General features: G+C 63.3%; 57 protein-coding genes and 1 tRNA gene. 31 read left to right on the top strand and 27 right to left on the bottom strand.

The window, feature by feature from the left end; translation table 11 throughout:
* Positions 1-151 precede the first annotated feature (151 nt).
* Positions 152-748, top strand: a complete 597-nt coding sequence (locus A0U87_RS21225) for a nucleotidyltransferase family protein (RefSeq protein WP_037518930.1) — start codon at positions 152-154, stop codon at positions 746-748.
* A gap of 42 nt (positions 749-790) precedes the next feature.
* Here the strand turns inward: A0U87_RS21225 and A0U87_RS21220 are convergent, their stop codons facing one another.
* Both A0U87_RS21220 and A0U87_RS21215 read right to left on the bottom strand, forming a co-directional pair.
* Positions 791-2,461 carry an MFS transporter gene (locus tag A0U87_RS21220; protein ID WP_048937021.1) on the bottom strand — a complete coding sequence of 557 codons (1,671 nt, stop codon included), beginning with the start codon at positions 2,459-2,461 and terminating at the stop codon, positions 791-793.
* 47 nt (positions 2,462-2,508) lie between these two features.
* Positions 2,509-3,264, bottom strand: coding sequence for a metallophosphoesterase family protein (locus tag A0U87_RS21215; RefSeq protein WP_080993532.1), 756 nt, complete (start codon positions 3,262-3,264; stop codon positions 2,509-2,511).
* Positions 3,265-3,415: 151 nt separating this feature from the next.
* On the opposite strand from A0U87_RS21215, the gene A0U87_RS21210 reads away from it, so the two are divergent.
* The 5 genes from A0U87_RS21210 to pgl all read left to right on the top strand — a co-directional run bounded on the left by A0U87_RS21210 (position 3,416) and on the right by pgl (position 9,066).
* The gene (locus A0U87_RS21210; protein WP_048937022.1) at positions 3,416-4,624 is read left to right on the top strand and encodes an acetyl-CoA C-acetyltransferase; all 1,209 of its coding nucleotides are present in this window, start codon (positions 3,416-3,418) and stop codon (positions 4,622-4,624) included.
* A 24-nt stretch (positions 4,625-4,648) separates the two neighbouring features.
* The gene (locus A0U87_RS21205; protein ID WP_048937023.1) at positions 4,649-6,826 is read left to right on the top strand and encodes a 3-hydroxyacyl-CoA dehydrogenase NAD-binding domain-containing protein; all 2,178 of its coding nucleotides are present in this window, start codon (positions 4,649-4,651) and stop codon (positions 6,824-6,826) included.
* A 67-nt stretch (positions 6,827-6,893) separates the two neighbouring features.
* Positions 6,894-7,895, top strand: a complete 1,002-nt coding sequence (gene galE / locus A0U87_RS21200; RefSeq protein ID WP_048937024.1) for a UDP-glucose 4-epimerase GalE — start codon at positions 6,894-6,896, stop codon at positions 7,893-7,895.
* The gene (locus tag A0U87_RS21195) at positions 7,892-8,368 is read left to right on the top strand and encodes a YbaK/EbsC family protein (protein ID WP_048937025.1); all 477 of its coding nucleotides are present in this window, start codon (positions 7,892-7,894) and stop codon (positions 8,366-8,368) included. Before galE ends, A0U87_RS21195 begins: the two co-directional genes overlap by 4 nt.
* A gap of 5 nt (positions 8,369-8,373) precedes the next feature.
* Complete coding sequence (pgl, locus tag A0U87_RS21190; protein WP_048937026.1) at positions 8,374-9,066, top strand: 6-phosphogluconolactonase; 693 nt, start codon at positions 8,374-8,376, stop codon at positions 9,064-9,066.
* Positions 9,067-9,193: 127 nt separating this feature from the next.
* Here the strand turns inward: pgl and A0U87_RS21185 are convergent, their stop codons facing one another.
* Entirely contained in the window at positions 9,194-9,460 is a 267-nt protein-coding gene (locus tag A0U87_RS21185) for a hypothetical protein (protein ID WP_048937058.1), read from the bottom strand.
* A 57-nt stretch (positions 9,461-9,517) separates the two neighbouring features.
* Here A0U87_RS21185 and A0U87_RS21180 point away from each other — a divergent pair, with 57 nt between their 5' ends.
* Positions 9,518-10,654: an aminotransferase class I/II-fold pyridoxal phosphate-dependent enzyme gene (locus A0U87_RS21180; RefSeq protein WP_048937027.1), complete on the top strand. Its 1,137-nt coding sequence runs from the start codon at positions 9,518-9,520 to the stop codon at positions 10,652-10,654.
* A 93-nt stretch (positions 10,655-10,747) separates the two neighbouring features.
* Here A0U87_RS21180 and A0U87_RS21175 read toward each other — a convergent pair.
* From A0U87_RS21175 to A0U87_RS21165, 3 genes are all read right to left on the bottom strand, one after another.
* Positions 10,748-10,832: transfer RNA gene (locus A0U87_RS21175), tRNA-Leu, on the bottom strand.
* Between the two features lie 99 nt (positions 10,833-10,931).
* Positions 10,932-11,297, bottom strand: a complete 366-nt coding sequence (locus A0U87_RS21170; protein WP_240700615.1) for an ammonium transporter — start codon at positions 11,295-11,297, stop codon at positions 10,932-10,934.
* On the bottom strand, positions 11,282-11,590 hold the full coding sequence (locus A0U87_RS21165) for an autorepressor SdpR family transcription factor (protein WP_048937029.1): 309 nt from the start codon (positions 11,588-11,590) through the stop codon (positions 11,282-11,284). Before A0U87_RS21165 ends, A0U87_RS21170 begins: the two co-directional genes overlap by 16 nt.
* A gap of 116 nt (positions 11,591-11,706) precedes the next feature.
* Between A0U87_RS21165 and A0U87_RS21160 the strand changes: the two genes are divergently transcribed.
* Positions 11,707-12,045, top strand: coding sequence for a hypothetical protein (locus tag A0U87_RS21160; protein WP_017503721.1), 339 nt, complete (start codon positions 11,707-11,709; stop codon positions 12,043-12,045).
* Positions 12,046-12,080: 35 nt separating this feature from the next.
* On the opposite strand, the gene A0U87_RS21155 is transcribed toward A0U87_RS21160, so the two are convergent.
* Positions 12,081-13,529 carry a S41 family peptidase gene (locus tag A0U87_RS21155; RefSeq protein WP_048937030.1) on the bottom strand — a complete coding sequence of 483 codons (1,449 nt, stop codon included), beginning with the start codon at positions 13,527-13,529 and terminating at the stop codon, positions 12,081-12,083.
* A gap of 195 nt (positions 13,530-13,724) precedes the next feature.
* Here A0U87_RS21155 and A0U87_RS21150 point away from each other — a divergent pair, with 195 nt between their 5' ends.
* From A0U87_RS21150 to A0U87_RS21125, 6 genes are all read left to right on the top strand, one after another.
* The gene (locus tag A0U87_RS21150; RefSeq protein WP_048937031.1) at positions 13,725-14,135 is read left to right on the top strand and encodes a MerC domain-containing protein; all 411 of its coding nucleotides are present in this window, start codon (positions 13,725-13,727) and stop codon (positions 14,133-14,135) included.
* Between the two features lie 147 nt (positions 14,136-14,282).
* On the top strand, positions 14,283-15,746 hold the full coding sequence (gene zwf, locus A0U87_RS21145; RefSeq protein WP_048937032.1) for a glucose-6-phosphate dehydrogenase: 1,464 nt from the start codon (positions 14,283-14,285) through the stop codon (positions 15,744-15,746).
* Entirely contained in the window at positions 15,739-17,571 is a 1,833-nt protein-coding gene (gene edd / locus A0U87_RS21140; RefSeq protein WP_017502335.1) for a phosphogluconate dehydratase, read from the top strand. Before zwf ends, edd begins: the two co-directional genes overlap by 8 nt.
* A gap of 64 nt (positions 17,572-17,635) precedes the next feature.
* Complete coding sequence (gene glk / locus A0U87_RS21135) at positions 17,636-18,616, top strand: glucokinase (protein ID WP_137405977.1); 981 nt, start codon at positions 17,636-17,638, stop codon at positions 18,614-18,616.
* Positions 18,613-19,230 (top strand): bifunctional 4-hydroxy-2-oxoglutarate aldolase/2-dehydro-3-deoxy-phosphogluconate aldolase, encoded by a 618-nt coding sequence (eda, locus tag A0U87_RS21130; protein WP_017502334.1) that lies wholly within the window; start codon positions 18,613-18,615, stop codon positions 19,228-19,230. The genes glk and eda overlap by 4 nt, the downstream gene beginning before the upstream one ends.
* A 55-nt stretch (positions 19,231-19,285) precedes the next feature.
* Complete coding sequence (locus A0U87_RS21125; protein WP_080572830.1) at positions 19,286-19,807, top strand: hypothetical protein; 522 nt, start codon at positions 19,286-19,288, stop codon at positions 19,805-19,807.
* A gap of 27 nt (positions 19,808-19,834) precedes the next feature.
* On the opposite strand, the gene A0U87_RS21120 is transcribed toward A0U87_RS21125, so the two are convergent.
* The 8 genes from A0U87_RS21120 to A0U87_RS21085 all read right to left on the bottom strand — a co-directional run bounded on the left by A0U87_RS21120 (position 19,835) and on the right by A0U87_RS21085 (position 27,971).
* Positions 19,835-20,254 carry a TadE/TadG family type IV pilus assembly protein gene (locus tag A0U87_RS21120; protein WP_048937034.1) on the bottom strand — a complete coding sequence of 140 codons (420 nt, stop codon included), beginning with the start codon at positions 20,252-20,254 and terminating at the stop codon, positions 19,835-19,837.
* Positions 20,251-20,766: a TadE/TadG family type IV pilus assembly protein gene (locus A0U87_RS21115; RefSeq protein WP_037518960.1), complete on the bottom strand. Its 516-nt coding sequence runs from the start codon at positions 20,764-20,766 to the stop codon at positions 20,251-20,253. The genes A0U87_RS21120 and A0U87_RS21115 overlap by 4 nt, the downstream gene beginning before the upstream one ends.
* A complete protein-coding gene (locus A0U87_RS21110) occupies positions 20,763-22,781 on the bottom strand; it encodes a pilus assembly protein TadG-related protein (protein WP_048937035.1) in 2,019 nt (672 codons plus the stop codon). The genes A0U87_RS21115 and A0U87_RS21110 overlap by 4 nt, the downstream gene beginning before the upstream one ends.
* A 141-nt stretch (positions 22,782-22,922) precedes the next feature.
* On the bottom strand, positions 22,923-23,498 hold the full coding sequence (locus tag A0U87_RS21105; protein WP_048937036.1) for a gamma carbonic anhydrase family protein: 576 nt from the start codon (positions 23,496-23,498) through the stop codon (positions 22,923-22,925).
* Positions 23,499-23,505: 7 nt separating this feature from the next.
* Positions 23,506-24,501 (bottom strand): porphobilinogen synthase, encoded by a 996-nt coding sequence (hemB, locus tag A0U87_RS21100; RefSeq protein ID WP_048937037.1) that lies wholly within the window; start codon positions 24,499-24,501, stop codon positions 23,506-23,508.
* Positions 24,502-24,754: 253 nt separating this feature from the next.
* On the bottom strand, positions 24,755-25,531 hold the full coding sequence (locus A0U87_RS21095) for a hypothetical protein (protein WP_080993533.1): 777 nt from the start codon (positions 25,529-25,531) through the stop codon (positions 24,755-24,757).
* Positions 25,532-25,653: 122 nt separating this feature from the next.
* On the bottom strand, positions 25,654-27,690 hold the full coding sequence (locus A0U87_RS21090; RefSeq protein ID WP_240700614.1) for a DUF3857 domain-containing protein: 2,037 nt from the start codon (positions 27,688-27,690) through the stop codon (positions 25,654-25,656).
* A gap of 38 nt (positions 27,691-27,728) precedes the next feature.
* Positions 27,729-27,971, bottom strand: a complete 243-nt coding sequence (locus tag A0U87_RS21085) for a hypothetical protein (protein ID WP_004212020.1) — start codon at positions 27,969-27,971, stop codon at positions 27,729-27,731.
* Between the two features lie 114 nt (positions 27,972-28,085).
* On the opposite strand from A0U87_RS21085, the gene A0U87_RS21080 reads away from it, so the two are divergent.
* The 8 genes from A0U87_RS21080 (at position 28,086) to A0U87_RS21040 (ending at position 37,471) form a co-directional block, all read left to right on the top strand.
* Entirely contained in the window at positions 28,086-28,607 is a 522-nt protein-coding gene (locus A0U87_RS21080; RefSeq protein ID WP_048937038.1) for a GNAT family N-acetyltransferase, read from the top strand.
* An 11-nt stretch (positions 28,608-28,618) separates the two neighbouring features.
* Positions 28,619-29,254 (top strand): DedA family protein, encoded by a 636-nt coding sequence (locus tag A0U87_RS21075; RefSeq protein WP_048937039.1) that lies wholly within the window; start codon positions 28,619-28,621, stop codon positions 29,252-29,254.
* A gap of 10 nt (positions 29,255-29,264) precedes the next feature.
* On the top strand, positions 29,265-30,806 hold the full coding sequence (lnt, locus tag A0U87_RS21070; protein ID WP_048937040.1) for an apolipoprotein N-acyltransferase: 1,542 nt from the start codon (positions 29,265-29,267) through the stop codon (positions 30,804-30,806).
* Positions 30,807-30,863: 57 nt separating this feature from the next.
* Complete coding sequence (gene metK, locus A0U87_RS21065; RefSeq protein WP_048937041.1) at positions 30,864-32,063, top strand: methionine adenosyltransferase; 1,200 nt, start codon at positions 30,864-30,866, stop codon at positions 32,061-32,063.
* 201 nt (positions 32,064-32,264) lie between these two features.
* A complete protein-coding gene (locus A0U87_RS21060) occupies positions 32,265-34,466 on the top strand; it encodes a DUF3141 domain-containing protein (protein WP_137405976.1) in 2,202 nt (733 codons plus the stop codon).
* 479 nt (positions 34,467-34,945) lie between these two features.
* A complete protein-coding gene (locus tag A0U87_RS21050) occupies positions 34,946-36,013 on the top strand; it encodes a hypothetical protein (protein WP_234415596.1) in 1,068 nt (355 codons plus the stop codon).
* 51 nt (positions 36,014-36,064) lie between these two features.
* Complete coding sequence (locus A0U87_RS21045) at positions 36,065-36,760, top strand: tRNA (guanine(46)-N(7))-methyltransferase TrmB (RefSeq protein ID WP_048937044.1); 696 nt, start codon at positions 36,065-36,067, stop codon at positions 36,758-36,760.
* 156 nt (positions 36,761-36,916) lie between these two features.
* Positions 36,917-37,471 carry an Arm DNA-binding domain-containing protein gene (locus A0U87_RS21040; RefSeq protein WP_053094326.1) on the top strand — a complete coding sequence of 185 codons (555 nt, stop codon included), beginning with the start codon at positions 36,917-36,919 and terminating at the stop codon, positions 37,469-37,471.
* 78 nt (positions 37,472-37,549) lie between these two features.
* On the opposite strand, the gene A0U87_RS21035 is transcribed toward A0U87_RS21040, so the two are convergent.
* Complete coding sequence (locus A0U87_RS21035) at positions 37,550-37,669, bottom strand: CoA-transferase (RefSeq protein ID WP_234415597.1); 120 nt, start codon at positions 37,667-37,669, stop codon at positions 37,550-37,552.
* 110 nt (positions 37,670-37,779) lie between these two features.
* Between A0U87_RS21035 and A0U87_RS21030 the strand changes: the two genes are divergently transcribed.
* From A0U87_RS21030 to A0U87_RS21015, 4 genes are all read left to right on the top strand, one after another.
* Positions 37,780-38,565 (top strand): IclR family transcriptional regulator C-terminal domain-containing protein, encoded by a 786-nt coding sequence (locus A0U87_RS21030; protein ID WP_240626833.1) that lies wholly within the window; start codon positions 37,780-37,782, stop codon positions 38,563-38,565.
* 305 nt (positions 38,566-38,870) lie between these two features.
* Positions 38,871-40,021 (top strand): IS3 family transposase gene (locus A0U87_RS21025; protein ID WP_107917615.1). Its coding sequence is split into 2 segments (ribosomal slippage): positions 38,871-39,123 and positions 39,123-40,021, totalling 1,152 coding nucleotides; the frame shifts between segments, so codons are not numbered across the junction.
* 67 nt (positions 40,022-40,088) lie between these two features.
* Complete coding sequence (locus tag A0U87_RS21020) at positions 40,089-40,355, top strand: hypothetical protein (RefSeq protein WP_159078614.1); 267 nt, start codon at positions 40,089-40,091, stop codon at positions 40,353-40,355.
* On the top strand, positions 40,355-40,927 hold the full coding sequence (locus A0U87_RS21015; RefSeq protein ID WP_137405974.1) for a hypothetical protein: 573 nt from the start codon (positions 40,355-40,357) through the stop codon (positions 40,925-40,927). The genes A0U87_RS21020 and A0U87_RS21015 overlap by 1 nt, the downstream gene beginning before the upstream one ends.
* A gap of 391 nt (positions 40,928-41,318) precedes the next feature.
* Here the strand turns inward: A0U87_RS21015 and A0U87_RS21010 are convergent, their stop codons facing one another.
* The 4 genes from A0U87_RS21010 to A0U87_RS20990 all read right to left on the bottom strand — a co-directional run bounded on the left by A0U87_RS21010 (position 41,319) and on the right by A0U87_RS20990 (position 45,166).
* On the bottom strand, positions 41,319-41,615 hold the full coding sequence (locus tag A0U87_RS21010; RefSeq protein WP_125990319.1) for a hypothetical protein: 297 nt from the start codon (positions 41,613-41,615) through the stop codon (positions 41,319-41,321).
* Positions 41,615-43,225 (bottom strand): IS66 family transposase, encoded by a 1,611-nt coding sequence (locus A0U87_RS21005; protein ID WP_125990321.1) that lies wholly within the window; start codon positions 43,223-43,225, stop codon positions 41,615-41,617. The genes A0U87_RS21010 and A0U87_RS21005 overlap by 1 nt, the downstream gene beginning before the upstream one ends.
* 62 nt (positions 43,226-43,287) lie before the next feature.
* Positions 43,288-43,614: an IS66 family insertion sequence element accessory protein TnpB gene (gene tnpB, locus A0U87_RS21000; protein WP_346763666.1), complete on the bottom strand. Its 327-nt coding sequence runs from the start codon at positions 43,612-43,614 to the stop codon at positions 43,288-43,290.
* A gap of 649 nt (positions 43,615-44,263) precedes the next feature.
* The gene (locus A0U87_RS20990) at positions 44,264-45,166 is read right to left on the bottom strand and encodes a LysR family transcriptional regulator (protein WP_048939611.1); all 903 of its coding nucleotides are present in this window, start codon (positions 45,164-45,166) and stop codon (positions 44,264-44,266) included.
* 94 nt (positions 45,167-45,260) lie between these two features.
* Between A0U87_RS20990 and A0U87_RS20985 the strand changes: the two genes are divergently transcribed.
* Together A0U87_RS20985 and A0U87_RS20980 are read left to right on the top strand one after the other, a co-directional pair.
* Positions 45,261-46,139: an oxidoreductase gene (locus tag A0U87_RS20985; RefSeq protein WP_048939612.1), complete on the top strand. Its 879-nt coding sequence runs from the start codon at positions 45,261-45,263 to the stop codon at positions 46,137-46,139.
* A 445-nt stretch (positions 46,140-46,584) separates the two neighbouring features.
* Positions 46,585-47,109, top strand: coding sequence for a Ca2+-dependent phosphoinositide-specific phospholipase C (locus A0U87_RS20980; RefSeq protein WP_199909719.1), 525 nt, complete (start codon positions 46,585-46,587; stop codon positions 47,107-47,109).
* Here A0U87_RS20980 and A0U87_RS26320 read toward each other — a convergent pair.
* The 4 genes from A0U87_RS26320 to A0U87_RS20965 all read right to left on the bottom strand — a co-directional run bounded on the left by A0U87_RS26320 (position 47,086) and on the right by A0U87_RS20965 (position 49,293).
* Positions 47,086-47,256: a hypothetical protein gene (locus A0U87_RS26320; protein ID WP_159078616.1), complete on the bottom strand. Its 171-nt coding sequence runs from the start codon at positions 47,254-47,256 to the stop codon at positions 47,086-47,088. The two genes, A0U87_RS20980 and A0U87_RS26320, sit on opposite strands and share 24 nt — an antisense overlap.
* 544 nt (positions 47,257-47,800) lie before the next feature.
* Positions 47,801-48,247 (bottom strand): PA2169 family four-helix-bundle protein, encoded by a 447-nt coding sequence (locus A0U87_RS20975; RefSeq protein WP_048939613.1) that lies wholly within the window; start codon positions 48,245-48,247, stop codon positions 47,801-47,803.
* Between the two features lie 140 nt (positions 48,248-48,387).
* Positions 48,388-48,870: a pyridoxamine 5'-phosphate oxidase family protein gene (locus tag A0U87_RS20970; RefSeq protein ID WP_137405973.1), complete on the bottom strand. Its 483-nt coding sequence runs from the start codon at positions 48,868-48,870 to the stop codon at positions 48,388-48,390.
* Positions 48,871-49,047: 177 nt separating this feature from the next.
* Positions 49,048-49,293, bottom strand: coding sequence for a hypothetical protein (locus A0U87_RS20965; protein WP_137405972.1), 246 nt, complete (start codon positions 49,291-49,293; stop codon positions 49,048-49,050).
* Between the two features lie 83 nt (positions 49,294-49,376).
* On the opposite strand from A0U87_RS20965, the gene A0U87_RS20960 reads away from it, so the two are divergent.
* On the top strand, positions 49,377-50,459 hold the full coding sequence (locus tag A0U87_RS20960) for an IS630 family transposase (RefSeq protein ID WP_137405971.1): 1,083 nt from the start codon (positions 49,377-49,379) through the stop codon (positions 50,457-50,459).
* Between the two features lie 242 nt (positions 50,460-50,701).
* Here A0U87_RS20960 and A0U87_RS20955 read toward each other — a convergent pair whose 3' ends face one another.
* Positions 50,702-51,214, bottom strand: coding sequence for a hypothetical protein (locus A0U87_RS20955; protein WP_048939616.1), 513 nt, complete (start codon positions 51,212-51,214; stop codon positions 50,702-50,704).
* Positions 51,215-51,426: 212 nt separating this feature from the next.
* Between A0U87_RS20955 and A0U87_RS20950 the strand changes: the two genes are divergently transcribed.
* A complete protein-coding gene (locus A0U87_RS20950; protein WP_072895767.1) occupies positions 51,427-51,840 on the top strand; it encodes a BLUF domain-containing protein in 414 nt (137 codons plus the stop codon).
* 117 nt (positions 51,841-51,957) lie between these two features.
* Here the strand turns inward: A0U87_RS20950 and A0U87_RS20945 are convergent, their stop codons facing one another.
* Complete coding sequence (locus tag A0U87_RS20945) at positions 51,958-52,581, bottom strand: DUF6118 family protein (RefSeq protein WP_048939618.1); 624 nt, start codon at positions 52,579-52,581, stop codon at positions 51,958-51,960.
* A 45-nt stretch (positions 52,582-52,626) separates the two neighbouring features.
* Between A0U87_RS20945 and A0U87_RS26315 the strand changes: the two genes are divergently transcribed.
* Positions 52,627-52,785, top strand: a complete 159-nt coding sequence (locus A0U87_RS26315; RefSeq protein ID WP_159078618.1) for a hypothetical protein — start codon at positions 52,627-52,629, stop codon at positions 52,783-52,785.
* Positions 52,786-52,977: 192 nt separating this feature from the next.
* On the opposite strand, the gene ppc is transcribed toward A0U87_RS26315, so the two are convergent.
* A partial coding sequence (gene ppc / locus A0U87_RS20940; protein ID WP_240700613.1) for a phosphoenolpyruvate carboxylase occupies positions 52,978-55,653 on the bottom strand: 2,676 nt, incomplete at its 5' end.

Raw genomic sequence — 55,653 nt, 5'->3', positions numbered from 1 at the left:
GGCCACTCCATAATTGTTGGCCCCGGCATATGGCGACTGCGTGCCCGTCTGACCAGCCCTTTTGCCCCGGCTGGACACAACATCGCTGTGGTGGCAAATCACAGTCTAACGGGAACGCACCACATAAAAATGTCATTACAATCGCAAGATCATGCGCACTGAACGCATCGCCGCCGTCCTTCTGGCAGCCGGCATGTCGACCCGCTTCGGCGAGGAAGACAAGCTGATGGCCGACCTGCGCGGCAAGCCGGTTGCCGCGCACACGCTGGAAACCATCGCCTCCATGGCCTTTGCCGAACTGGTCGCCGTCGTGCGGCCGGTCGAATTTGCGCCGATATTGCATCGCAAGCTTGACCGGCGCGGCTTTGATATCATCGTCAACGAACGGCCCGAGGAAGGCCTGTCGAGCAGCATCCGGCTGGCGGTCGAGCATGTGATGGACAAGCGCAAGGTGCGCGGCATCCTGATCTGCCTGGCCGACATGCCCGACGTGCCGCAGACCCATTATAACCATCTCTGCATGGCGGCCGAGGACATAAGATCGGTCGTCGCCAGCACCGACGGCTTCTCTTCCTCCCCGCCCGCCTTCATCGGCCGCAAGCATTTCCCCGAACTGCTGGCACTTAAAGGGGACCAGGGCGCCCGCGCGCTGCTGAGCCACGGCATCCAGATCGAGACGATCGGCAATGTGCTTCACGACATCGATACGCCGGAGGATCTTGGCCGCCCCCCGGTGACACCGACCTGAGGCCCAAAAGGGGCAGGCGAAGCCGCTTTGCCTTGGCCCGCTTCAGGTCGATCGCGTCGGATCGGTCAGACCGTCGCCCATTTCCCGCGGATCAGGGGCACGACTGAGCGGCAGCGAGCCGGTCTGGCGTTCCAGCATGCGATGCACCACCGGCGGCTTACCGCCACTGTGCAGCGCGTGGATCGTGTCGCTGTTGGTGATGTCGGCGATGGTGCGCCGCTGGTTATGGCGGACATAGTCGAGCCAGGTCGACACATGATAGCGTTCGACCCAGAGCTCCGGATCGCCCAGGTCGCGCATCAGCGACCAGCCATGCGCGCCATCGCGCTTGCGAATGCGGCGGCGCTCGCTCATCGCGCTGAGGAAGGGGACTACCGACCCCACCGGGATGCGATATTCGATAGTGATGACGACCGGGCCGCTGCGCGGTTCGACCGGCACCGCCGTCTCCGGCTCACGCCAGCGGTTCTGGAGATCGAGATTGTCATCGCCGATCTGCGGCAGCGGACGAACGAAGCCGATCAGCGCAGCGACCAGTTGCACCGCGGCGGAGGCATAGAGCGCCTCGACCACGCCATGATCCTCGGCCAGATTGCCGAACAGCCAGGCGCCGATCGCCATGCCGCCGAACGCGGTCATCTGATAGATGGCGACGGCGCGGGCGACGACCCAGCGCGGCGCCGACATCTGGACCGACACGTTGAAGGTCGACAGCGCCATGACCCAGCCCGCCCCGGCGAGCAGATAACCCAGCAGCGCCAGCGCCAGATAGCCCGACATGGCGGTGATCGCCGTTCCCGCCGCCAGCGACAGGGCAGCGGACCGCACGATCGCCTCGATCGAGAAGCGCGCGCGCAGCCGCCGGGTGGACAGCGCCCCGGCCACCGCGCCGACGCCGAAGGCACCGCTGGTAAGGCCGAAGGTCAGCGCGCCGCCGCCCAGCACATCGCGCGCCACCAGCGGCATCAGCGCCGACACCGCACTGGCACCGATGCCGAAGGCGCCGCCGCGCAGTAGCACGAGCTGGATCTTGGGCGACATCGAGACATAGCTGACACCGGCCCACATCGCGACGCCCAGCCGCTCGCGCGGCAGCAGTTTGGGCGGCAATTCCGGCCGCCAGCGCGCCAGCACCGCGACCAGGCCGATATAGCTGACTGCATTGGCCAGGAACGCCGCCGCCGCGCCCGCCGCCGCGACGATCACGCCGCCCAGCGCCGGGCCGGTACTACGGGCAAGATTGAACCCCATGCTGTTCATAGCGACGGCACTGGGCAGCACGCTGCGCGGCACCATGTCGCCGACCGATGCTTGCCAGGCCGGGCCGTTCACCGCCGTCGCGCAGCCGATCAGGAAGGTGAAGCCCAACAGCGTCCAGGGCGTCAGCGCGCCGAGCCAGGCGACCAGCGCAAGGGCAGTCGACACCAGCAGCATGAACAGCTGACAGGCCATCATCACCTTGCGCCGATCCAGATTGTCGGCGACCGCGCCGGCCCAGAGCGAGAACAGCATGATCGGCAGCGTCGTGGACGCCGGCACCAGTGCCACCAGCACCGGCGAAGCGGACAGCGAGGTCATCATCCAGGCCGCACCGACCGACTGGATCAACCCGCCGAAATTGGACGCCAGGCTCGCGATCCAGATCGCGCGGAAGATGGGAATGGCAAAGGGCGAGGACGGCTGGGGGGACTCGGTGTCAGGCACGAAAACCATCAAGCGGATTTAGGAACGTCGGTCAAACCCGCGACTCGGCCTTTGGTTCACATCCGTCCGGTACGCAGCGCCCGGCCCCAGTCGGGACGCCCCCGCGCATCGGCGGTGGCGGCCGCGCGTTCGACATCATAGGCGACCAGGACGATCTCCGCGTGCCAGCCGTCGGCCATCCGCTCGACCAGCCCATAGCGCGCCTCGGGCGATCCGGTCTCCACCTTGTGCGGCCAGGGCCGGTCATCGTTATAGGCCGGCAGGCCCACGCTGCCCGGATTGACGACCAGCCCGCCATCGGCGCGACCATGGATGCGCGGCACATGGGTATGGCCGCACAGGATCAGCGGCGCGACAACGCCCCCTGCCCGCGCCTCGACCTCCGCCTCTGTCGCGGCGCGCAAGCCGGTGGGTTCGACCGTTTCCAGCCAATAATCGATGTCGCTGCCCGGCGTGCCATGGACCATGAGCATCTCATCCGTCAGCCACAGCGTCTCGGGCAAGGCGGCGATCCAGTCGCGATGGCGCGGCGCCAGCAGATCATGGGTTGCCCGGTCCGACGCGCCCATCCGATCGGGCGCCAGCGTCAGCAATTGCCGCTCATGATTGCCCCGGATCGTCGGCATATCCAACGCCATAACCCGATCGGCAGTCTCGCAGGGGAAGAGCGGCCCCGACAGGATGTCACCGAGATTGACACATAGATCGACATTGCGTGCGGCCACATCCGCCAGCACGGCGTCGAGCGCATCGATATTGCCATGAATATCGGAAAGAACCGCAATCTTCACCTGGCGCTTGTCCCGCTGCAATCGCGCCCCACATCAGGCCCGCACCTGACCTTACGGCAAGGCCATGTCGGCGGAAACCGACCATTTCAGGCTTGCACTTTACGTAAACGTAAATACATTCAGGGCCACTTCCGGTGCGCCAAAAGCCGCCAACGGAGAGGGAAAAGGAACCATGGAAGCCTATATCTACGACGCCGTCCGCACGCCCCGTGGCCGGGGCAAGAGCGACGGTTCGCTCCACGACATCACCCCCATCCAGCTTGCGACGCAGATGCTCGAAGCGGTGCGTGACCGCACCCAGATCGACACCGCAGACGTCGACGACGTGATCCTGGGCTGCGTCAGCCCGGTGGGCGAACAAGGCGCGGACATCGCGCGCGTCGCCGTGCTCAACGCCGACTATGCCCAGACCGTGCCGGGCGTGCAGATCAACCGTTTCTGCGCATCGGGCCTGGAAGCGGTCAACATGGCCGCGGCCAAGGTCTATTCGGGCGAAGCGATGTTCGCGATCGGCGGCGGCGTCGAATCGATGAGCCGCGTGCCGATGGCATCGGACGGTGGCGCTTGGGCGATGGACCCGGCGGTCGCCTACAAGACCTATTTCGCGCCCCAGGGCATCGGCGCCGACGTGATCGCCACCAAGTTCGGCATCAGCCGCGACGATGTCGACGCCTATGCCGTCGAGAGCCAGCGCCGCGCCAAGGCCGCCTGGGACGAAGGCCGTTTCAAGAAGTCGATCGTGCCGGTCCGCGACGTGATCGGCGGCATCGCACTCGATCATGACGAACATATGCGCCCCGACGCGACGATGCAGTCGCTCGGCAGCCTGAAGCCCAGCTTCCAGGCGCTAGGTGAGGACATGCCCGGCTTCGATACCGTCGCCCTGCTGCGCTATCCCGAGCTGGAAAAAGTCAACCATGTCCATCACGCCGGCAACAGCAGCGGCATCGTCGACGGCGCCGCCGCCGTGCTGGTCGGCAACAAGGAAATTGGCGAGAAATACGGCCTGAAGCCGCGCGCCAAGATCAAGGCGATGGCCTCGATCGGATCGGAACCTCTGATCATGCTGACCGGCCCGGAATTTGTCGCCGGCAAGCTGCTGGCCCGTGCCGGCATGACCACCGCCGACATCGACCTGTGGGAACTGAACGAAGCCTTCGCCTCGGTCGTGCTGCGCTACATGCAGGCGATGAAGCTCGACCACAGCAAGATCAACGTCAATGGCGGCGCGATCGCCATGGGCCATCCGCTGGGCGCCACCGGCGCCATGGTGCTGGGCACCGCGCTCGACGAACTGGAACGCTCGGGCAAGGGCACCGCGCTCATCAACCTGTGCGTCGGCGCGGGCATGGGCACCGGCATCATCATCGAGCGCGTGTAAGCGGCGGACTTAGGAGAGACACACATGGAAACCATCCGCTTCGACATCGATGCCGACGGCATCGCCACCCTGACGATCGACGTGCCCGGCCAGTCGATGAACGTCATCGGCCCCGACTTCCTGGCCGATCTGGATGCCGCCATCACCCGCATCGCGTCGGAAGAGGGCATCAAGGGCGCGGTCATCGCATCGGGCAAGGACAGCGGCTTCATGGCCGGCATGGACCTCAAATATTTCGGGTCGATGCTGGCCAGCACCGATGGACAGCGCCCCGCCCCCACCGCGATCTTCGACAATGTGTTCGTGCTGAACCAGCTGTTCCGGCGCCTGGAAACCGCCGGCAAGCCGGTCGCCTGCGCGATCGAGGGCACCTGCGTCGGCGGCGGCTTCGAACTGGCGCTGGCCTGCCATCGCCGCTTCGTCGGCGACAGCCCCAAGACCCAGCTCGGCCTGCCCGAAATCCTGATCGGCCTGTTCCCCGGCGGCGGCGGATCGCAGCGCCTGCCGCGCATCATGGGCGTCCAGGCGTCGCTGATGTACATGCTGCAGGGCAAGCTGTTCCGCCCGGCCGAAGCCGCGATGCTGAAGGTCGTCGACGGCGTGGTGCCGCAGGGCACGTCGCTCGCCGCCGCCAAGGACTGGGTCAAGGCCAACCCGACCGCCAGCACCCAGCCCTGGGACGTCAAGGGCTTCAAGGTGCCCGGCGGCGCCGGCGGTTTCAACCCCGCCTTCGTCCAGACCATGGCCGGTGCCCTGCCGATGACGCTCAAGCAGACGCAGCGCAACATGAACGCGCCGATCGCTTTGCTGTCGGCGGTCTATGAGGGCATCACCTTGCCGATGGACCGGGCGATCCGGATCGAGAGCAAATATTTCGCCAAGGTCGCCGCCGATCCGCAGGCGTCGAACATGATCCGCACCCTGTTCGTCAACAAGCAGGCGGCCGAGCGCGGCGCGCGTCGTCCCAAAGGCGAGGCCAAGGCGCCGACGACCAAGCTCGCCATGCTGGGTGCCGGCATGATGGGCGCTGGCATCGCCACCGTCGCGGCGCAGGCCGGAATGGACGTCGTGCTGTTCGACCGTGACCAGGCTTATGCCGAGAAGGGCAAGGCCCATGTCGAGGCGGTCCTCTCCAAGCGCCTGGGCAAGGGAATGACGCCCGAGAAGATGGCCGCCACCCTGGCCCGCGTCACCCCGACCACCGACTATGCCGCGCTCGCCGGCGCCGACTTCGTGATCGAAGCCGTATTCGAGGATGTCGCGATCAAGGCGGAAGTCACCAAGCAGGTCGAAGCCGTGCTGGGCGCCGACACCATCTTCGGCTCCAACACCTCGACGCTACCAATCACCAAGCTGGCCAATGCCTGGTCCAAGCCCGAGAATTTCATCGGCGTCCACTTCTTCTCGCCGGTCGAGAAGATGCCGCTGGTCGAGATCATCCTGGGTGAGAGGACCGGCCCCGCCGCGATCGCCAAGGCGCTCGATTTCGTTGCCCAGATCAAGAAGACCCCGATCGTCGTCCATGACAGTCGCGGCTTCTATACCTCGCGCAGCTTTGGCACCTATGTGCAGGAAGGCGCGGAACTGGTCGGCGAAGGCGTCAACCCGGCGCTCATCGAAAATGCCGGCAAGCAGCTTGGCATGCCGACCGGCCCGCTGGCGGTCAGCGACGAAGTGTCGATCGAACTGGGCGTCAAGATCATGACCGCCGCCAAGAAGGAACTGGGCGACGCCTATGTTCCCCAGGGGTCGGACGACATCATGCTCAAGATGGTCGAGGCCGATCGCCTGGGCCGCAAGAATGGCAAGGGCTGGTACGACTATCCCGAAGGCGGCAAGAAGCATCTCTCGCCGGTGCTGGGCGACCTGTTCCCGCGCGCCGACGCCCAGCCGGATGTCGAGGAAGTCAAGGAACGCCTCCTCTATCGCCAGCTGATCGAATGCGCCCGCTGCTTCGAGGAAGGCGTGCTGGAAACGCCGGAAGATGGCGATATCGGCGCGATCTTCGGCTGGGGCTTCGCGCCCTATACCGGCGGTCCGTTCAGTCATATGGATACGGTCGGCATCGCCCATGTCGTGGCCGTGCTGGACCGGCTGGCCGCCGCCCATGGCCCGCGCTTCGCCCCCACGGCGCAGCTGCGGGACATGGCCGCCAACGGCGCGACCTTCTATCGACCCGTTCCGTCTCGCGCTGCAGCATGAGCGATTTGTAAATCGTAACGCTTCTGTATTAGGTCTCCCCGGACATATTCGGGGAGACCTTTTCTTTATGAGCAAGCCAACGGTTCTGGTCACGGGCGGCGCCGGCTATATCGGCAGCCATGCGGTGCTGGCGCTGAAGGATGCCGGCTATGGCGTGGTGGTGATCGACAATCTGGTCACCGGCTTCCGCTGGGCCGTGCCGCAGGACATCCCCTTCGTGCAGGGCGACATCGCAGACCAGGCGCTGGTACAGGCGACGCTGCGCGAACATGGCGTCCAGGCGATCATGCATTTCGCCGGATCGGTGGTCGTGCCGGAATCGGTCGAGAACCCGCTCAAATATTATAACAACAACAGCGCCAAGACCCGCGACCTGCTGGAAAGCGTGGTCGCCGTGGGCGTGCCCCATTTCATCTTCTCCTCGACCGCCGCCACCTATGGCATACCGGAGGAAAGCCCGGTCAGGGAAACGACGCCGCAGCGGCCGATCAACCCCTATGGCATGTCGAAGCTGATGACCGAATATATGCTGCGCGACGTCGCCGCGGCCCACGCCATGAACTTCTGCGCGCTGCGCTATTTCAATGTCGCCGGCGCCGATCCGCAGGGCCGCACCGGCCAGTCGACGGCGGGCGCCACCCACCTGATCAAGGTCGCGGTCGAGGCGGCGCTGGGCAAGCGCAGCCATGTCAGCGTCTTCGGCACGGATTTCGCCACGCCCGACGGCACCGGCGTGCGCGACTATATCCATGTCAGCGATCTCGCCGCCGCCCATGTGCTGGCGCTCGAAGCGCTGATCGCCCACCCCGATCGCAATTACATGCTCAATTGCGGCTATGGCCGGGGCTTCTCCGTGCTCGAAGTGCTGGACGCGGTCGACCGGGTCACGAACATGACGATCGAGCGCCGGCTGGAAGGGCGCCGTGCGGGCGATCCCGATGCGCTGATTTCCGACAATAGCGCGCTGATGGCGGAATTTCCCTGGCAGCCGCGCTATGCCGACCTCGGCCAGATCGTCGACCATGCGCTCGCCTGGGAACGCAAGCTCAGCGATATCCAGAAGGCATGAGCGAAGCCAGCGTTCGCGCCTTCTTCGCCGCGCAGGCGCCCGATGTGGCGATCATCGACCAGGGCGTCAGCACCGCGACGGTGATCGAGGCGGCCGCCGCGCTGGGCGTCGAACCCGCGCGCATCGCCAAGACGCTGTCGCTGCGCGTCGGCGAAACGGTCGTGCTGGTCTGCGCCCGCGGCGACGCCCGCCTGTCCAATGGCAAGGCGAAGGCGGCGCTGGGCGCCAAGCCGCGCATGCTAGGCGCGCATGAGGTGGAGGAGATTACCGGCCATCCGGTCGGCGGCGTCTGCCCCTTCGGTCTCGCCAGTGCCCTGCCCGTCTATTGCGATGTCTCGTTGCAGGCGTTCGACACCGTGTTTCCGGCGGCGGGATCGCGCACCGCCTCGGTCGAACTGACGCCCGATCGGCTTGCCGCCTTGACCGGGGCGCAATGGATCGACATCTGCACCCTTCCCGAAATCGTCGAGTGAGAGCCATGCCGACCGAACATATCTTTGCCACCGGCGCACAGGCTGCCACCGATATCGCAGCCCGCATCGCTACCCTGTTGTCGGAGGCGATCACCGAACGCGGTGTCGCGACGCTGGCCGTGTCGGGCGGCCGCTCGCCCCGCCCGGTGCTGGAAGCGCTGTCGAAGGTGCCGCTCGACTGGACGAAGCTGATCGTCACTTTGGTCGACGAACGCTGGGTCGATCCGGTCAGCGCCGACAGCAACGAACGGCTGGTGCGCGAAACCCTGCTCCAGGGGCCAGCCGCCGCCGCCCGCTTCGTACCGATGAAAAATGGTGCCGCCGACGCCTATGCCGGCCAAAGCGCGGTAGAGGCGGACTTTGCCGCCCTGCCCTGGCCGTTCGACATCATCCTGCTCGGCATGGGCGATGACGGCCATACCGCCTCGCTCTTCCCGGAGGGCAAGGAACTGGCCGAAGGCCTTTCCAGCCAGGCTTACACCATCGCCGCCACCCCGCCGGTCGCGCCGCACCAGCGCCTGTCGCTGACTGCCCACGCGATCCTGCAAAGCCGCCACATCTTCCTGCAGATCGGCGGCGCGGGCAAGAAGGCGGTCTATGACCAGGCGCTGGCCGGCGGTCCGATCGAAGAACTGCCGATCCGCCTTGCCCTGCTGCAGGACAAGGTGCCGGTCGAGGTGTGGATCGCCGAATCCTAAAAACATCCTCCCCTGCAAGGGGAGGGGGACCATGTGCGCAGCAAATGGTGGAGGGGTATCCCGCTTGCGATAGGGCGACCCCCCTCCGTCACGCGCTTCGCGCGCCACCTCCCCTTGCAGGGGAGGATTATCGGTCGCGCACCGCATGTTTCGAGATCAGATAGCGCCACACGCCGACCCCATTGATCGCCAATAGCGCGACATTCTGCCAGCCGATGCCCTCGCTGTCCGTGTCGAGAAAGCCCCAGGCGATCAGCGCGACCGAACTGGTGACGAACAACACGAAGGCCCAGCCGGTAATCCGCCGCCCCAGGTTCAGCGACACCACCAGCGCCGCGAGCGTGGCGGCGCCGGCACCATAATATTGCAGGGCGGTGAGCAGCGCCTGGTTCATGCCAGACAGAACGTAGCGGCCATGGACATGGTTGCCCGCACAGAATAGGCACCCGGCATGATTGCCCAGATCGATCCCTTCCACGCCATCGCCATCAGCCGCGAGGCCCATGCCCTGAAGGCCGCGGGCCGCTCCATCCTGCACATGGAATTCGGCCAGCCCTCGACCGGTGCGCCTGCCGCCGCCATCGCGCTGGCGCATGAGGTGCTCGACACCGATCCGATGGGCTATTGGGAAAGCCCCGCGCTCAAGGAACGGATCGCCCGCCTCTATGCCGACCGGCACAATGTCGCCGTCGATCCCGAACAGGTGCTGCTGACCTGCGGCGCCTCGCCCGGTCTGGTGCTGGCATTGACCAGCCTGTTCGCGCCCGGCGCCCGCGTCGCCACCGCGCGGCCGGGCTATGTCGCCTATCGCAACACGTTGAAGGCCCTTTATCTGGAACCGGTCGAGATCGCCTGCGGCCCGGCCGAACGCTATCAGATCAGCGCCGACGCGCTGGCCGCGATCGAGCCGGCGCCGGACGGCCTGATCCTCGCCAGCCCGGCCAACCCGACCGGCACGATCATCCCGGCCGACGAACTGGCGGCGATCGCCAGGGTCTGTGCCGACCGCGGCATCCGCATCATCTCCGACGAAATCTATCATGGCCTCAGCTTCGGCGAACCGGCGCATTCGATGCTGGAATTTGCCCCTGATTCAGTGATCGTGAACAGCTTCTCCAAATATTTCAGCATGGCCGGCTGGCGGCTGGGCTGGATCGTCGTGCCCGCCGACCTGATCGGCGCGGCGCGGGCGCGGATGGGCAATTTGTTCCTGACGCCACCGGTGCTGGCGCAGCAGGCGGGGCTTGCCGCCTTCGACTGCACCGATGAGCTTGAGGGCCATGTCGACACCTATCGCCGCAACCGGCAATTGCTGCTCGACGCCCTGCCCGCGCTCGGCCTCGCCAGCATCGCGCCGCCCGACGGCGCCTTCTATATCTATGCCGATATTAGCCATCTCACCAATGACAGCCTGGCCTTCTGCCAGAAGCTGCTGCGCGAGACCGGCGTCGCCACCGCGCCCGGCATCGATTTCGATCCGGTCGATGGCCATCGCTTCATCCGCTTCAGCTTCGCCGTCTCGACCGACCGGGTCGAGGATGCGATCGCGCGGATGATCCCCTGGTTCCAGGCCCAGCCGGGCCGCTGAAAGGCAGCGGGCCTAAAAAGGTCCGTAACGCCATCTGCAATTTACGAGGAATAGGCGAGGCCGCAAATGGCGGCGCCTGAGGCCGATCAAAGATGGTGCGGGCGGTCGGAATCGAACCGACACTCCTTGCGGAACCGGATTTTGAGTCCGGCGCGTCTACCAGTTTCACCACGCCCGCATCTGATCGTGGAAGGGGGCACCTAGCAGGTCGTGAACCGGCTGCAAAGCCCCCAAAATCACTCCCGCAACAAAGCCGCCAGGCAGGCGAAACAAGGGCCTAGCGGCGGGCGCGCAGAGTGAGGCCGTAGCCGATCGTCACGGCCATCCCCACCCCCACCGCGACGCAGCCGCCGACGACCGCCACCGGTATCGGCGCGAACGCCCAGAAGCCGGCATAGATAATGCCGCTGAGCGCCATCGACCAGCCGCCAACCCGCGCCACCTGCCGCGCGCAGGCGTCAGGCAGGAAGGCCTTGGGCATGCGATTGCCATACCAGGCGATCATCAACCCGTTGGCGCCGATCACCAGCCGCGTGACCATGTCACTGTCCAGCCAGTCGAGCTTGCGCCCCTGGCTGGCCGCCAGCGCCAGCAGCAGGATACCGCCGCCCCAGAGCAGGCCCGCCTTCAACTCCCTGTCCATCCTGCCTTCTCCCGATGCTGATCCGGCGCCTCCACGCCGATGCCGAACGACTGGGCAAAGCCCAGCAGCGCCTCTTCCAGCACCGACAACTTGAGATGATAGATGACCGACTTGCCGGCCTTTTCCGCATGGACCAGGTCAGCCTCCTTCAGCACCGCGAAATGCGCCGACATGGTCGGTTTGGAGACATCGAACTGGTCGCTCAGTTCGCCCGCGCTCATCGGCCCCTGGCGCAGCAATTGCAGCACCCGGCGACGGGTCGGATCGGACAAGGCGCGGAAGACCTGGCTCATGATGAGATAATTAGCTAAATATCAAAATAAGTCAAGCGGCCATGACGATCCCCGTGGCGCTGCCGCGCCGGCTGCGATAGGGAGCGGCCAAAGTTTCCTTCAATCCAGGCAGAGACATGGCCCGCAAATATTCCAAACATGGCCCCTATGAAGATGTGCATCGCGAGGAAGCGGAAGCGCCTCCCCCGCCGCCCTGCTGGCTGTGCGGGCGTCCAACGGGCACGACCATCGTGTGGCACCATCCCGTTCCCAAGAGCCGGGGCGGCCGCGACGTCGTGCCGATGCACGGCATCTGCCAGCAGACGCTGATCGCCAATTTCACCAATTCCGAATTGCAGCGCCACGGCATGGACGTGGAGGGCCTGCTGCTCCATCCGCCGATCCGCAAGTTCGTCGACTGGGTGGCGAACAAGGATCCCGATTTTACCGCCACCATCACCAAGAAGCAGCGCTGATCACAGTCAGCGCTGCCGCCTGATCGGTTGGTCGGTCAGAACAGGCCCGGCACCTCGCGCTGGGCCGGATTGGGCCGCTGCGGCGCCAGCAATTCGCGCGGGGCGGACACCGGCGATGTCACGGCCTTGCGGCTGAGCGTCGCGACCGCGCCGCCGATCGGCGTGCAGCTGCGCCCGGCGATGAAGTCCAGCGCCTGCCGGGTCGCCGCCTCGCGCGGATCGCCCAGCGGATAGCTGATATCGTCCCAGGCCTGGCAACTGGCCTTCACGCTGGTCGCCAGCCCGTCATAATAATCGGCATTGCCCGCGCTGTTCTGGGTGGCGAAGGCCACCACGCGCAACCGGTCGTCACAGGCTTCGCGATCGATCGCGATCTGCCCGACCGGCTTGCCATAGGTGTTGGCGCCGATCAGCCCGGCCTGCGCGCCCAGATAGGGGATGAAGGCGTTGATCACCAGTTCGCTCGCCGATGCCGTCCCGCCGCTGCCGATGAAGGCGATGCGCGTGGGCGCCAACGATTGCGCCAGCGGCTCGAAATTATAGGTCTCGTTCTCCGCGCTCTTTTCCGGGCGGAAGGTCATTCGGGTGAAGACGTCGGTCGACGCCCGGTTCGCGCCCATCAGATCGCCCAGCACCTTGGCGGTCGAGACGAGGCCGCCGCCATTATAGCGCAGGTCGAGGATGATGTCGGTCACGCCCTGCGCCTTGAAACCGGCGAACGCGTCGCGCAGCGGCTGTTCCGCCGATAGGATGAAGGTGCGCAGATTGACATAGCCGACACGGCGGCCGCCATCGTCGATCACCCGCGCGCCATAGCGGTTCGATACCGGCATCAGGTCGAAGTCGCGCTTGGTCACCGATACCGTGCGGGTGCTGTTCGCGTCGGCGATGCGCAGCAGCCGCGTCGTGCCGGCGCTATCAGGCCCCATCGCATCGGCCACGGCATCGGCGCCGCCCGACGCGAATAGCGACGACACGCTGCGCATGTTGGTGATGCTGGTGCCGATCTCCAATATCTCCGCGCCGCGATCGATGCCGGCGGCCAGCGCCGGGCCGTTCTCGAACGATTCGATGACGAACAGGCGGGTACCCCCGCTGTCGGTCGCGAAGCGCAGGCCGAAGCCGGCGCTCGACCCCGACTGATAATAGGCATTCTCCGCCTTGATGGAGGTGAGATAGGTGAAATAGCGATCGCGCCGCTGCGATCGCGCACCCTGTGTCAGCGCGTCAATATAGCTGTCGACGCTGGCATAGCCGGCCGGGCTGAGCGCGGACGGCAAGGTTTCGGGGAAAAGATACCACTCCTTGAGCGTCGCCGCCGCCCAATCCTGCCGTTCGCGCAGCGAACAGGTGGCGGTCGGCGTGGGCGTTGGCGTCGCCGTCGGCGGCGCAGTGCCTGCGCTGTCGGACCCGCCACCACCACAAGCCGCCAACATCGCCAGCCCACCCGCCAGCAACGCCAGGCGCGCAACCCCATGCTTCATCACTATTCCCCCCAAAGACGGCAGACGGGATAGGCCGCGCTCCGCAGCACGGCAAGATAGCGTTGAAACAAAAGCGCTTTCCGCGCCGTCAACCAACCGCCCCGGCAACGCCTTCCGCCCCCTGCCCTTGACTTCCCATGCCCCCATATCGATATGGCCGATGAAAATGTAACATTATATCATTTAGGAACTATCATGCCCCATTGCGAAGCGCCGGAACCTAATCCGGCCGGCCGCCCCCGCTCCTGGCTGGACGGCTTCGCCATCTGCGCCTCCGCGCTCTGCACCGTCCATTGCCTGGGCCTGCCGCTGCTCTTCGCCTTGCTGCCGACCATCGCCACCCGGATCGATCCGGGCGAATCCTTCCACCTGCTGATGTTCGCCATCGCCGTGCCGACCAGCCTGTTCGCGCTGTTGCAGGGCTGGCGCCGCCACCGCGCCGCGCTGCCGCTGGGCATCGGCCTGGCCGGCCTGTCCCTGATGGCCGTGGGCGCGCTGCTGGCCCGCACCCCATTGAGCGAAGCGATCTGGACCGTCGGCGGCAGCGCCCTGCTGGCCGGGGCGCATATCCTCAACTGGCGCCGGGGCCTGCGCACCGCCTGCTGACCGACGCCATAGACCGCCCGCCTTCCCGCGAGTCGTTCGCAGTTGCAGCATCATTTTCCTGCCTATAGCCTGCTTGCGTAACGAAGCATGGCCGGTATAAGAGCCGCATCGTGCAGATATAGATAACTAACGGAGAAGGACTGTCCTTTGACCGAACCGTCTGCCACGTTCCTGTTGTTCGGTGCCACCGGCGATCTTGCCCGGCGCATGATTTTCCCATCGCTCTACAATCTTCTGTCGGACGGCCTGCTGCCCGACGACTTCCTGATCATCGCTTCGGCCCGCACCGAAATGGATGACGAAGCCTTTCGCGAGGAAGTCTGCGCGGCGCTCAAGCAGTTCCTGCCGGCCGACCGATATGATGCCGACATCGCCGCGCGTTTCCGCGCGATGATCCTCTATCAGCCGGTCGATTCCAGCAACGGCGCCCATTTCGCTGAGCTGGCCGAGCGCGTCGATGGACGCCTGGAACGCGGCATTTCCGTCTATCTCTCCACCCCGCCCTCACTGTTCGGCCCGACCGCTCAAGGACTGGCCGACGCCGGCCTGCTGACGCCCAAGACGCGGATCGCGATGGAAAAGCCGATCGGCAAGGATCTCGCTTCCTCCAAGGTCGTGAACGACAGCATCGGCCACCTGTTCGCTGAAGAGCAGATTTTCCGCGTCGACCATTATCTGGGCAAGGAAACCGTTCAGAACCTGCTGGCGCTCCGCTTCGGCAATGTCATGTTCGAACCGCTGTGGAACGCCACCGCGATCGACCATGTCCAGATCACCGTCGCCGAAACCGTGGGCCTCGAAGGCCGCGTTTCCTATTATGACGGCGTCGGCGCGCTGCGCGACATGGTGCAGAACCATATCCTCCAGATCCTTTCCATCCTGACGATGGAGCCGCCCGCCCGCATGGACCCCACGGCCGTACGCGACGAGAAGGTGAAGGCGCTGCGCTCGCTGCGTCCGATGACCGCGGAAACGGTCAAGACCCACAGCGTGCGCGGCCAATATACGCCCGGCGCCGTCGGCGGCCAGATCGTCACCGGCTATGCCGACGAACTGGGCCAGCCGTCCGACACCGAAACCTTCGTCGCGCTGAAGGCGCATATCGACAATTGGCGCTGGCAGGGCGTCCCCTTCTACCTGCGCACCGGCAAGCGGCTGCCCGCGCGCCAGTCCGAAATCATGATCCAGTTCAAGCCGGTGCGCCATTCGATCTTCGGCCGTGACGGGCACGGATCGGGGCTGGAGCCGAACACGCTGATCATTCGCCTGCAGCCGGAGGAATATATCCGCCTGCTGATCATGTCGAAGCGGCCTGGGCTGGAGCGCGAAACCCATCTGGAGGAAGTGACGCTCGACGTGTCGCTGACCGCCGCCTTTGCCGGCCAGCGTCGCCGCATCGCCTATGAACGACTGATCCTCGACCTGCTCGCCGGCGACCAGACCCTGTTCGTCCGCCGCGACGAGGTGGAAGCCCAATGGGCCTGGATCGATTCCATCATCGACGGATGGAAGGAGGCGCACATGAAGGTGTCGACCTATTCCTCCGGGAACTGGGGGCCGTCCTCGGCCATTGCCCTAATCGAACGCGACGGAGCCAGCTGGCATGACTGATCTTCACCCCGTGATCGCCAAGGTCACAGAACGCATCACCGAGCGCAGTGCGGCGACGCGCCTGAAATATCTCGACCTGATCGAGCGGGGCCGCGATGCGGGCACCAATCGTGCCCAGCTGTCCTGCGGCAACCTCGCCCATGGCTTTGCCGCGAGTGGCGAGGACAAGGCTGTCATCCGCACCGGCCGGGCGATGAACATCGGTATCATCACCGCCTATAATGACATGCTCTCGGCCCATCAGCCCTATGGCCGCTACCCCGAGCAGATCAAGATCGCCGCGCGCGAGATCGGCGCCACGGCGCAGGTGGCGGGCGGCGTGCCGGCCATGTGCGACGGCGTGACCCAGGGTCAGGCCGGCATGGACCTCTCCCTGTTCAGCCGCGACACCATCGCCCTGTCGACCGCCGTGTCGCTCAGCCACGCGATGTTCGAAGGCAATCTGATGCTCGGCATCTGCGACAAGATCGTGCCGGGCCTGCTGATCGGCGCGCTGCGCTTTGGCCATCTGCCAACCATCCTGATCCCGGCCGGGCCGATGCCCTCGGGCCTTGCCAACAAGGAAAAGGTCCGCATCCGCCAGCTCTATGCCGAGGGCAAGGTGGGTCGCGAGGAACTGCTGGAAAGCGAAAGCGCCTCCTATCATGGCGCGGGCACCTGCACCTTCTATGGCACCGCCAATAGCAACCAGATGATGATGGAAGTCATGGGCCTGCACATGCCCGGCGCCGCCTTCGTCAATCCGGGCACCAAGCTGCGCAGCGAACTGACCCGCGCCGCCACCCATCGCATCGCCGACATCGGCTGGGACGGCAACGACTATCGCCCGCTCGGCCACTGCATCGATGAAAAGGCGATCGTCAACGCGATCATCGGCCTGATGGCCACCGGCGGTTCGACCAACCATGCGATCCACCTGCCCGCAATCGCGCGCGCGGCCGGCATCCATATCGACTGGACCGACTTTGCCGAACTGTCGGACGTGGTGCCGCTGCTGGCGCGCGTCTATCCCAATGGATCGGGCGACGTGAACCATTTCCACGCGGCGGGCGGCATGGCCGTCATCATCCGCGAACTGCTCGACGCCGGCCTGCTCCACCGCGACATCATGACCGTCGCGCGCCAGGATTTGACCGATTATGGCAAGGAACCGGTGCTGCAGGATGACGCGCTGGTCTGGCAGGACGTCCCCGCCAGCCGCGACGAGGCGATGCTGCGCCCGGCCTCCAACCCGTTCCAGGCCGATGGCGGCATGAAGCTGCTCCAGGGCAATCTTGGCCGCTGCGTGATGAAGGTCAGCGCGGTCGACAAGGAACGCTGGACGATCGAGGCGCCGGCCGCGATCTTCCACGATCAGGACGATGTGCTGCGCGCCTTCAAGGCGGGCGAACTGGAACGCGACGTCGTCGTCGTCGTCCGCTTCCAGGGGCCGCGCGCCAACGGCATGCCCGAACTGCACAAGCTGACCCCGGCGCTCGGCGTGCTGCAGGATCGCGGCTTCAAGGTCGCCTTGTTGACCGATGGCCGCATGTCGGGCGCATCGGGCAAGGTGCCTGCCGCCATCCACCTGTCGCCCGAAGCGCTGGGCGGCGGCCCGATCGGCAAGCTGCGCGATGGCGACCTCGTCCGCGTCTGCGCGGAAAGCGGCCAGGTCGAGGCGCTGGTCGATGCCGCCACCTGGGACGCGCGCGACATTCCCGCCGCCCCGCCCCCGCCCTATGACACCGGCCGCGAACTGTTTGCGCTGTTCCGCCACAATAGCGACCTCGCCGAACAGGGTGCGTCGCCGATCCTCGCCGCGATGGACGCCGAACTCGCGATATAAGCACAGCCATTCGCGCCGGCGCGCTAGGATGCGCTGGCACGAATGTCCGGAGAGAGAGAGACAAATGACCGACATCATCGCCGCTGACATTGGCGGCACCAATGCGCGCTTCACCCGCGCCTCGCTGGACGGCAAGGGCGTGCCGACACTAGGCACCGTCCGCAAATACAAGGTCGCCGATTATCCCAGCCTCCAGGCCTGCTGGGGCGCGTTCGTCGAAGACGAAAGCAAGGATAGCGACAGCCCGCTGCCCGACGCCGCGTCGATTGCCTTCGCCACCGCCATCGGCCGCGAAGTCATCAAGCTGACCAACAGCAACTGGGTGATCCGCGCCGACACGCTGGCGGAGGATCTGGGCCTGCGCACCGTGCGCCTGGTCAATGATTTCGAGGCGGTGGCCCACGCCGTCTCGCGCCTGCCCGACGAAAACCTGCCTTTGCTGTTCGGCGAGGATCGCCCCTTTCCGCGCGACGGCGGCGTCACCGTGGTCGGTCCCGGCACCGGCCTTGGCGTCGCGATGATCGCCTATGATGATGGCCATCCCCATGTCATCGCAACCGAGGGCGGCCATCTCGACTTCGCCCCGCTCGATCAGATCGAGGTGAAGATCCTCGACTATCTGCGCGACAAGTTCCTGCGCGTCTCGACCGAGCGGATCGTGTCGGGTCCGGGCCTCAACTATATCTACAAGGCGCTCGCCACCATCGGTCACGACCGGGTCATGCTGATGGAAGACCCCGAATTGTGGCAGGCCGCGCTCGACGGCAGCGACGAGTTCGCCCGTCGCGCGCTCGACCGCTTCTGCCTCTGCTATGGCTCGGTCGCGGGCGATCTGGCACTGGCGCATGGCCCCCATGCGGTGGTACTGGCCGGCGGCCTCACCCAGCGGATGAAGGATTTTCTCGAACAGAGCGGCTTCCACGCCCGCTTCAAGGCCAAGGGCCGGTTCGAGAGCCTGATGGCGACCGTGCCGATCCGCTGCGCGATCCATGAAGAAATCGGCCTGTTCGGCGCTGCCGCGGCCTTTAGGGAGAAGAATGCATGAGCTTGACCGTCGAACAGGTGATGGAACTGGCCCCGGTGATCCCGGTGCTGGTGGTCGATCGGGTCGAGGATGCGCTCCCCATTGCCCAGGCGCTGGTGAAGGGCGGCCTGCCCGCGCTTGAAGTCACGCTGCGCACCCCCGCCGCGCTTGACGTCATCCGCGAGATGGCAAAGGTCGAGGGCGCGGTCGTCGGCGCCGGCACGGTGCTGAACCCGGCCCAGCTCGACGCCGCGATGGAAGCGGGCGCCCGCTTCATCGTCAGCCCCGGCCTCACCGAACCACTGGGCAAGGCCGCGATCGCCGCCAACATCCCCTTCCTGCCAGGCACCGCCACGGCCGGCGACATCATGCGCGGCATGGACATGGGCCTGTCCCACTTCAAATTCTTCCCGGCCGAAACCTCGGGTGGTCTTCCGGCGCTCAAGGCGCTGGCCGCGCCGCTGCACACCGCCCGCTTCTGCCCGACCGGCGGCATCACCGCCCAGAGCGCGCCCGAATGGCTGGCCCAGCCCTTCATCAAATGCGTCGGCGGCAGTTGGGTCGTGCCCAAGGGGCCGGTCGATCCCGACAAGATCGAGGCACTGGCGCGCGAAGCTGCCGCCCTGCCCCGCTAATCTATCGCGCGGGACCGGACAGAGGGCCATTGCACCCCGTTCGGTCCCGCCCTAGATGCAGATCATGATCACGCGCCGCTTCCTTCCCACCATCGCCCTGATCCTGTCGGGCTGCGCCGGCGCGCATGAAAGCTATCCTTCGCTTGCCAAGCGCCCGGTCGAAAGCGCACCGATGGCCGAAGCACCCGCCGCCCCGCTGCCCGTGCCGGCCGACGACAAGCTGAAGGCCCAGATCAGCCAGCTCACCAGCCAGGCGCAAAGCGGCGGCGCGAATTTCGACAAGGCCTATGCCAGCGCCGACCGCGCCGTGAACAGCGCCGGCCGCGCATCGGTATCGAGCGACGCCTGGGTCGCCGCACAGGTCGCGATCAGCGCCGCCGAATCCGCGCGCAACGACAGCGTCTCCGCCCTCGCCAGCCTCGACACCCTGTTCATCGAACGCTCCAACGCGGTTGCCGATGGATCGGAAAAGGGCGGCGTCGCGGATATCGACGCGGCGCGCGCCAGTGTCCTGTCGATGGTCGACAGCCAGAATGACCGTATCGACGCGCTGAAGAACCGCCTGCCCCAGCCCTGACCGGAGCGGCAGGCATTAGCCCATCTGTCAGCCCGCCAGCCCCGGCAGGCAGGATTTCGCCGACACCGTCGTCGGCAGTGGCACGAGCTGGCTGATCGGCGAGCTGAACGGCTTGTTGATCTCGACCATGCTGGCCTGGCCGACACCGCGACACGCCACATTGGCCTGAATGCTGACATTCGCCGCGGCAATGACGATGCCGTTCGCCTTGGCCCGCGCCACGGCATAGCTGATCTGCTGCTGCGTGGTGCCGCATGCGCTGTCATTGACCATATGGCAGCGCGCCGCGCTGTAGGCGGCCTCGCGCAGCGCCTGCTTGGTCCAGGCCAGCCGTCCCAGTTCGATCACGCCGAACAGGCAGGCGAAGAAGACAGGCGCCAACAGCGCAAATTCGATCGCGACCGCGCCCGTCTGGTTCGATCGGATAGGGTTCAGCCATCGGGTCATTGCAGGCGCACCGTCGTCTTCTGAGTGATGACCGCCTTTTCCGCGAGCGATGCCGGGACGAATTGCGGGTTGAACTTGTAGCTCGCGACGATGTCGAGATAATAGCCCGACCGGCTGTTCGCGCTCGCGCCGCTGCCACAGCTCTGGCCGCAACTGTTGGTCGGAATGAAGCTGCCCGTCTGGCTGAGGCAGGCGCAGACGCGGGAACTGTTCGTGCAATTGCCCGTCCCGCCATTGCAGCCGACGGTGACGTTGATCGGGCTTTGCCCCGGCGCCGCCGCCATCGCCTGGACATAGGCGGGGATAGACTGGAACTGCACCGCGTCGCGTGTCTTGAAGGCCGACAGCGATGCACCGCTGACCGCTTCGGCCAGCCGCCCGCGCTGGATGGTGAACTGGGCAATGTCGATCGCGACCAGGCTGATCGTGAAGAACAGGGTCAGCCACAGCGCGAACTCGACGGTGGCCACGCCCCGTTCCGAGCGACGCAGCTTTCGCAAGCCACCGATCATGCCACCAGCTCCACATCGCCGCCGCTGCCGCCGACCAGATCGCTGATCGACTTGCAGGCGGTGCCGGCATTGGCGCCGCCGCTTGCGGTGACGCGATAGGCGATCAGGGTGAAGCACTGGCCCGCCGACAGGCTGTTGTTGCCGCCCGACATGGTCACGGCCGAATTGGGTAGATGGACGACGCCGGAAAAGACATTCTGCGACCCTGCGCCCCAGTTGGTCGCCTGCGATGTCAGGCTGTCGACCAATATGTCGGCGATGGCCGCCCCTTCGACGGTGCTGGTGGGGGCGATCAGCTTGGTCTTGGCGCCACCGGCCAGGTTGATGGTCCCGCCCAGGATGAAGCTGACATTGACGCCGGCCATGTCATAGCCGGATACCGACACGCCCTCCAGCGCCTGGCCCCAGCTCTGGTTGGTGATCGGCGACGTATAGGGCCAGGTGGTGCCACCGGTGCCGTTGGTCAGGCCGCCGCTCACCGTGTAGCGCCCGGCGCCGAACAGCACCGATCCCGCGATCGACAGATTGCCGTTGATCAGGTGATTGGCGGTCTTGCCGAAGACCAGGCGGCTGCCACCGGCCGTCACGATATTGCCATTGGCGCTGAACAGCCCGTCGCCCATGAAGAAGCGGCCGCTACCGCTCAGCGTGATGGCGTCGCTGCCGGCATTGGCCAGGGTGTAGTTGCCGGTGCCCGCGATCAGGGTGGAATCGCCATCGATCCTGATCTGGCCGGCGACGTCCAGATCGCCATCGCCCAGCGTCATCCAGCTACCGCCGCCGACGCTGATCCCCTTGAAGCCGTGACTGCCCGCGCCCACCGCCAGCGACGTGCCGCCCGACAGCGTGATGTTGGCGGCGATCGAGACAGGGCCGGCGCCGATCCGGTTGGTGCCCGCAAAGCTGACCGTGCCGGCGCCGATCGACACTTCGCCATTGCCGAAGGTGACGCCGCTCGATCCACTGTTGAAGCCGCCATTGATCCGCCAGACATTGTCACCGAAATTGACAGTCGAACCGCCACCAACCGACACGCCATTGGCGACGGTGACGGTGGAGCCAGCCTGGAAGGTGACAGTGATGCCGCCGTCGATCGTGATCCGCGACAGGCAGTAATTACCGGCGGGCACGGTGAATTTGGCGCTATTGCCCTGACGGAAGGGGGCTGCACCGGCCGAGGGCGAATTGCCGAACGTCCATATGTCGGCGCAGGCCGGTGTCACCGGATTGGCGATGGTCCGTGGCGTGCGGAAGGTGCCGAGCAATTGCCGCGCGGTGGCGAGATCCATCGAATTGGCGAGCGGGTCGCTGATCGCGGTCGACTGGTTGATCCGCTTGTCAGCCGCCGGGACATTGCCGTTCCAGCTGGGATTGGAAAAGCTGCCGGCATAGCGCAGCAGATCGGCCGACAAGGTGCCATAATTGTTGATGATGTCGGCCGCGCCCGAGACGATTTCCTTGGCCGTGATGCCCGACCCGCCATTGTTGACCGATCCGGCGCCGACCACCGAACAGTCGGTCGCGTTGATCGTCGCGCCGCCCTGCGTCTCGACCGCATTGCCCGACGAGGCGAGGCCCAGGATGCAGGGTGTGGCCGACGCGCTGCCGGCCAGGCGCGCCATCGCGCTGACCTTCACCGGCATGGTCGCCGCAGCGCCCAAAATGCGGCTGAGGCTGAGCGGTAGCGGCGTCGTCAATTCGACGCGCACCGCCTTGGCCCCGGCTTCGGGCGTGTCGGCCAGCAGTGCGACGTCGATGGTCGCATCGGTGATACCATGAGCGGTGACCAGGTCGACCGCGGTGGGGCGCAATATCGCCTGCGATCCGTCCGCCTTGTAGGCGACGGCTGCGGCCAGCGCCGCCATGTCGGCCACGCGCTGGGTCGCGATCCGCCGCTCATAGCCGCGATTGAGATCGACAGCCAGACCCGCCATGCCGATGACGCCGATCAGCGACAGGGCAGCAACGACACTGACACTACCGTCATGCCTCAGAAATAAATTGCGGAATTTCATGGATAATCCCGAATGAAATGTCGGGACTGCCATTCCGCGCAAAAACTTGATTAATTGCTAAATTACGCAATTTTTGCAAAATAATGTCGGACAATTGGCTGGCGGCAATGGACCGTCAGAAACCGGAAATGCGTCGATTTTTTACCCCATCTGGCGCACCGCGCCCTTATGCGCCTTGCCATTATGGACATAATGGTCGACGCCCTCGCGCATGGTGATGATCGCCTCGTCGGTCAGGTCGCGCATATATTTAGCCGGGCGCCCGGCCCATAGCTGCCGGTGCAGTACCTTCTTGCCGGGCGAGAGCAGCGCGCCGGCCGCTAGCATCGCGTCGCTCTCCACGGTGCAGCCGCTCATCACGATCGCGCCCAGCCCGACGAACGCCCGGTCCTCCAGCACGCAGCCATGGACCATCGCCATGTGGCCGATCAGCACATCCTCGCCGATGATGGTGGGATAGCCCTCTGCCGGATAGCCCGGCCGGCCGTCGCCGGGGCTATCGCAATGGACAACCGTGCCGTCCTGGATGTTGGTGCGCGCGCCGATGCGGATATGGTTCACATCGCCCCGGATCACGCAATTATACCAGATGCTGGCATCCGCGCCGATCTCCACATCCCCGATGATCCGGCATCCCGGCGCGATGAAGGCGCTGGGGTGGATCAGCGGTGTCTTGCCGTTCAGCGGGATGATGGAGACGTCGGGATGATCGGTCATCTGCGCCTCAACCGTTCAGCAGCCGCGCCGCGTGCAGCGCATGATAGGTCAGCACGCCCGAACAGCCCGCCCGCTTGAACGCCATCAGCGTTTCCAGGATCAGCGCGTCGCGATCGCCCGAGCCGGCGGCGGCGCCATGTTCGATCATCGCATATTCGCCCGACACCTGATAGGCGAAGACCGGGACGGAGAAACGATCGCGCACCCGCGCGACGATATCCAGATAGGGCAGGCCCGGCTTCACCATCACGCTATCCGCGCCCTCGGCCAGGTCCAGAGCGACCTCGCGCAGCGCTTCCTCGCCATTGGCCGGGTCCATCTGATAATTTTTCTTGTCACCCTTCAGCAACCCGCGCGATCCCACCGCGTCACGGAACGGACCATAGAAGGCGCTGGCATATTTGGCGGCATAGGCCATGATCTGGACATTGGCGTGGCCGGTTTCCTCCAGCGCCTCGCGGATCGCGCCGATGCGGCCGTCCATCATGTCGCTGGGCGCGATGATGTCGGCGCCCGCCGCCGCCTGGTTGAGCGACTGGCCGATCAGCATGTCGATCGTCGCGTCATTGATCACATAGCCGGTCTCGTCGAGCAGCCCGTCCTGGCCATGGGCGGTATAGGGGTCTAGCGCCACGTCAGTCAGCACGCCAATATCGGGCACCGCATCCTTGATCGCGCGGATCGCCCGGCACATCAGGTTATCGGGGTTCAGCGCCTCGGCGCCATCGTCGCTGCGGCGTTCGGCCTGGGTATTGGGGAACAGCGCCAGACAGGGAATGCCGGCGTCGCACGCTTCCTTCGCGCGGGCCACCATCAGATCGACCGACCAGCGCGACACGCCGGGCAGCGCGGCGATCGGCTCCTCGACGCCGACCCCTTCGGTCACGAACAGGGGCCAGATGAAATCGCTGGGCGACAGGCGGTTTTCGGCATGCATCGCCCGGCTCCAGGCGGTGGCACGGGTACGGCGCATGCGCAGCGCCGGATAGGAGGCAATAGTCATGCGTTGGATGTAGGCCGCTGCCCAAAGGGGATCAAGCCGGACCGATTGTCCTGCCCCTGGCGGGAATGGGTGGAAACAAGACATTCCTCCCCGTCACGGGGAGGGGGACCGCTCGCGTAGCGAGTGGTGGAGGGGCACAGGCCGGATAGCGCAGCGCCAAGAGGCACCTGCCCCTCCGTCAGCGCTTCGCGCTGCCACCTCCCCGTGCCGGGGAGGAATGTCCGCTTCTGCTAGATACCCGACCTACCGCGCCTCAGCGCCCGTCATCATCCGCGCCAGCGCTGCCACCGATAACCGTTCGGGTATAATCGATGCGGATGCGGACCCAGGCGCCGACCTGGGGCTTGCCATCGACGCGGGGCGGCCGCACCAGGAATTGCCAGGCGGCCAGGCGCACCGCGCGACCAAAGCCCGATCCGGTCGGATATTCGCTGATCATCTGGCAATTTTCGACATGATAATGGTCGATCGTCTTGCACGCGACCAGGCCATAGCCCTGCGCCGGCGCATTGGCGGGCAGATAGGTCGACAATTCGGCATGGGTCGGCCGGCGATACCATTCAGCCTCGAACAGTTGCACGCCGCCCGGCCCCTCGCCCGGCCCGACAATCGCCTTGGCATTGCCGGTGCCGCTGTCGCCGACGCCCGCCGTCTTCTTTTCCATCTTGCCGATGTCGGCCGCCGCCATCTGGCGGCTGTCGAGCGTGATGAAGGGGAAAGGCGATGGCGGCTGCACGCTCGGCGTCTCGACCGGCTTTGGCGGCGTCACCACCGGCTCGCTCTTCTGCTTGGGCGCGGCGGTATCCCGCTCGCGCTTTTCCGCCTTCTGCGCCTTGGATTTTTCCTTGTTCGCCTGCTTGGCCGGCTCGATATCGAAGCTCACCGGATTGCGATCCTCGACCTTCTTGGGGTCGATATGCGGCGCCATCGTCAGCAGCGCCAGCAGCAGGATCGCGTTCAGCACCAGCGCGAATGCCAGGCCGCCGGCCCGCTGCCGCAACTTGTCCCAGGGAATATGCGAAATTATCAAGCGTGCCGACCGGTCTCTATGCGTTGCGCGTCATGCCCAGACGGCACCGCACAGTCAACGCCGTGGCGGCTGACAAATCGGTAATGTCGCCCATATCGCCCCCATCCGCCGACGGACCGCCCCTATGGCGTGACGGGCGGCGGCCCGTCGCACGGCGTTGCATCGTCCAGCCAGTCGATCTCGTCCCCCTTGGCCAGCATCGGTTCCGGGCGTCCGACATCCGCCTGCAAGCTGGAATCCTGATCGACGCGGGTCATGCTGGTGTTGAAGCCGGGGATCGCGGCATTGAGGATATTGGCCTCGGCCGCGCTGATTTCGGGCACCAGGCTATGGCTCGACTGGACCGACCGCACGACATTGTCGATCAGCGATATGCCGCGCCAGTAGGCGACACCGCCAAGCGTGCGATTGACCCGCTTGCCCGCGACATTCCAGTGCCAGTCCCCCGTTGGCCGGGGCAGGCGCAGCACGGTGGCATAGCAGCGGAAGCGCGGAAAATTGATCGCATAGGGCGCGGCCTGGTCCTGGTCCCTGGGCCGCTTGCGATTGTCGGGCGCATAAAAGCCCGCGCCGAACAGATAATGGGACCAGCCGTCCTCGTCACTGCCCTTCCATTCGGTCCGACCCGTTCCCTCCAGCGTCAGCACCAGCGCGGCATGGGCCTCGTCATAACGCCAGCCAACCTTGTCGACATCGACCCAGCCGGCCTGCTGGCGCCAATAGGTCTGCACCGCCCGGTCGGCGTCCTGCGCGGTCATCCCCGCCAGTTGCACCCGCAGTTGATAGGTTTCATCGCCGCGCAATATGTTGCGGGCGACGATCTTGGCCGGCTTGTCGATCCCCGCGCGCTGATCGATGTCGATATATTCGACCAGATCGGGCTGGCGCGGAACGCCTGCCGCGACGGCCTCCAGCCCAGCCCCCTCCTGCCGAAGCGGCAGCACCCAGCGATAGGGAACCGGCCGCTGGCGCGCGATATCGCGATCGCCCTGACGCGTGCCGTCCAGCCAATAGGATTGATCACCGATCCGTGCCCGGACCAGCACATGGTCGAACATCATCGGGCTGGCCAAGCGCGCATCCAAACCGTCACCGCCATTGCTGTTGACCAGCACGGCCTCGGCCGGCACGCCCAGTTCGCGCAGCAGCGCCATCAGCAGCACCGTCTTCGCCTTGCAATCGGCAAACCGCCGGCTCCAGCTTTCATCCACCGTCGCCGGACGATAATTGCCGCCGCCCAGCCCGACATAGACATAGCGCAGCTTGTCCTGCACCAGTTGCAACGCTGCCTGCGCCCGCCCCATTGGATCATTGCTCTGCGCAGCGATGCGGGCGATCTCCTGCCGCAGCGGGGATGCCGCGCCGATCAAGGCAGCCTGATCGAACAGGGGCCAGAGCTGGGCCGACATGTCCTTCCAGCTGGAAAAATTGCTAATTTCGATCAGGCGCCGGATATTGTAGCGCGCGGGCGCGCCTTCGGTCATCAGCGATGCATCGGGATCGCGCAGTTCATAGCTGATACTGGTCAGGTCGCCCTCTGCCTGCGGCACGATCGGCCCCATGTCGGGACTGGCCTGCCAATGGATCGGCACCGTGCTCGGCCAGGACAGCCGCATGCGATAGGCGCCCGGATTGCCCAGCGGCGACAGCATGGAAAAGCCGAAATGATGGTCACCCAGCGTCGGATCCTTGCTGCGCACCGTCGCTGCAAATTCCAGCTCGTCGCCGACCTGCAATCCCGGCACCTGCAGGGTCGCGGTCAATTGCCCGTCGAGCGCAGCGGATTCCAGATTGGCTTCGCGCTGCACCACGGCAAAGCGCGTGCCCGACAGGACATTGATGACCTTGCCGTCGCGGATGATGTTCAGATGATGCACCGTTGCGCCACCCGCCGCCGGATTCCATGTCGCGGAGATATTGCCAACCGCCAGGGCGTCGGCGGTCAACAGCTTCATCCGCCAACTCGTATAGACCTCGTCTCCCTGCTCGCTGGCGCGGGTCTGGATGTCGGAATAAACGACACGCACCGCCGCCCCGGACGGCGTTGCCCCCGACGTGGGCGCGGGCGGTGGCAACACCCAATTTCCCGGCTTGGCATATCGGACATTCTTTTCAGCCGCCATCGCCGGCGCAGCGCTCACCAGCGCCAACGCCAACATCCCCCTTGCAATCACCAGCAACGCCCCCTGAAAAATCGTCAGCAGACATCCTCTTCGCGCACCACCGGCCGGCTCTCGCGCGTGGCGCGCATCCGGCTGGCCTTGTCGTCGACATCGGACGTCAGCACCACATGATCGTCATGCACTTCTAGCAGCACCCCGGCGAAGGGAAAGCCTTCCAGACTGCCGGTCACGCGATAGCTGACCGAATCGCCGACCTTGAAACTGGCCGGGTCCATGTTGAAGCTGAAGGGGCAACTGCCCTCGCCCATATCCTGCATCGCGCTCTCCTGTTTGTTCCGATCCTATCGCGGCCGCAGCGTCCCGATCAAGCATCGCCGCATCCCTATGATCGGGACTTTTGCAGCCATCGCCGCCCCGCTAAAGGCGGGGCCATGGATATCTGCCTTGCCGCCCCCGCCGACCTGCCCCTGCTCCACCGCGTGATCGAGCACGCCTATCGCGGCGACGAGGCGCGGGCCGGCTGGACCTTCGAATCCGACCTGCTGACCGATGCCCGCACCGATATCGAAGAATTGCAGGCCATTCTCGCCAGCCCGACCGACCGATTGCTGGTCGCGATCGACGATAAGGGCATGCCGATCGGCTGCGTCCATATCAGCAAGCGTGACGAAGATGTCGCCTATCTCGGCCTGCTCTGCATCGATCCGCAGCTTCAGGCCGCCGGGCTTGGCCGCCGCATGATCGCTGCGGCAGAGGACCAGGCCGCCCGCGATTTCGGCGCGACCATGATCGAGATGACGGTGATCGACCGGCGGCCCGAGCTGATTGCCTATTATCAGCGGCGCGGCTATGTGCTGACCGACGAGAAGCGCCCCTTCCCCGTGCCGCTCGATCCGCCGCTCGAAATGGTCGTCCTGGCAAAAGCGCTGGCGGCTCCCGTGCAACTGAGCTAGGCCCGCTCGCGATGCTCACCAAGCTCTATCAGTGGATGCTGGCCAAGGCCGCTCACCCGCACGCCGAACGTTGGCTTTTTGCCTTCAGTTTCATGGAATCCAGCTTCTTTCCGATCCCGCCGCATCCGCTGCTGGGCCTGATGTGCCTGGCGCGGCCGGAAAAGGCGATCCGCTATGGCCTCATCTGCACCATCGCCTCGGTGCTGGGTGGCCTGCTCGGCTATGGCATCGGTCACTTCCTCTATCAGGCGGTCGGCGCACAGATCCTGCATCTGCTTGGCCTGTCGGCGAAATTCCCGGTCGCGGCCTGCTATCTGCGCGACTATGGCGCGGAGATCATCCTGATCAAGGGCGCGACCCCGATCCCGTTCAAGCTGATCACCATCACCGCCGGCTTCATCGGCCTGTCGCTCTTCACCTTCCTGTGGGCCAGCATCCTGTCCCGCGCCTTCCAGTTCATGATCGTCGGCTTCCTGTTCTGGAAATTCGGCCGCCCGATCAAGGCGTTCATCGAGAAATATCTGGCACCGCTGTCGGCGCTGTTCCTGGTGCTGGTGGTCGGCGGTTTCGTCGCGGCATCGATGCTGTCGGGCGGCGGGCAGAAGAGCGATCGCTGCTCCAACGCCACCATGGCCACCATCTCCTGATCCGCCGCAAATGAACGCCCTGCTCGCGCGCCATCCCCGGCTTGCAGCCCTGCTCGCCGGCTTCCTCTCGGCGACCGGTTTCGAGCCGCTGAAACTCTGGCCGGTCACCATCGCCTGCTTTGCGCTGCTCATCCTGCTGATCGAGCGCACGCCTGACCGCCGCGCCGCTTTCCTGCGCGGCTGGCTGTTCGGGGTCGGCCATTTCACCCTGGGCCTCAACTGGATCGCCCACGCCTTCACCTATCAGGACGCGATGCCGCACTGGTTCGGCTATGGCGCGGTGGTCCTGCTCTCGCTCTATCTCGCCGTCTATCCCGGTCTCGCGACTTTGGGCGCATGGTGGGCCGGGCGCCGCTTCGCCTTCATTGGCCCAGCCTTCCTGCTGCTGTTCGCCGGCTGCTGGATCGCCAGCGAATATGCGCGCGCCACCGTCTTCACCGGCTTTGCTTGGAACCCGCTGGGCGTCACCCTGCTGCCGACCGGCGCCGCGATCGCCGCGACGCTGATCGGCACCTATGGCCTTGGCGCGCTGGTGCTGCTCGCCGCCGGCGCGTGTCTGCTCGCCGTGCGCCGCCAGTATCGCCCTGCCGCCGCCATTGCCGTGCCGCTCGTCGCCCTCGCGCTCTGGGGCCAATTCTCGCCCGCCCCGACGACGCCCGCCGGCGCGCCGCTGATCCGCGTGGTTCAGCCCAATATCGGCCAGGACGAGAAATATTCGGCCGAACTGGAACAGGCGCATTTCCGCACCCTCGCCACCCTGTCGGGCAAGCCTCGCCCTGCTCCGCGCCTGATCTTCTGGCCCGAAGCAGCGATCCCCGCCTATCTCGACATGGAACCCGAATGGCGCTGGCGCCTGGCGGACCTGATGGGGCCGGGCGATCTGCTGATGACCGGCGCGACCAAGGTCTATTTCAAGGACAAGGGGCCTTATGGCACGACCGAACTGGCCGGCGCCAACAACAGCCTGTTCGTCGTCACCCCCGATGCCCAGCTTGCCGCCCGCTACGACAAGGCGCATCTCGTCCCCTATGGCGAATATCTGCCGATGCGCAGCATCCTCCAGCCGATCGGCCTGTCGCGGCTGGTGCCGGGCGACGTCGATTTCTGGCCCGGCCCCGGCCCGCAGAGCCTGACCCTGCCCGCCACCCTTGGCCGCCCCGCGCTCAAGATGGGCGTGCAGATCTGCTATGAGATCATCTTCTCGGGCCAGGTGGTCGATCGCGCCCATCGCCCGGACTTCCTGTTCAACCCGTCCAACGACGCCTGGTTCGGCAGTTGGGGGCCGGTCCAGCATCTGGCCCAGGCGCGGCTGCGCGCGCTGGAGGAAGGGCTGCCGATCATCCGCGCCACGCCCACAGGCGTGTCCGTCATCGTCGATGCGCGCGGCCATGTGCTGCATTCACTGTCCAGCCATCGCGCCGGCTATCTCGACAGCCGCCTGCCGCCGCCGCTGCCTGCCACCCTGTTCGCGCGGCTGGGCAACTGGGCGCCCTTTGCCTTCCTTCTGATCCTGCTCGGGACGGCCCTTGCCTTGCGCAGAGGCAAAAGCTAATAGCCACATAAAGTTTTCTTTATGTTCATTCGTCCGCAAGCACCTTACGGGAGTCTCATGCGTAACCAATTCCTCTTCACCTCGGAATCCGTTTCCGAAGGCCACCCCGACAAGGTCGCGGACCAGATTTCCGACTCGATCGTCGACCTGTTCCTGTCCAAGGATCCCGAAGCCCGCATCGCGTGCGAAACCCTGACCACGACCCAGCTCGTCGTCCTGGCCGGCGAAATCCGCTGCAAGGGCGTCTATGAAAATGGCGAATGGGCGCCGGGCGCCAAGGAAGAGATCGAGGCGACCGTCCGCGCGACCGTGAAGCGCATCGGTTATGAGCAGGACGGCTTCCACTGGGAGACCTTCCGCTTCGAGAACAATCTGCACGGCCAGTCGGCGCACATCGCGCAGGGCGTCGATGAAAGCGGCAACAAGGACGAAGGCGCCGGCGACCAGGGCATCATGTTCGGCTATGCGTCGGACGAAACCCCCGACCTCATGCCCGCCACCCTCTATTATTCGCACAAGATCCTGGAACGCATGGCAGCCGACCGCCATGGCAAGGTCGTTCCCTTCCTGGAACCCGACGCCAAGAGCCAGGTGACGCTGGAATATATCGACGAAAAGCCGGTCCGCGCGACCGCGCTGGTCGTGTCGACCCAGCATGCCGCCGGCATGGACAATGACGACAGCCGCGCCGAACTGCGTGCCTACGTCAAGAGCGTGATGGCCGATGTCCTGCCCGAAGGCTGGCTGCCGGGCGACGAGAGCATCTACGTCAACCCGACCGGCCTGTTCGAAATCGGCGGCCCCGACGGCGACGCCGGCCTCACCGGCCGCAAGATCATCGTCGACACCTATGGCGGCGCCTCGCCCCATGGCGGCGGCGCGTTCAGCGGCAAGGATCCGACCAAAGTCGACCGCTCGGCGGCCTACATCACCCGCTATCTCGCGAAGAACATCGTTGCCGCCGGCCTCGCCCGCCGCTGCACGATCCAGCTCAGCTACGCCATCGGCGTGGCCGAGCCGCTCTCGCTCTATGTCGACCTGCACGGCACCGGCACGGTCGAGGCTTCGGCGATCGAAGCCGTCCTGCCGACGCTGGTGCGCCTGACCCCCAAGGGCATCCGCACCCATCTCGGCCTCAACAAGCCGATCTACCAGAAAACCGCCGCCTACGGCCATTTCGGCCGCACGCCCGAAGGCGACTATTTCCCCTGGGAAAAGACCGACCTGGTTGATGCGCTCAAGGCGAAGCTGGCCTGAGGCCTGCGGTCTGACGACCAATAGCAAGGGGCGCGGAGAGCTATGCTTTCCGCGCCCTTTTCGCATGTCCGTCACAAGTTGTTATCGGCCTGTCGAAATAAGACGATTTTCCATCGCATTGTCATGACTCGGGGTTATGATGCAGTGCGGTCAGGAATGGGGGTCCGCCGCGACGTCTGAACGCGTTTCGGAAGGCCAGCCATGCCCAAGACGACCAGCGAACCCACAACATCCACCGCTTCCATCCCGCTCTGGCCGCCGCTCGACTGGTTCGGCCAGGCCTTCGACTATGGCGTCGACGCGCTGCAACGCGCCGTCCTGTTCGCCGACGTCAAGCGCCAGCGCGGCGACCAGTATAAGGCGCATCTGGCCGAACGCGTGCCCCATGTGCTGAATTTCGATGGCGAGATCATCCTGTCCGGCGCCGACCTGCCCCGCCAGGTCAATTATGGCCTGGTCCGCATCACCCCGCCAGAGGGCTTGCCGGTCGATCCGGCCAAGCGCCCGGTCATCGTCGTCGATCCGCGCGCCGGTCATGGCCCCGGCATTGGCGGCTTCAAGCCCGACAGCGAGATCGGCGCCGCCCTGCGCGAAGGCCACCCCTGTTATTTCATCGGCTTCACTCCCAATCCGGTTCCGGGCCAGACGGTGGAGGATGTGATGCGCGCGGAGGCCGCCTTCGTCGCCCATGTCGGCGAACTCCACCCCTCCGCCGATGGCAAGCCGGTGGTGATCGGCAATTGCCAGGCCGGCTGGCAGATATTGATGACCGCCGCGGTCTGGCCCGAGCTGTTCGGCCCGATCATCGTCGCCGGCGCCCCGCTCTCCTATTGGGCGGGCGACAATGTCATGCGCTATGGCGGCGGCCTGATGGGCGGCAGTTGGGCAACGGCGATGACCGGCGACATGGGCGCGGGCCGCTTCGACGGCGCCTGGCTGGTGCAGAATTTCGAAAATCTCGATCCTGCCAACACGCTCTGGAAAAAGGATTACACCCTTTATTCCAAGGTCGATACCGAAGCCCCTCGCTATCTCGGCTTCGAGAAATATTGGGGCGGCTATGTCTATCTCAACGATGTCGAAATGCAGTATATCGTCGACAATCTCTTCATCGGTAACCGGCTCGCCACCGCCCAGTTGCTGACCTCGGACGGCATCCGCATCGACCTGCGCAACATCCGCTCGCCGATCCTGGCCTTCTGCTCGCATGGCGACAATATCACGCCGCCACCGCAGGCCCTGGGCTGGATCACCGACCTCTACCGCAACGATGCGGAGATCGTCAGCCATGACCAGACGATCATCTATGCCACCCATGACAGTATCGGCCATCTCGGCATTTTCGTATCGGCCAGCGTCGGGCGCAAGGAGCATCGCGAATTTGTCAGCGCCATCGACCTGATCGATGTGCTGCCCGCCGGCCTCTATCAGGCGACGGTGCAACAGGATCCAGTCGGCGCCCTGCCCGGCGCGGTCGATGATGACGGCCAGTATCTGGCGATCCAGCGGCGCGGCATCGCCGATGTCCAGGCAATCGTGCAGCAGGATTTCGACAGCGAACGGCGCTTCGTTGCCGCCCGCCGTGCGTCGGAAGCCAATCTGGAACTGTATCGCCGCTTCGCCCAGCCGCTGGTGCAGGCGATGGCCAGCCCGCAACTGGCCGACTGGCTGGCGCAATGGCACCCGATGCGCCTGTCCTACAGCTGGTCGAGCGACCATCCCATGGCGCAACTGATCGAGGGCTGGGCCGGGGTCGTGCGCGACAATCGGCGCCCGGTCGCGCCCGACAATGGCTTCCTGGCCGGCCAGACCATGGTGTCGACCATGATGGCGGGCGCGCTCGACGCCTATCGGGATACCCGCGACAGGCTCCAGGCATTGAGCTTCGATACGATCTATGGCGCGCCGCTGGTTCAGGCCGCCATGGGCGTCGCCCCGCAGGACGGCCGCCCGCCCCGTCATCACCCCGGCGACACGCCGGAACATCGCGCCTTCGTTGCCGAGGAAATGGCCCATCTCAGCGCCGAACTGCAGGAAGGCGGCCTGCTGGAGGCGCAGTTGCGGGCGATCTTCCATGTGCTGCGCACCCGCGAACAGACCGACGCCCGCCGGTTCGAGGAGGCGCGCCGGCTGCATATCGACATGCTGCCCGCGGGCATGACCCTGCCGCTGTTCCGCACGCTGGTGCGCGAGCAGGCCAAGCTGCTGCGCCATGATCCCGATGGCGCGATTGCCGGCATTCCCGAACTGCTCGCCCGCGTCGATCCCGATGCAGTCCGCGCCGGCGGGCAAAAGCTTGCCGCATTGTTCGACCGGGACGAAGGGCTGACGCAGGAGGAGGCCGCCCGGCTGGGCGCCATGCTCGACCTGTTCAATGCTGCGGCCGATGTCGACCGTGGCTGAGCCATCCTGTCCGGAACATGACGAAAAGTTCATTGGCCTGCGCCCGCGGAACCGCGCATAGAGAGGGCGTCGGGCTCGCACCCCTGTCGAGCCCGGCACCCTCCACCCAGGGCAACGCCATGACCCGTCCTCTTGCTACCGCCTTCATCAGCCTTGCATTTCTGGTTGGCAGTGCCGCTCCTGCACTGGCAGCTCCCTGCAAGGATGCGAAGGGCAAGTTCGTCAAATGTCCGCCAAAGGCGGCCCCCAAAAAGGGCCCCTGCAAGGACGCCAAGGGTCGCTTTGCCAAGTGCAAGTGACCTGACGAACTGGACAGACCGGTCGGGCCTTGCCTCCCGGCCAGCCTTCGGGTCGCACCACGGCTAGCCAGCTTCAAGGGCCATCCTGCCGCTCTCCCCTGTTCGGCATCCCATGGCCCTTGTGCTCTGCCCCCTTCCCGCTACCTTGCCTGCATGCATAGCGGGAGGGGGCAGATATTCATGTGGTTGCGGATAGTTGGCGGCTTTGCGATGGCAACAGCCCTGCCCCTTGCCCCATCCGCGCAGGCCCAGCCAAGCCCCATCGCCGTAAAGACCGTCAAAAGCTGGACACACAAGCCGTCCGGTATTGCCTTCCCGTCGAAGATTGACGGTTTTGCTCGCAGTGCGGTCGAGGATCTGAGCAACGGCGCGCTCCTCGATACATCGATCGCCTATGACGATCCGATCAGTCGCACCCATGTAAATGTCTATGTCTATCATGCCGCCATGCCGGCCACCGCCATCTGGTTCGATGTCGCGGCCACCATGATCGCGACCAACGACAAATTCGGGCGCCCCGCAGCCCTGGGCGATCCTGTGGCCTTTGCCCTTCCGGGCAGTTCAGTGCCAGCCGGACTGCGCCAGAGCTTCACTATCACCCAGATCGGCCGTAGCAGCGGCGTTGCCGTCATCGCGCTCGGGGAATGGGTGGTAAAGTTGCGCGTCACCTCGCCCGTCCATGATGCGTCCCAGCTTGATGCCCTGTTGGATCGGATGATAGCCCAGATTGGCTGGCCCCGCGCGCTACCGCCGCTCAAACCCTGCCCCCAACCGCTTGTCTTCGGCGCGCCTGCGGACAAGGTGACAAAGGACGGCGCGTCCGTCATTGCCGGCGCGATAATGGGCAATATCGACCGCAGCGTCAGGGAAAAGGCGGCGAAGAATAGAGAAGCCCCGGGCGCCCCGGCCTATTGCGTCCACCCCGATCGAATACAGGGCCGCCTCCCCATCTATCAGGGCGAGACGAATGAGGGCAGCTATGCCATCCCGCTCGGCGATTCGGGCACCATGCTGGTCATCGCCCGAGACACGCTGACCGCCTTGCTGGGCGGCAAGGATGAAAGTAGCGCGCCCTGGACGGTCACCGTCCGCACGCTTGACCAATGGCTGCAATATCCCAGCTATGCCAGCGCGCCACCGCCGGTCCAGGCGATCGAGATCGTCCAGTCGGAAAAGCCGCTGTCGACCACCAGCATCTATGGCAAGCAAAGCCAGATCAGCCTGTCGCCGGACGCCGTTGCCAACTGATAGGGCGCAGGCCGCTTGCTCCATCGGCCTGCCCCCGCTAGTCAGCCGCCCATGACCGCGCATAAATCGGGCGACCCGACCACCCTCAACCGCCTTTATGGCCGCCAGTCCGGGCCCAAGCTTCGCAAGGGCCAGCAGGAACTGGTCGACACGCTGCTCCCCGCCGTATCGGTGCCGGCCGAAGGCGACGTCACGGCCGCCGACCTGTTCGGCTATGACCGCCCGCTCCATTTCGAGATCGGCTTCGGCGGCGGCGAGCATATGGCCTATCGCGCCGACATGCTGCCCGACCATGGCTTCATCGGCTGCGAGCCGTTCCTGAACGGCGTGGTCCAGGCGCTCGGCCATATTCGCGACGGTGCGCTCGGCAATGTCCGCCTGCACATGGGCGATGCGCTCGACGTTCTCAGCCGCATCCCCGACGGATCGCTCAGCTTCGTTTATCTGCTCCATCCCGATCCCTGGCCCAAGGCGCGCCATGCCAAGCGGCGGATGATGAACCCCGGCCCGGTCGACATGATCGCGAAGAAGCTCAAGCCCGGCGGCGAGTTCCGCTTCGGCACCGATCATCCGGTCTATCTGCGCTGGGCGCTGATGGTGATGAACGGCCATCCCGAATTCGACTGGTTGGCAAGCGATCCCAAGGATTTCCTGACCCGTCCAGGCGGCTGGCCCGAAACCCGCTACGAGGCCAAGGCCCGGCGCCTGGGCCATGAGGTCTGGTACTTTCGTTACAGGCGTAAATAGGCCAACGACTTAGGGCCAAAAATGGCAGTTTTCTGCGGAATTTGCTACGCCACGCTTTCTCATTGTACGCGACCTTTTGCCCGACCGTGATTGCCAGGTGATTGCCAGCAGCAGGTCAGATATGGGTAATTGCTGGACGTGCGATGGAGGTTTCGTATGGCGACTGGGAAGATCAGCAAGAGGACCGTCGACGCGTTTCGCGACGAGGGCACGGCCGGTTTCCTCTGGGACGTTGATCTCAAGGGCTTCGGGCTAAAGGTCACGACCGCAGGTAACGCCATCTATGTGCTGCAATACCGCTTAGGCGGCCGCGAGGCGAAAACCCGCCGCTTCACCATCGGCAATCACGGATCTCCCTGGACACCCGTCACGGCTCGCACAGAGGCCGAGAGGCTTTCAATATTTGTCGCTCAGGGCATCGACCCCCAAGAAGTTGACCGCCAAAGGCGCCGCGAAGCAGTCGACTTGGCCTTCTCAACCTATGTGGGCACGTTCGCGAATTCTTACAGAGGCTCCGGCTGGGCGAACCTGATCGAGCGGTCGGCCAAGCTACACATCACCCCGATATTGGGCAGCAAGCCACTGCCCAATATCACTCGCGCGGATGTCGTCTCAGTGTTTGATCGGATGCCAGATGCGCAGGCAGCGAATCGGCGAAATGTCTTTGCCGTACTTCGCCGCATGTTCAAATGGGCCGTCACTCCCAATTAAAGGAGCAATCAGAGCTATCGTAACGAACGACGATTGCTGGCACGTCGAATGACAGCAGATAGTCCAACTGGTCGACCTTCAAACGCACGCGATCGGCACGGGCATCCCCGCCGTGCCGAAGCCGCCGATCATGACCGACGCGCCATCCTGAATTTCTGCCACCGCCGCTTCGGCGCTGGCCACCGCCTTGTCGATCATCCGAGTCTCCTAAGATCCGTGATTTCCAATCCAGCGTGATCTGATCCTCCAAAGAAATTGCGTCAATCGATAATCATGATATTGTCCGATTATCGGTTGATGGAGAATTGATGATGATGGACGTCAGCGACCTTGAGGCAAATGGCGACCCGGAATTTATGCAGTCGCTGGCGCGCGGCTTGGCAGTCCTCAGGTGTTTCGCGAACGAGCAGCGGCCCATGACGATAGCGCAGGCAAGCCGGCTGACCGGATTGAGCAGGCCTGCTGTGAAGCGATGCCTACATACCTTGGTTCGGCTTGGTTACGCCGCGCAGGACGGCGTCCAATATGCCCTCCGCCCAAAAGTCTTGGCACTCGGCTACGCCTACATGTCATCGAGCTCGCTGGCGGCACGAGCGCAGCCCTTGCTGGATAATCTGCGAGACGAGCTCCACGAGAGCTGCTCGCTCGGGGTGATCGAAGAAGACGAGGTCTATTACGTCGCCCGTGCAGAGGTTTCGCGCATCATGTCGATCGCTCTAAGGGTAGGAAGCCGGCTACCGCTTTACTGCACCTCGATGGGTCGCATCCTTTTGGCGGCCTGGCCACGATCGGAGCAGGAGGCCTATCTTCGCAGGACTGAAATAATGGCATGCACTCCAAAGACGGTGACACAACCATCGAGAATTCTCGAGATACTCGAACATGTCGCTGAGGAAGGTCACGCTATTGTCGACGAGGAACTCGAATTAGGCCTTCGTTCCGTGGCTGTTGCGGTCAAGGGGAGATCCGGCGTGGTCGCAGCAGTGAACATCGGCACGCAGGCCGCGCGAACATCGTTGCCCGAACTAAGATCACGCTTTCTTCCCGGCCTCCGCCGCGTTGCTAGAAACTTGGAAGCTACAGGCGTAGATTGAGCCAGTATCTTGGCATTCTCGACATTCCCGTCCATTTCTTCCTTTTCTGTCAACTCATGACGGCCGTATTGAAAGTATCAGAAGCCGATATCAGGTAGGCATAGATTCTTTGGAGGGTAGATATGTCGCTGGACCGTACCTTGTTCGAGCTTTCCATAAAAGAGAGTGATCATAGTCGTGAGTATTGGCTCGACCGCCCCTGGCTAAATGAGCGTCGGCGTGAGGTTCAGGGAGCAGACGTTGACGTGTTCCCCTGAAATGTGACCGATTTTGAGTAGAGTCCGACGTAAAGGAGTCGGACGAAGATGAAGCGCAGCAGGTTCAGCGAAGAGCAGATCATCGCGATCTTGAAGGAGCAGGAGGCTGGGATGGCGACGGCGGATGTTTGCCGCCGCCACGGAATCAGCTCGGCGACGTTCTACAAATGGAAGTCGAAGTATGGCGGTCTGGAGGTGTCCGAGGCCCGGCGTCTGCGCACGCTGGAGGAAGAGAACAGCCGGCTGAAGAAGCTGCTGGCCGAGGCAATGCTCGACAACGTGGTGCTGAAGGATCTGGCATCAAAAAAATGGTGACGCCCGGCGCTAAGCGGGATGCCGTCGCCCATGCCCGTGAGCATCACGGGCTGAGCGAGCGTCGGGCGTGCAACCTGGTCGGCGTGAGCCGGCGGGTGATCCGGTATCGATCGTCGCGTCCGGACGATGGTCCGCTGCGACAGCGTCTGCGCGAGTTGGCGGCCGAGCGTCGCCGCTTCGGCTATCGGCGTCTCGGGTATCTTCTGGCTCGCGAGGGCATGACGCCCAACCACAAGAAGCTGCTGCGGGTCTATCGCGAGGAGAACCTGCGGGTCCGTCGCCGTGGTGGCCGCAAGCGCGCCCTGGGCACGCGGGCGCCGATGGTGCTGCCGGACGGGCCGAACCAGCGTTGGTCGCTCGACTTCGTCTCCGACACCCTGACGTGCAGCCGGCGGTTCCGCATCCTGTGCGTGGTCGACGACTACACGCGGGAATGCCTGGCGCTGGTGGCCGACACGTCGCTGTCGGGTGTGCGGGTCGCGCGGGAGCTGACGCGGCTGATTGGGATGCGCGGCAAGCCGCATACGGTGGTCAGCGACAACGGCACCGAGCTGACCTCGTCGGCCATCCTGCGCTGGTCGCAGGAACGGCGGGTCGAGTGGCATTACATCGCACCCGGCAAGCCGATGCAAAACGGCTTCGTCGAGAGCTTCAACGGGCGTCTGCGCGACGAATGCCTCAACGAGACCCTGTTCACGTCGCTGCCGCATGCTCGCTTCGTGCTCGATGCCTGGCGGCACGATTACAACTACGTCAGGCCACACTCGAAACTGGGCGGGAGAACCCCCGCCGAGAAAGCCGGCCAACCTGTCCGGGGGCATGCCCCCGGACAGGTTGCCATCACCTCAACCAACCATCATGAAGGAGCCGGACTCTACCTCTGACTGGTGACAATCAGGGGAGCATGTCAGTGACGCTGACAATGCGATCGCGCTGATAGAACTCCGCACCGTGTTCACCATGAGCGATAAAACCACTTTGATTGCCAAGATCGCTCAGGTTTCTCTATCGGCATTCCCAACCTCACTTGGAGAGGCTCTGTTAACGCCTGTAAAAGTGGGGGCTCACAATATTGTTACAGGATGGTGCGTGTTCGAATTAACAGCGGCAGTAGTCGGCAACAAGGCACTCGAAAGTTACGCGTTAGAGTTCCATGATACCCACGATCTGGTCTCAGCCCTTGCTCCGCGTATCGTCCAACGCCAGGAAGAGAGCTGATGAACCGATTGTTCCGGCGGAAGGCAGTCAATGCAAATCCGGTATGCATCGCTGGTGATGGCGCCATTGCAATGCATGGCGTCAACGAGGGCAGAGTAATTCCTCTGGTAATACTTGATACAAGTGTCCGAACAGAAATAAATGAGTATATAAGAATTCATCAATTTTCCGGTCATGGCGACGTGACCATTACCTGGGGCCAAGCACTTTCTAGGCCTGATACCGTTAGCTTGATGTTGAATTTCATTCGCCCGGTGGAACTGAGCTTCGCGATAATCTTCGAACTTCAGAAAGCCCATTCGATCCTTGTAGAGGGAGCCCTGTGTTCAGGCGGCCTTTACCTGCAAGCGGGAGTCGAGGGAGACCGTGTTAGAAACACCATCGAGCAGCCGAGGGTTGTCATCGAAATTCCCGACACAGGATTTCGGCCTCGCTGGGAAAAAATTTGCCAACGCTACCTCGCCAAAAAGATGCGCGCCGCAGGCTTGGACCGGAAAGCAGCCAAACATGTCGCAGCTGAACAATATTCTGAGCTTCAGAAAATGGCCTTAGCGAGACCTTTCCCGAGCTAACCAATGCCGGTCGTCCGGTATGCCGCGGATGCCGCTCTCGCGGGCGGCATCAATTGATGCTTCGCGTGATTGCTATGTGATTGCTGCATCTGATTTTACATCGTGAAATAAGCAGTAATATCGTGCTTTTTCATATTGATATCTTATTCTTGTACTTAATTTCTGGTATTTCCGGTACCGGCGCATCTAGTGGTCCGAAAAGATTTTGACATTTGCAGACCCATCCCCGCCGACGGGGGATGCACATGTCAAAATCAATCCACTAGGCAAAAACCCGAGAAAATTAGAGATATTCAAGATAGTTAAATCTACCACCGTGCGAAGCGATGGCCGAAATTTTCCGCAACGATGATTATTTTCGTGGTGCCTGAAATCTGTAACCGTCCGATTGTTACCGCGGTGGTTGGGCCTTGAAGCGAGTGGCGAGTTCGGGATCGTCCAGGAAGTCGTCGAGAAAGCTGTGCCAGGTCTGGGTGGTGCGGCGTGCTTCTCGAAGCATATCTGACAGTTCATCGACGCCATCGTCGGTGAGGGCCGTAATGGTCTCATCCGGGCCAGTGTAAACGCTGATGATGCTGCCGTATGTCAGATTGTCATCGTTCCAGACGATGGCTTCCAACAGCTCCACGTCCTCACCAAGCATTTTGGCAGCATAGTCCAGCGTGCGCACGTGAGTGATCGTGGCCATCAGGCTACCTCTGCCAATGGTACCAAGGGCTTCCATTTCCAAGGCAACAATTCGTCGATCCGGTTGATCTTGTGATCGTGGATACGGCCGAGCACGTCGGCTAGATAAGCCTGCGGGTCCAGACCGTTCATCTTGGCACTTTCAATAAGCGTCATGGCCCGTGCCAGGGTTTCAGCGCCTGCTTCGGAGCCGGCGAAGAGCCAGTTGCGTCTTCCCAGACCAATAGGTCTCACGGCTCGCTCAGCGGCATTGTTATCGATGGCGACGCGCCCGTCTTCGATGAACAATGAGAAGGCATGCCAGCGACCCAAGCCATAACGAATGGCGCTGGCCAGATCGCCCTTGACGGGGATGCGGGTGAGTTGCTGCTCGGCCCAGGCGCGCAACGCCTCGAGTTTGGGTTTGCTATGCTCCTGGCGGACGGCACGCCGAACATCCGCGGGCTTCCCGGCGATTTCACGCTCGATGTCGTATAGCTGGCCGATGCGATCGAGGGCTTCTCGCGCTATCGGTGATTTGTTCGCTTTCCAGATGTCATGGAAGTCACGCCGCCAATGGGCAAAGCAGGCAGCTTCCAGGAAGCGCGGTTCGCCGTCTGCGCCGGGCTCATAGAGCTTCGCATATCCCTTGTAGGCGTCGGCCTGGAGAATGCCGCTCGCATTGCAAAGGTGGTTTTGCACGTGCTCCGCCTTCCAGTTGGGAGCAAAGCGATAGACCACACCCGGCGGTGCCGCCCCGTTCCACGGGCGCTGATCGCAGACATAGCCCCAGATCCTGCCTTGCTTCACGCCCTTACCGAGCCCCTTGGCCCGCCGTGTGTGATCCAGCACCTGGATCGGTGTATCATCGGCGTGGATGACGATGCTGGCCAGGACCGATGCCTCAATACGCTCGATCAGGGGCTGCAGGGTTCGCATCGCTTTGCCGCACCAGTCAGCCAGCGTGCTGCGGGGAATGTCAGCGCCCATGCGGGTAAGGATTTCATTCTGCCGGTACAGCGGCAAGTGATCGTCGAACTTTGAGACGAGCACGTAGGCAAGCAGGCTGCTTCCGGCCATGCTGCCGGGGATTGGGCGGCTCGGAGCCGGCACCTGCACCATTTTCTCACAGCAGCGGCAGGATTTTTTCGGCCGCGCTACCTCGATCACCTTCAGTTTGGCGGTAATCATTTCGATGATTTCGCTCACGTCCTCGCCGACGAGGCGTAACTCGCCCCCGCAATCGGGACAAGCGCTGCCCGGGTCGAGTTCTTTTCGCTCGCGCGGCGTGTCGGACGCAACGCGCGGACGCCGGGCCATGGCCCGTGCGCTGTCTACATGCGCAGTGGCTTCATCCTCTTCGACATCGCTCGGCAAAGCGACGGTTTGTGCCGCAGCGACCAGAATGTCCTCCAGGGCCAGTTCCAGCTGCTCGATCTCGCGTTCGATCTTTTCCGAGGACTTGCCGAAGGCCTGTTTCTTCAGTTTGGCAATGCGCAGACGCAGGGCCTGAACCACCAGATCATGTGCACGGACCGTTGCCGCCAGCTTCGCGTTTTCCGCCTGCAAGTCGGCGATTATCGCCTTCAGCAAAGCTGGGTCTTCGGGAAGGTTTTGCGCCGCGCTCAGCATGATCCTGCTTACCAGCCAGGGGCAGGAATATCCATGAAAACAGGTAGATTCAGGAACAAAAGTCAGCCCACGTGAGCAGGCGGCGCGCCCCAATTTGGACGCCTCCAGTCGATGCCTTCCCAAAGCATCGCAAGCTGGGCCGAGGTCAGCCGCGCCGTCCCATCCGCCGCAGAGGGCCAAGGAAAACGGCCACGCTGCAAGACCTTGTAGTACAGGCAAAATCCTTGCCCATCCCAGTACAGCAGCTTCACCCTGTCGCCGCGTCGCCCTCGAAAAGCGAACACCGCGCCGCTTGCCGGTTTCTGTCGCAGCACCGTCTGGGCAAGCTGGCCAAGGCCAGAGATGCCTTTGCGCATATCAGTGACGCCGCAGGCCAGATAAACTCGCACGCCAGTTCCCGGGCCGATCACGCCGCCTCCACGCAGCGGATGAGCTGGGTCAAGGCGATGGCCTCGATGTCGCTTCCAAAGCGCAAAGTCCGGCCTTGCGTCAGGCGCAACTCCACCATGCACGTCCCGCCTGGGCTTGTGCTGCGGGCGACGTCAGGGCTCTGAGCGGCAGGCATCTCCACAGGCAGAAAGACTGGCTCCGGTGGGGCCAGCAAGAACCCGCGCTTCTTCAAATCATGTCGCCAAGTGTAAATCTGCTGCCGGGTTACATCATGGCGCCGGGCTACCTCTGCCAGCGTCGCGCCATTGACGCCGACGGATCCGATGATCTCCAGCCTATGCTGGTCCGTCCACCGGCGCCGTCGTTCCTGACCCAGTATTTCCGCCCTCATCGCAATCCCCGATCAAGAGACGTCGTTAGCGACGTCGCTATGACCGTCTCTTAAGAAATTATCGCTCCATTAGGCAGGCGGTCCCAATCGGACGGTTACTGAAATCTTGCCATCGCCACCGGAAAGTCAGCAAGCGAACGCGAGGTCCACGCCTCTCTGGGCAGGTTGCCGCTTTCCAAGGGACGAGGGCCTGCAGGGTTTTGGTCGATAATCGCAGCCGGCGTACGAACACGGGAACCGCTCTGACGCGGCCCCATTTACCATCGCTGCAAGCGAACAAAGTCCACGAAAGCCCGCAAGGGCGCCGGCAAATAACGGCGCCCGGAATAATAGAGCCGGGGACCAGAGAAGGTCTGGCACCAGTCGTCGAGAACGGATTCGAGCGCCCCACTCTCGATATGCGGTTTAAGCCAATCCTCGAACAGATGCACAATTCCAAGGCCAGCCACGGCAGCATCGATCAGCAATTCGCACGCCAGACCAGGCTGCACCACCAGCGGCCCGGTCGGATCGACAACGAGAATTTCTCCCTCTCTCTCGAATTCCCATCCCGGCATGGCTCCGCCGGAAAAACGGCCGCGCAGGCAATTATGGCCCAACAGTTGCTGTGGGTGCGAGGGGCGCCCATGATGATCGAAATAGGCTGAAGATCCAGCTGTAACCGACCGCTGCGTCGCTGGGCCGATGGGGATCGCGATCATGTCCTGTTCAAGCCGCTCCTCATAACGGATCCCGGCATCCGCACCGGATTTCAATATGTCGACAAACCCATCCTCTACCGTCACCTCCACTCGAATATCGGGATAGACCCGAAGGAATGATGGGAGGATCGATGGGAGCACGGTGCGGGCGACATTAGCTGGAACATTCAGACGCAATGTTCCAGCGGGTCTGTCACGGAAGATGTTGACGACATCGAGCGCGTCGCGGATTTCCGAAAGCGCCGGCGACAGCCGCTCGAATAGCCGCGCGCCCGCTTCGGTCAGGGCCATGCTGCGCGTCGTGCGGTGGAGGAGACGAACGCCTAGCCGGGCCTCCAGCCGCCTGAGCGCGTCGCTCATCCCAGATGCCGAGGTGCCCGAAATACGGGCTGCATCTCGGAAGCCTCCTGCCCGCACTACTTCCACGAAGGTGGCAAGATCATCGAGTTCCGTCGCCATTGTTCGATTATCCGTACAGTTTGTTCTGATTACTACGACTTATCGTTCGCTGGCCACAAGCCCATATCGCGGTCTCCAAATGAGGAGACAGGACATGATGGATCTTCGCAAAGCCGGCACCTTCAAGCTGGGCGATCATCTCGTGAACCGCATGGGCTATGGCGCGATGCAACTGGCTGGGCCTGGCGTCTTTGGCCCGCCCAAGGATCGCGATGCCGCCGTCGCGGTCCTGCGCGCGGCAGTTGCGGCGGGCGTGAACCATATCGACACAAGCGATTTCTATGGCCCTCATGTGACCAACCAGATCATCCGCGATGCGCTTCATCCCTATAGCGACGATCTCCTGATCGTGACCAAGGTGGGCGCGATCCGCGGCAAGGACGCCTCATGGCTGCCGGCACAAAGTGCCGCCGAATTGCAGCAGGGCATCGAAGACAATCTGCGAAACCTTGGCCGCGACACTCTCGACCTGGTCAACATGCGCATTATGGGCGACATCCACGCGCCGTCGGAAGGGTCGATCGAGGCGCAGATCGTCGCCCTTGCACAGCTGCGCGAGAAAGGACTGGTTCGACATATCGGCCTCAGCAACGTGACAGAGAGCCAGGTCGCGGAGGCCCAGCGCATCGTCCCGATCGCGTGCGTCCAGAACCAGTATAACCTGGCGCACCGCGCGGATGACGCGCTGATCGACAACTTGACGCGCCAGGGCGTCGCCTATGTCCCATTTTTTCCGCTCGGAGGCTTTTCGCCCATCCAATCGCAGGCATTGGCCCATTTGGCGGATCGCCTGGGCGCTACGTCGATGCAACTGGCGCTTGCATGGCTGTTGGCGCGCGCACCGAACATGCTGCTGATCCCCGGCACGTCCAATGTCGCGCATCTGACCGAGAATTTGGCAGCAGTGGAGCTGGATCTGTCGCAGGAGGTCAAGGCCGAACTCGAAGCCATTGCGTTCGATCGGGCCCACTGAAACTCGATGATGGGCGCATTCCCGACTGCGGAATGCCCCCCCCCCTCTCCCCCCCTGCCTTTCGAAATCGGACAGCTCGCGGCTCGATGCGCCTGGTAGGGGCGCGGACGGTTCCTCTGCCGCTATTCTCAAACGACATGGGGCTGACACTCAATCGGCGGAACGCAGCCATTCTCCTTACGGCCAGTGCCGGGCATCCAGAGCAGCATAGCGAGTTGGCCGCGACCTGGACCGGAAAATCGGTGACTGAATGGCCGTAAAGGGGCGTTAAAAGATGACCGGAATTCCCCCTCGCCTTCCCGCAGCGGAAAATAACATCGCTGTCTTTTCCAGATATCCGCATGCGATCAAGAACTTGTGACGCGACAGGATCTGCAAAATACATAATTTTTTGGGTCATTAACTTCGACTAAAGGCGCGCATGCTAGAGGGGTGTGGTTAAGGGATCCAAGCGGCTCATCAGGCCGATGAGCTGCGCGGCAAAGCCAGGACGCTGCGCGATGCCGTGCGTACCCATGGATGGAACAGCCTGGATGCCGCGCGAGGCCGCATTTACATCATGCTCGACGTGCGCGATGCAGTCTCCAACGTCTATCGCGATGGCCATGCTTCGCTGGCGGGGCGGGCGATATTCGGCTGGTATCCCGACGATCAGCCCGAATCCGCAATCCAGATTGTGCAGGATCCGCTGGTCGATGGTGCCAAGATCAGCACATGGATGAAGCAGGGCGTCATCGTGCGCACGCGGACCGATGCCAATACGGTGGAGGCACGCGCCGGCGATTATCGCAAGGCACGGGCGGCCATGGACAGCGGCGCCCAGGCGCTCAGCACGGACTATTATCCCGGCGCGCCCGATCCGTTGCGCAGAGGCTTTTCGGTGACGCTGCCGGACGGCGCAATGGCGCGGTGCAATCCGGTGCGCGTTGTGGCGGGGTGCGCGGCCCTACCTTGCGTTTGCGCTGACTGATTTATCACCTTCGGTGTCGCGCATAGACTCATGATGCCCGGCGTCCTGGACAAATTGGAGCCAGTATCTGGCGGTGGCGCAGTTGATCTTGCGGTGGCCGCGCATGCGCTCGATGAGGCTGCGTTGCTCGTAGAGCGCCTCGTTCATGCTCGACTTTCACTGGCAAACAGCGCGTCGGATTTGAGGATTTCTTCGAGATGAGCCGTTTGGCTTCCTCTTTATCCTTAGCCCACAGGAACAGCATGATTTCATGCTTACCGAGGGTAGCGCGCATTTTATCGGGCACAATCCGCCGAGAATAAGAAACTTCGCCGCCATTAGCGAAATAGGACTGGATGCTTCGACAACTGTTACAGATGTAACAGACGTCCGCAAAAAGTCCTTATCTTTCAACGCATTCCAAGCCTTTCAACAGCTTGGAGACAATGGTGGGCCCGGCATCTACTTAGAACGACGTTTAACACTTTGAAAAACAACGATTTTATAAGAATATCCATGAAGGATACCCCCACGGATACCCCCAATACAAAATAGAATACAATTTTTTAGCAATGTATCAGCCATGCAAAAATATACTATGAGAACGGCTATTACTGAAATCGGATTTTCTTATGATTTGAACATTGCGGCGTGAAATCAATGCGTGTTTGGATAAGGGGCCGAACGTGACGGACGGCCCCTTATCGATATTTCAGGCCAAGCTGTGCTTGAGCTGGCTCATCTTATCGTGCCCTTCACGCACGGAATGAAAAGCGCGCTCGACGACCTGACGCGACGCCGGATCAAGATCGGCGTGCCCCAAGGCATCTTCATACTTGGCTTTGATGTGGTCTTCGCCTCGCTCGACTTCCTGGATGATCGCCTTGTCATCCTTACCTGTGATAGCCTGCTTCAAATCCATGAATGTGCGGTGAGCCGCCGCCAGGAAGCTACTATCGCTCTCCGGATCGCCGCCGAGGCGACGCACCTCGGCCTGCAGTTCAGTGGCGGCGGCACTGCGGTCGCGCGCGAACTCGGCGAACATGGTAGCAAACTGCGTGCTCTCCGCATCCTTCGCCGCATCCTGATAGCCCTTCATGCTGTCCAGGGTAACCTGAATAAGGCTGTTCAGCGTCGAAACGGTTTTTTCAGTGCTCATGATGCTCTCCTTGTTAGAAGCCTCACAACTGTCAGATCGACGACCCGATCCTGCTAGTCGTTGCGCCAATTCGATCAGTTGCAGCTGGATCGTGGCGAATGGAAATTTTGGTTCGCCACTGTGCTGACACGTCAACGGCGTTAGACGACGGTATTTGGGACCACTGCGTGGCTCCCCTCCTCGCTACCCTCGATCGTGCCGCCAAAAAGCATTTTCAGTTTCCCGCTGAGCGACATGTCCGTTTCCCACAATTCCGCGTCATCGATGTCGAAGCGAAGGAGCGCGAGGTTGGGATCATTTTTGCCTCCCGGAAACCATGCCTCGACGGTTTTAGACCAGAGCTTGTCGATCATGGCCGGATCATTATCGACGGTGACATTGCCAGACAGGCACGCAAAGAAATCTTGTCCCTTGGAGACAAATTGCGCCATCGCTGGCCCGCCAGTTGCCAAACGATTGTCCTTGCCGATGAAGAACCAGATTGTGTCGACCTGATCTTTGTCCAATTGCGCGGTCAGAGGCTCCGAATGGCTTCGACCATCCGCCAGACCGACCATGAGAAATGGCCCATTCTCGAGCTTGTCCCACATATGCTGTTTCAGTTTGTGCGTATCGACTGGCATGCTACTCTCCTTCTTTCGCTCCCTTCAACGCTAGGAAAGTGGCTAAGTTGCGCCGCGCAGGATGTAGATCTGGGCCTAAACCGAGATCGTAAACCGTTCCCGATGACCCCAACTTCCTACGCTCGCGCAACCGCCTGGACGAAACGAGCGTAAACGCGGGATTTCAGGCCAAGCTTTTTACTTTAGGATCCAAGTTTCCGCGTCGGCCTCATTATCAAAGAATTTGACGCCCTCGCGATCGGTCAATCGCTGCGCCTGAAGGCGAGCCAGGGTAGAATTACAAACGAAAGCAAGGCGTCGCGAGCGCACATCTGCCGACGCAAGTAGAGAGGAAAACGCTTCCACGACCGCCTGAGGCTGAATTTTCATGTTTCTGATATCTACCAAAGTCAGATGCCCAGGTGCTCTGAGCTTCAGCAGCATTTCGCGATACCTAGTGGATTGACCGGAACAAAGGAGTCCTGCTGGGGATTCCCACCGGCTTGCAGGCGTGCCAGTCTCGGAGGATGCGCGATGGGATCAGCTTCACCGTTTCGGCTTCCGACCGTCAACGCCTGGACGACATCGTGTCGGCTCCCTTGAGTCCGCAGAAACATGTCTGGCGCGCCCGTATCGTGCTTTTGAGCAGCGATGGCTTGGGCACCTCGGCGATCATGGCGGCCACAGGCAAGTCGAAGACCTGCGTGTGGCGCTGGCAGGAGCGCTTCATGCACGAAGGTGTCGATGGTCTTCTTCGCGACAAGTCCCGTCCGCCCGGCAAGGCGCCAGTGTTACCCAAGCGCGTGGCCGAGATTGTCCGGCTGACGCAGGAACCGCCGCCGCATGAGGCAACCCACTGGACGGCGCGCGCGATGGCCAAAGCGGTCGGGCTTGCCGTTTCGACAGTGCAGTCGATCTGGAAGGCGCATGGGCTTGCTCCGCATCGCTGGCGCAGCTTCAAGCTGTCGAACGATCCGGCTTTCGCCGAAAAACTCACCGAGATCGTCGGCCTCTATGTCGATCCGCCCGCCCATGCGGTGGTCCTGTCGATCGACGAGAAATCGCAGATACAGGCGCTCGACCGCACCCAGCCCGGCCTGCCGATGAAGAAGGGCCGCGCCGGTACCCTGACCCATGACTACAAGCGCCACGGCACGACCACGCTGTTCGCTGCACTCAACGTACTCGACGGAACCGTCATCGGGCAGAACATGCAGCGTCACCGCCACCAGGAGTTCATCCGCTTCCTCAATCGGATCGAGCGCGAAGTGCCCAAGGACAAGGCGATCCACGTGATCCTCGACAACTATGCCGCACATAAGAAGGACAAGGTCCAGGAGTGGCTCGCCCGCCATCCGCGCTGGACTTTCCACTTCACGCCAACTTCTTCCTCATGGCTCAATGCCGTCGAGGGCTTCTTCGCAAAGCTGACCAGACGGCGCCTCAAGCACGGCGTCTTCCACTCCGTCGTCGACCTCCAGGCTGCCATCAACCGGTTCATCCGGGAGTACAATGCCGATAACCCCAAGCCCTTCATCTGGAAGGCCAATCCGGATGAAATCATCGCGGCTCGAAATCGAGGGTTCCAAACGTTGGAGTCAATCCACTAGCCGAAAAGCGATGAACGTCTGCCTCATCGAAAAACCCCGACATCTCCACGCGCATCAAATTGTGCTGAATATCTGCATGAATTGCGAAGACCGCATCCACTCCCATTCTCCTAAACACGTCGCGATCGGCATTATGCAGCTTTCAAAGATGTTCCGTAATATTTTAGTGAAAGCCTTGAACCGTCGGCGATCTCAACGTCGCAGAATTTTCCATACCACTTGCGAATATCGCGGGCTTGCAATCACCTCGCACAAATTCTTGTGCGTTTATTGACCCAGCAACCTTCTTCGAACGTTACGGTTCCAAGAGAATCCATAGCCTTGTCGTCGTCGGGATCCGCATTCCAGCTGGCGTCTCCCTTCCCTTCACCGTCGACTATGACAACGGCAAAATGTGAGTTCTTGGGCTTGCCCGAGCTCCACGCGTTCAGAGTGTAACCGCCGTCTCCCATTGGATAGACTTCGCATTTTTCGTTGACGTGAACCTTGCCTTCAACCTCGAACCGACAATATCGCATTTCGGAGCGGGGAACATCGGCTACTCCTGCGTTGGCCGCTTCTTCCGGCCGGGCATACGGTGCACTCTCCTTCTTGGCCCCCGCAACATTAGAAACGGTGTTGCTGACGCTCGCCCTGCCCGAGACCTGTTCGCTCTGATTTGTTACGGAACCGCCACAACCAGCAAGCAGGGTAAGCACGCTGGACCATATGGCGAGGTAGCCGAAACGGTCTTTGTCCATTTTCTTGCCCTCCATTCTTCTCTCCCGTGAACTATCCACCGGCGTTCACAGGATAAAGTGGCGCGCGATGACGCGACTTCGCAATCAGGTAAAGCACCAAGCTATGCAGCCCGTTAAACGGACAGTTAAGTTACGAAAAACCTTCAGAAACCAACATAGATTAAACGCTTCGTTAATCCTCTCTTCGCTTTCCTGGGTGTAGGAGGCGTCTCGAAATTGGAGATGATATGAAGCGCCTACTCTACATCAGCACGGCCCGTTCCATCTTGCATGCGTCCGAGCTTGACGACCTTCTGCTCAAAGCGCGCGAGGCAAATTCCCGTGTCGGGATCACCGGCCTGCTGATTGTAGGCGGACGCCGCTTCCTTCAAGTGCTTGAAGGTGCCGACGAAGCTATTGCCGCGACATATGAGCGAATAAGGCATGATCCCCGTCATTTTGCTCTTGTTAAACTCCACGACAAGGAGGTCGGGTCAAGGGCGTTTGGGTCGTGGGCAATGGGTTTCGAGCAGGTTGTAGATGCCGCCGGTTCGGTTAGCGGTTCGTTGGAAGAGCAGGTCAACGCCCTGGTTGCCCCTATCTCAGACCCTACGTTGCGCGCATATTTTACGGGTTTTGCGAAGACGCATGCTGCGAACTGACCGGATGTCAGCATCCAGCATGCAAGACCGGGACATTGTGCCTGTAGACGACAGCAGCGCTTCTCACCCGAGCAAGGGGGGTGGCTGTTCATAATGTCTGATATTGTGTCTCGCCAATCAGTCCGTGGCAGGATGAGCGATTCCTGAAGCATTATCTCCAATAGCATTTACAACATTCTCATCGATTCGCTCCGGTGCCGTAACAATCATTCGACGTCCGGCATCGATCTGCTTCATGCCCATCATGCGGGCAGCCATCCTTTCAGGCACATGCCAGCTTTCTGGCAAGGATCGAGCTACGGCGCCGGGCAGGGTCGTCCAAAGCAGAATGCCGGACAGGAACCCGCCCAGGCAGAATAATATTACTTGAATCTCCTGCTCGGCCGCTCCGCGTCCGCGCGCTATCATCCGGTCTATTTGCGAGGCCTTCCGAGAAAACCCGTCTTGCGCTTCATGCAGCATCGTTCTGTCTTCCGCCCTCGCTATTTGCGCAGATGCGATGATCCGCTCCACCAGCGCTTCAGGCGTCATCTCCATCGCCGGACGGCTCTGGATCATGTCGAGCTTATGCGCATGCACGTCGAGCGATTTGTTGATTTGCGCCAATGTCGCGCTGTAATCGGGGATCTTCTCCCTCGCAGCTGTAAGGCCTTCAAGCGCGTGACGCAGGAGGCTCAGTTCCCGACGCACAGCATCAAAAGCTTCTACGGGATCATCCTGTTGGGGGTCTTGTTGGATCATGGTTGGAGCCTAGAGCCAAAGGCCCCGGCCTAGCGAGCGGCCGAGATGATGCTGGAAATCCTGCGACAGCGATCGGCCGCTTTGGACGGAAAGACCGACCTCCTACGTGCGATTGCGCAGCAGCAGCAGCTTAAACTGTGGATCACGTTCATGGTGCCAGTTCGCCATTTCTTCACGCTCCCGCTGCAGGGCGATATATTTTGAGGCATGGTTGGCTTTGTGCTGATGACATCCGTCAACGCGCCGCGCTGTGCGGCATAAGATTATGGGTCCTTCGCAAACCCTCGTCATCCGCACAAGCTACCACAAACTGAATATACTCGGTTCGATGGGATTGCACGCCGTTACCCACCATGACGCCGACCACTTTCGCGTTTTGATACAGATCTGATCACCTCAGCCGCTGTTGCGCAGCGCGGTCGCGATCGCATTGATCGACAGTTCGATGCCTTCCTTGATCCGGGCATCATCCTCGCCAGCGCGATAGCGCTTGAGCAGTTCAACCTGCAGCAGATTGAGTGGCTCGATATAGGGAAGCCGCAGCCGGATCGACGTCTCGGTCGTCGGGCTCCTTTCCAGCAGGCGCGACTGGCCGGTGGCCGCCAGCAGCCCGTCATGGGTCAGCGACCAGCCTTCGCGGATACGCCCGAACAGCGTTTCCGCCTTGGCCTGGTCCTCGACCAGCGGCAAATATCGCGCCGCAATGCCGAGGTCCGACTTGGCCAGCACCATCTCCAGATTGGCCAGCGCCGACTGCAGGAAGGACCAGTGCTGCGCCATGTCGGCCAGCAGCGCCTTGTCCTCGAACGCGGCGATCGCATGGCCGAAACCATACCAGCCCGGCAGCATGACGCGCGCCTGCGCCCAGCTGAACACCCAGGGAATGGCGCGCAGATCCTCAATCGCGGTGCTCTTGGTCCGGCTCGCCGGACGCGACCCGATCTTGAGGCCGGAGATTTCCTGGATCGGGGTCAGCTGGCGGAAGAATTCCTTGAACCCCTCGGTGCCGTAAACCAGGTCGCGATAGGCGGTGAAGGCGTTCTTCGACAGTTCGTCCATCGCCGCCGCAAAGCGGGCGGCATCCTTCGCCGACACGCCCTCGGGTTCCAGGCTGGCGAGCAGGGTCGCGCTGGTCATCGCCTCCAGATTGGTCATCGCCACGTCGCGCGTGCCGAACTTGGCGGCGATCACCTCGCCCTGTTCGGTGATGCGGATGCGCCCCTGCACACTGCCGCGCGGCTGCGCCTGGATCGCCTTGAAGGCGGAGCCGCCACCACGCCCGACCGCGCCGCCGCGACCATGGAACAGCTGCATCGCCGCGCCAGCCTCGGCAAAGACCGGCTCCAGCGCCTGGCTCGCCTTGTAGAGGCTCCAGGTCGAGGTGATGTAGCCGCCATCCTTGTTGCTGTCGGAATAGCCGATCATCACTTCCTGATGGCCGCGCGCCTGCACCACCCCGGCGATTTCGGGCAGGCCGAAATAGGCGGTCATGATCTTGGGCGCGGCCTCAAGGTCGCCGATCGTCTCGAACAGCGGGATCGACATGATCGCCGCCTTGGCCGGGTCGCCATTTTCCGGCGCGCGCCACAGCCCCGCTTCCTTCAGCAGGATATTGACCTCCAGCATGTCGGACACGCTTTCGGCCTTGGAAATGATATAATGGGTGATGCACTGCGGCCCATAGGTGCGGTGCGCCTCGGCGGCGGCATGGACGATCGCCAGTTCCGACGCCGTTTCCTCGGAATATTCGGCAAAGCGCGTGCCGAGCGGCCGGTTGGTCGCCAGTTCCTTGCGCAACAGGGCGATACGGGCAAACTCGTCCAGCCCGGCATAATCCGCCTCGACCCCGGCGACCTTCAGCAGTTCGGCGACCACGCGCTGATGCACGTCGCTATTCTGCCGCATGTCGAGCGTCGCGAGATGGAAGCCGAATGTCTCGACCGCGCGGATCAGCCGACCGAGCGCCCCCCCGGTCGACAGCGCGCCATCGCCCTCGCTCGCCAGCCCCTGCGCCACAGTGACGAGATCGCGGCGGAAATCGCCCGGCGCGGCGTAAGGCTCGCCCTTCAGCGCCGACGGGCGCGGCGGCGCCTTGCCGACCAGATGGACATAGGTGGTCGCCAGCCGCGCATAGATGCCCGAAATGGCCCGGCGATAGGGCTCGTCCTGCCGGCTGGGCGACGCGTCGCCGCTCGCCTCCGCCAGCGCCAGCACCGCTTCGGGCACATGGGCGAGTTCGGTCGAGACCGACAGTTCCGCGCCCAGCGCATGGATCGATTCCATATAATAGGCCAGCGCCGCCTCGCAGCCGCGGCCCAGTGCCGATCGCAGCTGCGGCGCCTGGACGAACGGGTTGCCGTCGCGGTCGCCGCCGATCCAGTTGCCGACCCGAAGGAAGCTGTGCGGCCGCGCGCCCAGCACCCGTTCCCACCGGCCATAGAGCGCCGGCAGCGTCGGCAGGAAGATGTCGCGGAAATAGGTCAGGACATTGTCGATCTCGTCCTGCACGAACAGCTTTTCGCGGCGCAACGGCCGCGTCTGCCACAACAGCGCGATCTGGCGGAAGATCGCCTCGTCCAGATTCTCGCCGTCATCCGTCTCGGTCCGCCCGGCATCCTTGAGCTGCATCAGGTCGGCAATGCGATTCTTGTGGTCGATCATGCTCTTGCGCCGCACCTCGGTCGGGTGGGCGGTCAGCACCGGCACGATCAGGCTGTGCGACAGCAATTCCAGCACCGCATCCTTGCCGATGCCATGCGATTCGAGCTTGGCCACCGCCGACGCGACATCGGCACCCGGTTCCGCCGCCACGCCCTGCCGATCCTCGGCCAGATTGGCGAGCATCGAGAACAGCATGAAGCCGCGGGTGAAGTTGAGCGTGTCGTCGAGATTGAGGGCATCGAGGCCCGTGTCGGTCAGGTCAGCGCCCTGCAGCCCGCGCGCACGGTCGACCGAGGCGGAGCGGATATATTCGGTCTGCTTGTAGAGTTTCTCCCCGCCATAGGCCCGAATGACATCGCCCAGCAGGCGTCCCAGATAACGGATGTCGGGATTCTGCGTGATCGCAGGCGC

This window comes from Sphingobium sp. MP9-4, assembly GCF_005281675.1.
GTDB lineage: Bacteria > Pseudomonadota > Alphaproteobacteria > Sphingomonadales > Sphingomonadaceae > Sphingobium > Sphingobium yanoikuyae.
This window is presented reverse-complemented; position numbering and strand designations above follow the sequence as displayed.

Excerpts from the sequence above, each read along its gene's own strand:
- A0U87_RS20965 (WP_137405972.1), bottom strand. The coding sequence starts at position 49,293 with ATGCTGCTGAAGCTCAGAGCACCTGGGCATCTGACTTTGGTAGATATC.
- A0U87_RS21005 (WP_125990321.1), bottom strand. The coding sequence starts at position 43,225 with ATGCTGAGCGCGGCGCAAAACCTTCCCGAAGACCCAGCTTTGCTGAAG.
- A0U87_RS20955 (WP_048939616.1), bottom strand. The coding sequence starts at position 51,214 with ATGGAGGGCAAGAAAATGGACAAAGACCGTTTCGGCTACCTCGCCATA.
- A0U87_RS20950 (WP_072895767.1), top strand. The coding sequence starts at position 51,427 with ATGAAGCGCCTACTCTACATCAGCACGGCCCGTTCCATCTTGCATGCG.
- A0U87_RS21220 (WP_048937021.1), bottom strand. The coding sequence starts at position 2,461 with ATGGTTTTCGTGCCTGACACCGAGTCCCCCCAGCCGTCCTCGCCCTTT.
- eda (WP_017502334.1), top strand. The coding sequence starts at position 18,613 with ATGAGCTTGACCGTCGAACAGGTGATGGAACTGGCCCCGGTGATCCCG.
- A0U87_RS20960 (WP_137405971.1), top strand. The coding sequence starts at position 49,377 with ATGCGCGATGGGATCAGCTTCACCGTTTCGGCTTCCGACCGTCAACGC.
- metK (WP_048937041.1), top strand. The coding sequence starts at position 30,864 with ATGCGTAACCAATTCCTCTTCACCTCGGAATCCGTTTCCGAAGGCCAC.
- lnt (WP_048937040.1), top strand. The coding sequence starts at position 29,265 with ATGAACGCCCTGCTCGCGCGCCATCCCCGGCTTGCAGCCCTGCTCGCC.
- A0U87_RS21105 (WP_048937036.1), bottom strand. The coding sequence starts at position 23,498 with ATGACCGATCATCCCGACGTCTCCATCATCCCGCTGAACGGCAAGACA.
- edd (WP_017502335.1), top strand. The coding sequence starts at position 15,739 with ATGACTGATCTTCACCCCGTGATCGCCAAGGTCACAGAACGCATCACC.
- A0U87_RS20975 (WP_048939613.1), bottom strand. The coding sequence starts at position 48,247 with ATGAGCACTGAAAAAACCGTTTCGACGCTGAACAGCCTTATTCAGGTT.
- A0U87_RS21150 (WP_048937031.1), top strand. The coding sequence starts at position 13,725 with ATGCCCCATTGCGAAGCGCCGGAACCTAATCCGGCCGGCCGCCCCCGC.
- A0U87_RS21155 (WP_048937030.1), bottom strand. The coding sequence starts at position 13,529 with ATGAAGCATGGGGTTGCGCGCCTGGCGTTGCTGGCGGGTGGGCTGGCG.
- A0U87_RS21180 (WP_048937027.1), top strand. The coding sequence starts at position 9,518 with ATGATTGCCCAGATCGATCCCTTCCACGCCATCGCCATCAGCCGCGAG.
- A0U87_RS20970 (WP_137405973.1), bottom strand. The coding sequence starts at position 48,870 with ATGCCAGTCGATACGCACAAACTGAAACAGCATATGTGGGACAAGCTC.
- A0U87_RS21160 (WP_017503721.1), top strand. The coding sequence starts at position 11,707 with ATGGCCCGCAAATATTCCAAACATGGCCCCTATGAAGATGTGCATCGC.
- A0U87_RS21045 (WP_048937044.1), top strand. The coding sequence starts at position 36,065 with ATGACCGCGCATAAATCGGGCGACCCGACCACCCTCAACCGCCTTTAT.
- A0U87_RS21090 (WP_240700614.1), bottom strand. The coding sequence starts at position 27,690 with ATGTTGGCGTTGGCGCTGGTGAGCGCTGCGCCGGCGATGGCGGCTGAA.
- A0U87_RS21115 (WP_037518960.1), bottom strand. The coding sequence starts at position 20,766 with ATGATCGGTGGCTTGCGAAAGCTGCGTCGCTCGGAACGGGGCGTGGCC.
- A0U87_RS21125 (WP_080572830.1), top strand. The coding sequence starts at position 19,286 with ATGCAGATCATGATCACGCGCCGCTTCCTTCCCACCATCGCCCTGATC.
- A0U87_RS21205 (WP_048937023.1), top strand. The coding sequence starts at position 4,649 with ATGGAAACCATCCGCTTCGACATCGATGCCGACGGCATCGCCACCCTG.
- A0U87_RS20945 (WP_048939618.1), bottom strand. The coding sequence starts at position 52,581 with ATGATCCAACAAGACCCCCAACAGGATGATCCCGTAGAAGCTTTTGAT.
- A0U87_RS21015 (WP_137405974.1), top strand. The coding sequence starts at position 40,355 with ATGAACCGATTGTTCCGGCGGAAGGCAGTCAATGCAAATCCGGTATGC.
- A0U87_RS21050 (WP_234415596.1), top strand. The coding sequence starts at position 34,946 with ATGTGGTTGCGGATAGTTGGCGGCTTTGCGATGGCAACAGCCCTGCCC.
- A0U87_RS21210 (WP_048937022.1), top strand. The coding sequence starts at position 3,416 with ATGGAAGCCTATATCTACGACGCCGTCCGCACGCCCCGTGGCCGGGGC.
- A0U87_RS21185 (WP_048937058.1), bottom strand. The coding sequence starts at position 9,460 with ATGAACCAGGCGCTGCTCACCGCCCTGCAATATTATGGTGCCGGCGCC.
- A0U87_RS21075 (WP_048937039.1), top strand. The coding sequence starts at position 28,619 with ATGCTCACCAAGCTCTATCAGTGGATGCTGGCCAAGGCCGCTCACCCG.
- galE (WP_048937024.1), top strand. The coding sequence starts at position 6,894 with ATGAGCAAGCCAACGGTTCTGGTCACGGGCGGCGCCGGCTATATCGGC.
- hemB (WP_048937037.1), bottom strand. The coding sequence starts at position 24,501 with ATGACTATTGCCTCCTATCCGGCGCTGCGCATGCGCCGTACCCGTGCC.
- A0U87_RS26320 (WP_159078616.1), bottom strand. The coding sequence starts at position 47,256 with ATGAACGAGGCGCTCTACGAGCAACGCAGCCTCATCGAGCGCATGCGC.
- A0U87_RS21080 (WP_048937038.1), top strand. The coding sequence starts at position 28,086 with ATGGATATCTGCCTTGCCGCCCCCGCCGACCTGCCCCTGCTCCACCGC.
- A0U87_RS20985 (WP_048939612.1), top strand. The coding sequence starts at position 45,261 with ATGATGGATCTTCGCAAAGCCGGCACCTTCAAGCTGGGCGATCATCTC.
- A0U87_RS21170 (WP_240700615.1), bottom strand. The coding sequence starts at position 11,297 with ATGGACAGGGAGTTGAAGGCGGGCCTGCTCTGGGGCGGCGGTATCCTG.
- A0U87_RS21040 (WP_053094326.1), top strand. The coding sequence starts at position 36,917 with ATGGCGACTGGGAAGATCAGCAAGAGGACCGTCGACGCGTTTCGCGAC.
- glk (WP_137405977.1), top strand. The coding sequence starts at position 17,636 with ATGACCGACATCATCGCCGCTGACATTGGCGGCACCAATGCGCGCTTC.
- A0U87_RS21085 (WP_004212020.1), bottom strand. The coding sequence starts at position 27,971 with ATGCAGGATATGGGCGAGGGCAGTTGCCCCTTCAGCTTCAACATGGAC.
- A0U87_RS21225 (WP_037518930.1), top strand. The coding sequence starts at position 152 with ATGCGCACTGAACGCATCGCCGCCGTCCTTCTGGCAGCCGGCATGTCG.
- A0U87_RS21060 (WP_137405976.1), top strand. The coding sequence starts at position 32,265 with ATGCCCAAGACGACCAGCGAACCCACAACATCCACCGCTTCCATCCCG.
- A0U87_RS21030 (WP_240626833.1), top strand. The coding sequence starts at position 37,780 with ATGATGATGGACGTCAGCGACCTTGAGGCAAATGGCGACCCGGAATTT.
- A0U87_RS21165 (WP_048937029.1), bottom strand. The coding sequence starts at position 11,590 with ATGAGCCAGGTCTTCCGCGCCTTGTCCGATCCGACCCGTCGCCGGGTG.
- A0U87_RS21110 (WP_048937035.1), bottom strand. The coding sequence starts at position 22,781 with ATGAAATTCCGCAATTTATTTCTGAGGCATGACGGTAGTGTCAGTGTC.
- A0U87_RS21195 (WP_048937025.1), top strand. The coding sequence starts at position 7,892 with ATGAGCGAAGCCAGCGTTCGCGCCTTCTTCGCCGCGCAGGCGCCCGAT.
- A0U87_RS21010 (WP_125990319.1), bottom strand. The coding sequence starts at position 41,615 with ATGGCCACGATCACTCACGTGCGCACGCTGGACTATGCTGCCAAAATG.
- pgl (WP_048937026.1), top strand. The coding sequence starts at position 8,374 with ATGCCGACCGAACATATCTTTGCCACCGGCGCACAGGCTGCCACCGAT.
- A0U87_RS20990 (WP_048939611.1), bottom strand. The coding sequence starts at position 45,166 with ATGGCGACGGAACTCGATGATCTTGCCACCTTCGTGGAAGTAGTGCGG.
- A0U87_RS21120 (WP_048937034.1), bottom strand. The coding sequence starts at position 20,254 with ATGACCCGATGGCTGAACCCTATCCGATCGAACCAGACGGGCGCGGTC.
- A0U87_RS21035 (WP_234415597.1), bottom strand. The coding sequence starts at position 37,669 with ATGATCGACAAGGCGGTGGCCAGCGCCGAAGCGGCGGTGGCAGAAATT.
- A0U87_RS26315 (WP_159078618.1), top strand. The coding sequence starts at position 52,627 with ATGATGCTGGAAATCCTGCGACAGCGATCGGCCGCTTTGGACGGAAAG.